The sequence below is a fragment of the Corynebacterium tuberculostearicum genome, from assembly GCF_030229345.1.
Classification (GTDB): Bacteria; Actinomycetota; Actinomycetes; order Mycobacteriales; family Mycobacteriaceae; genus Corynebacterium; species Corynebacterium tuberculostearicum_G.
This window is the reverse complement of record NZ_JASPGP010000016.1, coordinates 1-47,877: the sequence shown is the minus strand read 5'-3', so window position 1 is coordinate 47,877 and position 47,877 is coordinate 1. Positions and strand designations below refer to the sequence as shown.

47 protein-coding genes, 1 tRNA gene and 1 other RNA gene are annotated in these 47,877 nt (G+C 60.2%); 16 read left to right on the top strand and 33 right to left on the bottom strand.

Going from position 1 to position 47,877, the window contains the following annotated elements; all coding sequences use genetic code 11:
• Positions 1 to 273: 273 nt before the first annotated feature.
• The 5 genes from ssrA to ftsE all read right to left on the bottom strand — a co-directional run bounded on the left by ssrA (position 274) and on the right by ftsE (position 3,202).
• Positions 274 to 654: a transfer-messenger RNA gene (gene ssrA, locus QP884_RS10365) on the bottom strand.
• Between the two features lie 62 nt (positions 655 to 716).
• Complete coding sequence (locus QP884_RS10360) at positions 717 to 1,073, bottom strand: DUF488 domain-containing protein (protein ID WP_284821957.1); 357 nt, start codon at positions 1,071 to 1,073, stop codon at positions 717 to 719.
• Entirely contained in the window at positions 1,066 to 1,569 is a 504-nt protein-coding gene (gene smpB / locus QP884_RS10355) for an SsrA-binding protein SmpB (RefSeq protein WP_005322310.1), read from the bottom strand. Before smpB ends, QP884_RS10360 begins: the two co-directional genes overlap by 8 nt.
• A gap of 44 nt (positions 1,570 to 1,613) precedes the next feature.
• On the bottom strand, positions 1,614 to 2,516 hold the full coding sequence (gene ftsX / locus QP884_RS10350) for a permease-like cell division protein FtsX (protein ID WP_250409813.1): 903 nt from the start codon (positions 2,514 to 2,516) through the stop codon (positions 1,614 to 1,616).
• Positions 2,513 to 3,202, bottom strand: a complete 690-nt coding sequence (ftsE, locus tag QP884_RS10345; RefSeq protein ID WP_284821956.1) for a cell division ATP-binding protein FtsE — start codon at positions 3,200 to 3,202, stop codon at positions 2,513 to 2,515. The genes ftsX and ftsE overlap by 4 nt, the downstream gene beginning before the upstream one ends.
• Positions 3,203 to 3,310: 108 nt before the next feature.
• Between ftsE and QP884_RS10340 the strand changes: the two genes are divergently transcribed.
• Positions 3,311 to 4,930: an AbgT family transporter gene (locus tag QP884_RS10340; protein ID WP_284821955.1), complete on the top strand. Its 1,620-nt coding sequence runs from the start codon at positions 3,311 to 3,313 to the stop codon at positions 4,928 to 4,930.
• Between the two features lie 83 nt (positions 4,931 to 5,013).
• On the opposite strand, the gene prfB is transcribed toward QP884_RS10340, so the two are convergent.
• Positions 5,014 to 6,117 (bottom strand): peptide chain release factor 2, encoded by a 1,104-nt coding sequence (gene prfB, locus QP884_RS10335; RefSeq protein ID WP_284821954.1) that lies wholly within the window; start codon positions 6,115 to 6,117, stop codon positions 5,014 to 5,016.
• Positions 6,118 to 6,186: 69 nt separating this feature from the next.
• Here prfB and QP884_RS10330 point away from each other — a divergent pair, with 69 nt between their 5' ends.
• Complete coding sequence (locus QP884_RS10330) at positions 6,187 to 7,014, top strand: inositol monophosphatase family protein (RefSeq protein WP_284821953.1); 828 nt, start codon at positions 6,187 to 6,189, stop codon at positions 7,012 to 7,014.
• Entirely contained in the window at positions 7,007 to 7,789 is a 783-nt protein-coding gene (gene hisN / locus QP884_RS10325; protein WP_150850962.1) for a histidinol-phosphatase, read from the top strand. The genes QP884_RS10330 and hisN overlap by 8 nt, the downstream gene beginning before the upstream one ends.
• A 262-nt stretch (positions 7,790 to 8,051) precedes the next feature.
• Here hisN and QP884_RS10320 read toward each other — a convergent pair whose 3' ends face one another.
• Positions 8,052 to 9,140 carry a S1 family peptidase gene (locus tag QP884_RS10320; RefSeq protein ID WP_284821952.1) on the bottom strand — a complete coding sequence of 363 codons (1,089 nt, stop codon included), beginning with the start codon at positions 9,138 to 9,140 and terminating at the stop codon, positions 8,052 to 8,054.
• 149 nt (positions 9,141 to 9,289) lie between these two features.
• Between QP884_RS10320 and QP884_RS10315 the strand changes: the two genes are divergently transcribed.
• Positions 9,290 to 9,733, top strand: a complete 444-nt coding sequence (locus QP884_RS10315) for a DUF1990 family protein (RefSeq protein WP_284821951.1) — start codon at positions 9,290 to 9,292, stop codon at positions 9,731 to 9,733.
• A gap of 67 nt (positions 9,734 to 9,800) precedes the next feature.
• Here QP884_RS10315 and QP884_RS10310 read toward each other — a convergent pair whose 3' ends face one another.
• The 7 genes from QP884_RS10310 to QP884_RS10280 form a co-directional block, all read right to left on the bottom strand.
• Positions 9,801 to 10,529, bottom strand: a complete 729-nt coding sequence (locus QP884_RS10310) for a kinesin (RefSeq protein WP_086588886.1) — start codon at positions 10,527 to 10,529, stop codon at positions 9,801 to 9,803.
• Between the two features lie 24 nt (positions 10,530 to 10,553).
• The gene (locus QP884_RS10305) at positions 10,554 to 11,366 is read right to left on the bottom strand and encodes an ABC transporter ATP-binding protein (protein ID WP_284821950.1); all 813 of its coding nucleotides are present in this window, start codon (positions 11,364 to 11,366) and stop codon (positions 10,554 to 10,556) included.
• A 2-nt stretch (positions 11,367 to 11,368) separates the two neighbouring features.
• The gene (locus QP884_RS10300; protein WP_284821949.1) at positions 11,369 to 12,352 is read right to left on the bottom strand and encodes a FecCD family ABC transporter permease; all 984 of its coding nucleotides are present in this window, start codon (positions 12,350 to 12,352) and stop codon (positions 11,369 to 11,371) included.
• On the bottom strand, positions 12,342 to 13,274 hold the full coding sequence (locus QP884_RS10295) for a FecCD family ABC transporter permease (RefSeq protein WP_434736466.1): 933 nt from the start codon (positions 13,272 to 13,274) through the stop codon (positions 12,342 to 12,344). Before QP884_RS10295 ends, QP884_RS10300 begins: the two co-directional genes overlap by 11 nt.
• Positions 13,275 to 13,303: 29 nt before the next feature.
• Entirely contained in the window at positions 13,304 to 14,176 is an 873-nt protein-coding gene (locus QP884_RS10290; RefSeq protein WP_284821947.1) for an ABC transporter substrate-binding protein, read from the bottom strand.
• Between the two features lie 142 nt (positions 14,177 to 14,318).
• A complete protein-coding gene (locus QP884_RS10285; protein ID WP_284821946.1) occupies positions 14,319 to 14,765 on the bottom strand; it encodes an ABC transporter ATP-binding protein in 447 nt (148 codons plus the stop codon).
• Between the two features lie 528 nt (positions 14,766 to 15,293).
• The gene (locus QP884_RS10280; RefSeq protein ID WP_284821945.1) at positions 15,294 to 15,992 is read right to left on the bottom strand and encodes a hypothetical protein; all 699 of its coding nucleotides are present in this window, start codon (positions 15,990 to 15,992) and stop codon (positions 15,294 to 15,296) included.
• A 34-nt stretch (positions 15,993 to 16,026) separates the two neighbouring features.
• On the opposite strand from QP884_RS10280, the gene QP884_RS10275 reads away from it, so the two are divergent.
• The gene (locus QP884_RS10275; RefSeq protein WP_284821944.1) at positions 16,027 to 16,314 is read left to right on the top strand and encodes a hypothetical protein; all 288 of its coding nucleotides are present in this window, start codon (positions 16,027 to 16,029) and stop codon (positions 16,312 to 16,314) included.
• 477 nt (positions 16,315 to 16,791) lie between these two features.
• Here the strand turns inward: QP884_RS10275 and QP884_RS10270 are convergent.
• Both QP884_RS10270 and QP884_RS10265 read right to left on the bottom strand, forming a co-directional pair.
• Positions 16,792 to 16,868, bottom strand: a tRNA-Met gene (locus tag QP884_RS10270).
• Between the two features lie 151 nt (positions 16,869 to 17,019).
• Positions 17,020 to 19,977: a UPF0182 family protein gene (locus QP884_RS10265; RefSeq protein ID WP_284821960.1), complete on the bottom strand. Its 2,958-nt coding sequence runs from the start codon at positions 19,975 to 19,977 to the stop codon at positions 17,020 to 17,022.
• Positions 19,978 to 20,100: 123 nt separating this feature from the next.
• Here QP884_RS10265 and QP884_RS10260 point away from each other — a divergent pair, with 123 nt between their 5' ends.
• Both QP884_RS10260 and QP884_RS10255 read left to right on the top strand, forming a co-directional pair.
• Positions 20,101 to 20,637, top strand: a complete 537-nt coding sequence (locus QP884_RS10260; RefSeq protein ID WP_005322346.1) for a PPA1309 family protein — start codon at positions 20,101 to 20,103, stop codon at positions 20,635 to 20,637.
• A gap of 46 nt (positions 20,638 to 20,683) precedes the next feature.
• Complete coding sequence (locus tag QP884_RS10255; RefSeq protein WP_284821943.1) at positions 20,684 to 21,355, top strand: beta-N-acetylglucosaminidase; 672 nt, start codon at positions 20,684 to 20,686, stop codon at positions 21,353 to 21,355.
• Between the two features lie 5 nt (positions 21,356 to 21,360).
• Here the strand turns inward: QP884_RS10255 and QP884_RS10250 are convergent, their stop codons facing one another.
• The gene (locus tag QP884_RS10250) at positions 21,361 to 22,425 is read right to left on the bottom strand and encodes a YlbL family protein (RefSeq protein WP_284821942.1); all 1,065 of its coding nucleotides are present in this window, start codon (positions 22,423 to 22,425) and stop codon (positions 21,361 to 21,363) included.
• Positions 22,426 to 22,518: 93 nt separating this feature from the next.
• Here QP884_RS10250 and QP884_RS10245 point away from each other — a divergent pair, with 93 nt between their 5' ends.
• Positions 22,519 to 23,940 (top strand): zinc-dependent metalloprotease, encoded by a 1,422-nt coding sequence (locus QP884_RS10245; RefSeq protein WP_284821941.1) that lies wholly within the window; start codon positions 22,519 to 22,521, stop codon positions 23,938 to 23,940.
• On the opposite strand, the gene QP884_RS10240 is transcribed toward QP884_RS10245, so the two are convergent.
• Entirely contained in the window at positions 23,937 to 24,458 is a 522-nt protein-coding gene (locus QP884_RS10240; protein WP_284821940.1) for a M48 metallopeptidase family protein, read from the bottom strand. The genes QP884_RS10245 and QP884_RS10240 overlap by 4 nt on opposite strands.
• A 62-nt stretch (positions 24,459 to 24,520) precedes the next feature.
• Between QP884_RS10240 and QP884_RS10235 the strand changes: the two genes are divergently transcribed.
• A complete protein-coding gene (locus QP884_RS10235) occupies positions 24,521 to 25,408 on the top strand; it encodes a hypothetical protein (RefSeq protein WP_284821939.1) in 888 nt (295 codons plus the stop codon).
• Here the strand turns inward: QP884_RS10235 and QP884_RS10230 are convergent.
• From QP884_RS10230 to QP884_RS10195, 8 genes are all read right to left on the bottom strand, one after another.
• Entirely contained in the window at positions 25,386 to 27,443 is a 2,058-nt protein-coding gene (locus tag QP884_RS10230) for an ATP-dependent DNA helicase UvrD2 (RefSeq protein ID WP_284821938.1), read from the bottom strand. The genes QP884_RS10235 and QP884_RS10230 overlap by 23 nt on opposite strands.
• A complete protein-coding gene (locus QP884_RS10225) occupies positions 27,436 to 28,167 on the bottom strand; it encodes an NAD(+) diphosphatase (protein ID WP_284821937.1) in 732 nt (243 codons plus the stop codon). Before QP884_RS10225 ends, QP884_RS10230 begins: the two co-directional genes overlap by 8 nt.
• Complete coding sequence (locus tag QP884_RS10220) at positions 28,168 to 29,286, bottom strand: potassium channel family protein (protein ID WP_434736465.1); 1,119 nt, start codon at positions 29,284 to 29,286, stop codon at positions 28,168 to 28,170.
• A gap of 71 nt (positions 29,287 to 29,357) precedes the next feature.
• On the bottom strand, positions 29,358 to 32,537 hold the full coding sequence (locus QP884_RS10215; protein WP_284821936.1) for an ATP-dependent helicase: 3,180 nt from the start codon (positions 32,535 to 32,537) through the stop codon (positions 29,358 to 29,360).
• Entirely contained in the window at positions 32,530 to 35,637 is a 3,108-nt protein-coding gene (locus tag QP884_RS10210) for an ATP-dependent helicase (protein ID WP_284821958.1), read from the bottom strand. The genes QP884_RS10215 and QP884_RS10210 overlap by 8 nt, the downstream gene beginning before the upstream one ends.
• A gap of 32 nt (positions 35,638 to 35,669) precedes the next feature.
• Complete coding sequence (locus QP884_RS10205) at positions 35,670 to 36,455, bottom strand: hypothetical protein (protein WP_284821935.1); 786 nt, start codon at positions 36,453 to 36,455, stop codon at positions 35,670 to 35,672.
• 9 nt (positions 36,456 to 36,464) lie between these two features.
• The gene (locus tag QP884_RS10200) at positions 36,465 to 37,403 is read right to left on the bottom strand and encodes a DUF3152 domain-containing protein (RefSeq protein WP_284821934.1); all 939 of its coding nucleotides are present in this window, start codon (positions 37,401 to 37,403) and stop codon (positions 36,465 to 36,467) included.
• A gap of 61 nt (positions 37,404 to 37,464) precedes the next feature.
• Positions 37,465 to 37,689, bottom strand: coding sequence for a DUF3107 domain-containing protein (locus tag QP884_RS10195; protein ID WP_005322370.1), 225 nt, complete (start codon positions 37,687 to 37,689; stop codon positions 37,465 to 37,467).
• A 72-nt stretch (positions 37,690 to 37,761) separates the two neighbouring features.
• On the opposite strand from QP884_RS10195, the gene QP884_RS10190 reads away from it, so the two are divergent.
• Positions 37,762 to 39,087 (top strand): DEAD/DEAH box helicase, encoded by a 1,326-nt coding sequence (locus QP884_RS10190; RefSeq protein WP_284821933.1) that lies wholly within the window; start codon positions 37,762 to 37,764, stop codon positions 39,085 to 39,087.
• A complete protein-coding gene (locus QP884_RS10185) occupies positions 39,084 to 40,322 on the top strand; it encodes an Rv3212 family protein (RefSeq protein WP_284821932.1) in 1,239 nt (412 codons plus the stop codon). The genes QP884_RS10190 and QP884_RS10185 overlap by 4 nt, the downstream gene beginning before the upstream one ends.
• Positions 40,323 to 40,392: 70 nt before the next feature.
• Here QP884_RS10185 and QP884_RS10180 read toward each other — a convergent pair whose 3' ends face one another.
• On the bottom strand, positions 40,393 to 40,881 hold the full coding sequence (locus QP884_RS10180) for a hypothetical protein (RefSeq protein WP_269954204.1): 489 nt from the start codon (positions 40,879 to 40,881) through the stop codon (positions 40,393 to 40,395).
• 497 nt (positions 40,882 to 41,378) lie between these two features.
• Here QP884_RS10180 and QP884_RS10175 point away from each other — a divergent pair, with 497 nt between their 5' ends.
• Positions 41,379 to 41,639: a WhiB family transcriptional regulator gene (locus QP884_RS10175; protein WP_005322377.1), complete on the top strand. Its 261-nt coding sequence runs from the start codon at positions 41,379 to 41,381 to the stop codon at positions 41,637 to 41,639.
• An 83-nt stretch (positions 41,640 to 41,722) separates the two neighbouring features.
• Complete coding sequence (locus QP884_RS11290; protein WP_100067784.1) at positions 41,723 to 41,797, top strand: 50S ribosomal protein bL37; 75 nt, start codon at positions 41,723 to 41,725, stop codon at positions 41,795 to 41,797.
• Positions 41,798 to 42,063: 266 nt separating this feature from the next.
• Here the strand turns inward: QP884_RS11290 and QP884_RS10170 are convergent, their stop codons facing one another.
• Both QP884_RS10170 and QP884_RS10165 read right to left on the bottom strand, forming a co-directional pair.
• Positions 42,064 to 42,336: an anti-sigma factor gene (locus QP884_RS10170; RefSeq protein WP_005326557.1), complete on the bottom strand. Its 273-nt coding sequence runs from the start codon at positions 42,334 to 42,336 to the stop codon at positions 42,064 to 42,066.
• Positions 42,336 to 42,938: a sigma-70 family RNA polymerase sigma factor gene (locus QP884_RS10165; protein ID WP_200436091.1), complete on the bottom strand. Its 603-nt coding sequence runs from the start codon at positions 42,936 to 42,938 to the stop codon at positions 42,336 to 42,338. Before QP884_RS10165 ends, QP884_RS10170 begins: the two co-directional genes overlap by 1 nt.
• A gap of 37 nt (positions 42,939 to 42,975) precedes the next feature.
• Between QP884_RS10165 and ybaK the strand changes: the two genes are divergently transcribed.
• The gene (gene ybaK / locus QP884_RS10160; RefSeq protein WP_284821931.1) at positions 42,976 to 43,479 is read left to right on the top strand and encodes a Cys-tRNA(Pro) deacylase; all 504 of its coding nucleotides are present in this window, start codon (positions 42,976 to 42,978) and stop codon (positions 43,477 to 43,479) included.
• On the opposite strand, the gene QP884_RS10155 is transcribed toward ybaK, so the two are convergent.
• Positions 43,465 to 44,112 (bottom strand): SOS response-associated peptidase, encoded by a 648-nt coding sequence (locus QP884_RS10155; protein ID WP_284821930.1) that lies wholly within the window; start codon positions 44,110 to 44,112, stop codon positions 43,465 to 43,467. The two genes, ybaK and QP884_RS10155, sit on opposite strands and share 15 nt — an antisense overlap.
• Between QP884_RS10155 and aroA the strand changes: the two genes are divergently transcribed.
• Both aroA and rsgA read left to right on the top strand, forming a co-directional pair.
• On the top strand, positions 44,111 to 45,412 hold the full coding sequence (aroA, locus tag QP884_RS10150) for a 3-phosphoshikimate 1-carboxyvinyltransferase (protein ID WP_284821929.1): 1,302 nt from the start codon (positions 44,111 to 44,113) through the stop codon (positions 45,410 to 45,412). The genes QP884_RS10155 and aroA overlap by 2 nt on opposite strands.
• The gene (gene rsgA, locus QP884_RS10145) at positions 45,405 to 46,430 is read left to right on the top strand and encodes a ribosome small subunit-dependent GTPase A (protein ID WP_269954201.1); all 1,026 of its coding nucleotides are present in this window, start codon (positions 45,405 to 45,407) and stop codon (positions 46,428 to 46,430) included. The genes aroA and rsgA overlap by 8 nt, the downstream gene beginning before the upstream one ends.
• On the opposite strand, the gene QP884_RS10140 is transcribed toward rsgA, so the two are convergent.
• Genes QP884_RS10140 through QP884_RS10130 form a run of 3 tightly spaced genes read right to left on the bottom strand, consistent with a single transcriptional unit; the run spans position 46,427 to position 47,618 of the window.
• Positions 46,427 to 46,675, bottom strand: a complete 249-nt coding sequence (locus tag QP884_RS10140; protein ID WP_239278752.1) for a hypothetical protein — start codon at positions 46,673 to 46,675, stop codon at positions 46,427 to 46,429. The two genes, rsgA and QP884_RS10140, sit on opposite strands and share 4 nt — an antisense overlap.
• A gap of 17 nt (positions 46,676 to 46,692) precedes the next feature.
• Positions 46,693 to 47,208, bottom strand: a complete 516-nt coding sequence (locus QP884_RS10135; RefSeq protein ID WP_374048912.1) for a DUF6912 family protein — start codon at positions 47,206 to 47,208, stop codon at positions 46,693 to 46,695.
• Complete coding sequence (locus tag QP884_RS10130) at positions 47,208 to 47,618, bottom strand: HAD-IA family hydrolase (RefSeq protein ID WP_239278750.1); 411 nt, start codon at positions 47,616 to 47,618, stop codon at positions 47,208 to 47,210. Before QP884_RS10130 ends, QP884_RS10135 begins: the two co-directional genes overlap by 1 nt.
• Positions 47,619 to 47,877: the final 259 nt, after the last annotated feature.

Sequence of the window (47,877 nt, the reverse complement as noted above, 5' to 3'; positions counted from 1 at the left end):
AGTAACCTCCCGGCTACCTCGCGGCGACTTCGATTAATGTAGTCCAACCCCTCCAACAATGACAAATCCCCAGCACAGGTTGGATTTTTCGGAGATTTTCCGCACTACATGCCGACTACTCCGCGCCAGAAGGCAGGATTCGGTGGGCGACTTAAGCCATATAGAAGGCCCCAACTCCACTGCGAGATTGCCTCTTCTCAGTGCTGCAGGAGAGGGCTCGCAGATCTAAAAGCCATTGCATGGAAAAAGGCCCCCGATTTCTCGGGGGCCTATCGGTGGAGCTGCCGGGAATTGAACCCGGGTCCTTCGTCACCTTGCCAGGGCTTCTCCGTGCGCAGTCCGCACAGAATCTCTGCTCGGCCCTCCGGATCGGGCGAACACGTCCGGATGATGGGCCCAGTCACCAGTAAGAGTCCCGACTGGTCCTGATGACACAGCCAGCCGGCTAGTTCCTTAGTCGATGCCAGGATCTAGGTCAGGAACGAAACCTAGGCTGACAGACACGCGTCGCTGTAATTAGGCAGCGAGGGCGTAGTCACGCTGAGAGTTCTTCTCTGCGTTTATTGGTTGCTACGACGCTTAAACGGTGGTCGTTAGCCTGCACCGGCACGCTTCCCCTGGCGCAGTGCACGAAGTCGAAACCAAATCAACCCCATGCTGTAGGGACGGGATAGTGCATCTTCCCTACGGTTCGTTCAACACTACCCCACCCGCTTTTATTTCCTCAAGTGCTCCTCTAACCATTCCTTGAGGACGACCGCATGGTTGACCGTGCGATTGGCGGCGGCGAAGAGGAGGGTGGCGTCGGCAAGCGCACGCAGCTGGGCGAGCTCGTCGGAGTCATTGTCATCGAGCTCGGCCTTGTAGCGGCGGGCAAACTCGTCGAAGCGATCCTCGTCGTGGTTCCACCACTTGCGCAGCTCGGGGCTCGGCGCGACGTCCTTGAACCACTCGTCGTAGGCCAAGTCACTCTTGGCGACGCCCCGGGGCCAGATCCGATCCACCAGCACCCCAGTGCCATGGATGGTGTCCTCGCCCTTTACTACGTCGTGAACCTTCGCTGCCTTAAACATTGATCCCCTTCACGCGGCGGCCGAGTTCGCGGGAAATTTCGCGGTCTTGGTCGCGGCGCTTAATATCCTCTCGCTTGTCGTAGTCCTGCTTACCTTGGGCCAGCGCGAGCGAAAGCTTGGCGTAGCCATTTTTGAGGTAGACCTTGAGCGGGACCAAAGTCTTATTACCGTTGCGCACCTGCCCGTAAAGCTTGTCGATCTCGCGGCGGTGCAGCAAAAGCTTGCGGGTGCGCCGCGGGCTGTGGTTCGTCCACGAGCCCATGGAATATTCCGGAATGTGCAGGTTACGCAAGTACACCTCGCCATCGTCGATGGTGGCGAAAGCATCATTAAGGGAGATTTTTCCCTCCCGCAGGGATTTGATCTCGGTGCCGAGCAGGACGATGCCGCACTCGTATTCCTCGAGGATCTTGTAGTCATGCCGGGCCCGGCGGTTAGTAGCGAGCGTTGCTTCGCCGGACGCCGCCTTCTTATTCTTCTTGCCCTTCTTAGCCATAATTATGGCAGTGTAGTGCCCTTTTAGCCGGCCCAGCAAACGGGCTATTTGCGCACATAGGACCGCAGGGCGATATGTGCTGTGACGGCGGTGACCACCAGCGCCAGCAAGCCCACGAGAGGCAGGGCAATCCAGAGGTCGCCGGACTTCATGGGGGCGAGCAGCTGGGATTCGTACAGTCCCTGCAGGGATGGGTCTACCACCTGGGATTTGCCCAGGAAAATCCCGGCACCACCCAAGACCACGCCGATGAACGAGGCCAGCACTGCTTCCAGTACGAACGGCGCCTGCGTCATCCACCGGCTCGCGCCCACCATGCGCATGATTTCCGTTTCGCGGGTGCGGTGGAACGCGGCGATCTGCACCATATTGGCCACCAAGAAGATGGCCGCCACGGACATCACAATAGCCAGCACAAAGGTGGCATTGCGGATAGCATCCAGGTTGCTTGCGGCATCGCGCACTTCCTGCTGCTGGTCGACGACGTCCTCTACCGCCGGATTATCCCTAATCGCATCGATCGCAGAAGCGTCTTCTGGATCCTTTAGGCGCACGTGGAACGCTGCCGGCAGCGCGTCGGGCGAGGTTTGTTCCACCATGACGGGGTCGGTGTCTTGGAAGAGTTCCTTGAATCGCTCATAGGATTCCGCGCGGTTGCGGTATTCCACGGACTCGACGGAATCATCCGCGTCGAGCTGTCCCTGGAGATCCGCGCAGGCCGGGGTTAAGCAATCCGGGTCGCCGGCCGAAATGTCCTCATTGAGCTGGACCATGACCTCGACGCGGTCGAGATATATCTCCTTGGTGTCCTTGGTCAGGTTGGTCACCATGATGCCGGCGACAACGAGGCCTACGGCAATGGCGGTGGTGATGATCATGGCGATGGTCATGGTCAGGTTGCGGCCGAGCCCCTTGGTGGCCTCGCGGAAAATAAAACCTAGCTTCATTCTTCCCCCTCGTACATCGCCTCGTGCTCGTCGCGCACGAGGACTCCATTGCGCAGCTCCAGCACGCGCTTGCGTGCCCTATTGACGGCGCGGGCGTTGTGGGTAGACATGACCACGGTGGTGCCACGGCGGTTGATGCCCATCAGCAAGTCCATGATCTCGTCGGCGGTGGAGGGATCGAGGTTGCCCGTGGGTTCGTCGGCAAGCAGCAGCTTCGGCCGATTGACCACCGCACGCGCAATGGCCACGCGCTGCTGCTCGCCACCGGAAAGCTCGTGCGGATAAGCATCGCGGCGATCCTCTAGGCCTACCAGGTCCAAGACCTGCGGGACCGAGGTGGAGATGCGGTACTTGCTCTTGCCAATAACCTCCAGCGCAAAGGCCACGTTTTGATATACCGTCAGCTTGGGAAGCAGGCGAAAGTCCTGGAAGACATAGCCAATGGACTGGCGCAGCGCGTTGATCTGCTTGCCCGAAAGCTCGTTGACGTGGAAATCATCGAAATAAATATCGCCCTTGGTCACATTGCTATAGCGCACCATGAGCTCCAAGAAGGTGGACTTACCGGAGCCAGACGGGCCAATGAGGAAGGCGAATTCGCCATCCGCAATCTCGAAGGACACCCCGTCGAGCGCTGGGCGAGACTCGGCGGAGTAAGCCTTAGTCACGTTGTCGAATCTAATCACGCGAATCACTGTAGCAACTAAAGTTGACACCACGCTGTGAACTGTATTTAAGTAATGTGGTCTAAGACACTAATTTGTTCCGAGCGATCGACAGAAAGTGCCGATACAATGGCCGAAACCGAAACTAAAGAAAAACCACGTTCTGCAAGCGGCTTCCTGGGCACTGTGGAAAAGATTGGCAATAAGCTGCCGGATCCATTCTGGCTCTTCGTCATCCTCGCAGCCATCGTCGCTGTGACCTCTTGGCTTGGACACCTCGTCGGCATGACCGCCGAGGACCCCAAGACCGGCGATACCATCGAAGTCGAATCCCTGCTGACCACCGAGAATATCTCGCGCATGGTTACTGATGCAGTGGAGAACTTCACCAGCTTCCCGCCGCTCGGCGTCATCCTTGCCGTAATGCTCGGCGTGGCCGTGGCGGAGCAGTCTGGACTGCTTTCCGCGTTGGTGCGCGCGATGGTGACCAAGGTTAGTGCGAAAATGCTGACCTTCGTTGTGGCGCTGGCCGGTGTGACCGGCTCTGTGGCCTCTGATGCCATCTACGTCATCCTGATCCCGCTGGGCGCAATGGCCTTCCACGCCGTGGGCCGCTCCCCCATCGTCGGCGCCATGGTGGCCTTCGCAGCATCGTCTGCTGGCTTCAATGCCTCACTGATTCTGAATATCACTGACCTCCTGCTCGCGGGTATTTCTACCCCGGCCGCACAGTTTGTGGACCCAGAATATGAGGTCAGCCCGCTGGCCAATATCTTCTTTGTTATCCCTTCCGCCGTGGTGCTCTCCCTCATCATTACCGCGGTCACGGAATTCCTCATGGTCAAAAAGGCCCGCGAGCTGGTGGACCACGACCACATCAATTACGAAGAGGTGTCCTTTTCCAAGGCCGCCGGTGGGGCCGGCGCGAATGCAGAGGAGGGTGAGGAGTACGACTTCACCGATGATGAAGAGGCGATGCGCATCAAGCCCAACGAGCAGCGTGGTCTGATTGCTTCCGGCATCGCGCTGGTGGTCTTCCTTGCCGCCTTCTTTGCCTTGCTCTTTATCCCCGGCTCCCCGCTGGCGAGCCAGGGGGATAGCTTCATGGAATCGCCTCTGATTAGCGCCATCGCGGTGCCGATTGCCCTGGCTTTCTTGGTGTGCGGCATTGTCTACGGCCTGGCGGCAGGCACCGTGAAGTCAGCTGCTGATGTGCCGGAGTTTATGGCCAAGGGCATCGAGACCCTCGTTCCCATGCTGGTCCTCTTCTTCGCGGTGGCACAGTTCCTGGCCTGGTTCGAGTGGTCGAACTTGGGCGTGTGGACTGCGATTAAGGGCTCCGAATTGCTCCAACACTGGTCTTTGCCGCCGCTAGTCATGTTTGCGGCACTGGTGGCCATGGTTGCACTGCTCAACCTCTTCATCACCTCCGGTTCCGCCCAGTGGGCCCTGATGGCCCCGGTCATCGTGCCGATGATGATGTATGTGGGCGTCTCGCCTGAGGTCTCCCAGATGCTCTTCCGTATCGGTGACTCCCCGACAAATATCATCACCCCAATGTCGCCTTACTTCGCCTTGGCGTTGACCTTCCTGCAGCGCTATTACAAGCCAGCAGGCGTGGGTACTTTGATGTCGCTGGCGCTGCCCTACTCGCTGTGCATGCTGGTGAGTTGGTTCGCCTTCTTCGTCATCTGGTATCTCATCGGCATTCCGCTGGGACCAGGCGCGCCGATGGACTACGCGGGTTAAGTCCATAGAGATCAGGCCGAACTGAGGATTTTCTCCCCTCAGTTCGGCCTTTTTGCGTTCAATTCAGCCCGATCAGTATGGACCTAATCTTGGTCTTCTTGTTGCTGCATACGCCAGCGGATGCCGGATTCAAGGAAGCCATCGATATCGCCATCGAGCACCTTGGAGGGATCGCCCACCTCAAAATTGGTGCGCAGGTCTTTGACCATCTGATACGGGTGCAGCACGTAGGAGCGCATCTGATTGCCCCAGGAGGCGTTGCCACCGGCGCCCAACGCATCGAGCTCAGCTTGTTCCTCCTGACGCTTGCGCTCCAGCAGCTTCGCCTGCAACACGCGCATGGCCGAGGCCTTATTTTGAATCTGTGATTTTTCGTTCTGGCAGGTCACTACGATTCCGGTGGGAATGTGGGTCAGGCGCACCGCAGAGTCGGTGGTGTTGACGGACTGTCCTCCAGGACCAGAAGAGCGATAAACATCGACGCGCACATCATTATCCGGGATATCGATGTGGTCGGTCTGCTCCACCACCGGCAGGACTTCCACCTCGGCAAAGGAGGTTTGGCGCCGGCCCTGGTTATCAAAGGGCGAGATGCGCACCAGGCGGTGTGCTCCCTGCTCCACAGAGAGCTGGCCATACATGTATTCACCGTGGACGACAAAGGTCGCGGACTTGATACCGGCCTCCTCCGCATAGGAGATGTCATAGACGTCAACCTTGTGGCCGTGCTTTTCCGCCCAGCGCGTATACATGCGCATGAGCATCTCGGCCCAGTCGGCCGCGTCCACACCGCCGGCGCCGGAGCGGATATTGATAACCGCCTCACGCGGGTCATACTCACCAGAAAGCATGGTGGTGACCTCTAGCGATTCGATGGCAGACTCCAGGGAATCGAGCTCATCGTCCGCCAGGGAGGTATCCCCCTCTTCTTCCGCGAGTTCGTACATCACGGGCATGTCCTCCAGCCGCCCGCGCAGCGATTCCAGCTTGCGAACCTTGGCCTGCGCTGCGGAAAGCTCGGACGTTACCTTTTGCGCATGGACGGGGTCATCCCACAAGGACGGGTCGCCGGCCTGGGCCTCTAGTTCCCGAATGCGGGCAGCCAAAGCCTCCGGGTCCATGACCTTCTCGATGGTGGTCAGGGTGGTTTCCAATTGCTTGAGCCGTGCTGTTACTTCGGGACGCATAGGCCCCAATCCTACCCACCCGGCCGGCATAATTAGCCATCGGCCGCGTTTAGGGTGACAATAGTGGGCATGGATCAAAAGCCGAGCTTGCAGGAGATGATCGACGCGGTCATCAAGACCTTCATTGTCGCACACGCGGATGACGGGGATGCGCACCTAGCGCAGGCCCTTGTCTATAACGCCGGCCGCCTGGCCTGGCGCCTGCGCGAAATGGGCGTCGACGTAGAGCAAAAGACTTCTATCTCGGATGTTGTTACGGATGCGGACAGGGCGGCCGAGCGCTTCGTCGCGGGTGTGCTCGAGGCAGTGCGCCCGGAAGACGGCATCCTCGGCGAAGAGGGCGCGGCACGCGAGTCCCAGTCCGGCCGCACCTGGGTCATTGACCCGGTCGATGGCACCTACAATTTCTCCTCCGGCTCCGATTATTGGTGCTCTGCGCTCGCGCTTACCGACGCCACCGGGATCACCCTCGGCGCCGTCCACCGCCCCGCCATGGGCTATACCTGGTTCGGCGGCCGGGACTACCCCACTTCCCTCGACGGCAAGGAGGTAGCTCGCCTGCAGGAGAAGCCGGCCGAGCAGATTTCACTATCCACGTATCTGCACCCAACCTCGCTGGTGGATGCGGATATCCGCGGGGCATGGCAGCGCGTGGCGGAAAACTTTGCTACAGTCCGTATGCTCGGTGCCGGTTCTGTTGACCTGTCCTCCGTGGCCGATGGCACATGGGGCGCATGGATGCAGCATTCGGTGGCGGATTGGGATTGGTTCCCCGGCAAAGCCCTCGTGGAGGCGGCCGGCGGTACTGCCCGCAAGGTAGAAGCCGGCGGCGTCGAATGGTGCCTGGCCGGCAATAAACAGGTAGTGGATCAGATGGAGGATTGGCTCCGTGGGTAAGTTCAAAGAAGACTTGGGCCTCGCGCTCGAGCTGGCGGGCCATGCCGATGTAGTGACCATGCATCGTTTCGAGGCCTCGGATCTTTCCGTCAAGGAAAAGCCGGATATGTCTCCCGTATCGGATGCGGATCTCACCTGTGAGAAGCATATCCGCGAATCCCTTAAGCGCTCCCGCCCGCGCGATGAAGTGCTGGGTGAGGAATACGGCGGCGAGGCCTGCTATAAGGGCCGCCAGTGGGTCATCGATCCCATCGACGGCACCAAGAACTTCGTGCGTGGCGTCCCCGTATGGGCCACGCTCATCTCCCTTTTGGAAGATGGCGAACCGGTAGTTTCGGTGGTTTCCGCACCCGCCCTGCGCCGCCGTTGGTACGCAGCCAAGGGCGCTGGTGCCTTCCGCGTTTTCGGCGGCGAGCCGAAGCGCTTGAGCGTATCCCACGTGGAAAAGCTCGCCGATTCTTCGCTGGCCATGAGCTCGCTGACCGGATGGGCCGAACGCGGCCTGCGCGATCAGTTCCTCGCGCTCACGGACAAGACCTGGCGCCTGCGCGGCTATGGTGATTTCTGGTCCTATTGCCTCGTGGCCGAAGGCGCGGTAGACATCGCCGCCGAACCCGAGGTGTCCTTGTGGGACCTCGCCGCGCCCTCCCTCATCGTGACCGAGGCCGGCGGTACTTTCACGGATCTGGACGGAAACCCTGGCCCCCACGGCGGATCCGGCGTCGCCTCCAACGGCCTGCTCCATAAGCACGCCCTAGCCGCACTACAGGGCTAGGAATTTCTGCGCAGCTGAAGTAACACGCACCTGCCACCCTGCGGCCGATCTGTACGCATACACTCGGATCTTTCGCATCCGGGTTAGCGGCGGATGCGTGTCAATAAGGACGGCTGCACTATCGCGCGGCTCTCTGACTGGCTTCTGGATATGGCTCGCAAGTAATTCACGCTATACCCGATTGGCTGTGGTTTTAGCACCAGCCAAAGATGCACAAAGCCCGCTCCCCCAGGCTGGGAAAGCGGGCAAAGGTTTGGCGAGGCTAGTCCTCAGGCAATGTAAAGCCAGCACCTACGCCACCGCGACGGTTCATATCCGCCAAGACTGCATCCATGGTGTTTGCGGCGGTTGGGTTATGAACCGGCCCCTGCAGCGGGGTGCGGCACGGGAAATTCACCGGCAGGAAACCGCCGGTAATCGAGCCAATGAGGCGGCCGTTGGCCAACAGCGGTGCACCGGAATCGCCCATCATGGCGCATACCTGGTTAACCTGAATCTTCTTTGCCTGCTGATAGGTCACACCGCAGGTCTTTCCGGTGGCAACGCCCTGCTTGCACACCTGCTGGCCCGGCTTAACGCCGCCGCCCAACTCATTGACGGTTACGCCATTGTAGGAGCGGGAGACCTTGGCCTTAGAGCCGAACTCAATGACGGCGTAATCCAAGTCCTCATTCTTGGACACCACGGTGCCTGTCGGGCCAATCTGCTCCGAATCGGCGGAGGTGACCGAATCCCCCACGTTGCCGCAGTGCGCAGCGGTAAGCCCAACCTTGCGGCCAGCATTATCGTTGCCCGCCACAGTCAGGGTGCACATCATCTTCTCATCGACATAAACCGGGGTGCCGGGGCCATAAAGCGACTCGCCCTCATTCATGGCCGCAACAGATTCTTCTGGAATGCGTGGGGCATCAAAGAACGAGCCCGGCACGCGGTGCAGCACGTAGTCAGCCTGTGGCTTGCCCGCAGCTACCTTGGAAAATCCATCATTTTTCCACTTATAGTTTGGATTGGTTCCCTGCGGTTTAAACTCCGGCTGGGTGGCCTGCTCCGCTAGGCCGATGGGATTCGGGTTGGTCATCGGCTCCGCGTACTGCGCCTCCTGCACCGTGTGCTGCACGGCTTGCTGCGCGTTGCGCACAGAGGAATCCACGGCGTCGGTGACGTTCTTATCCACCTGCGGGGTTTGGATGCCTACCCCAGCCAGGCCATCTCGGACTTGGTCAATAATCCCTGCGGAATCGAAATCCGGTTGGGGCAATTCCTGGGCGCCTGCGGCCGGGGATCCCAGGAAAAACGCACCAGCGAAAGCCGAGCCCACCAGGACTTTCTTAAGGTGCGGAATGCGAAGCATCAAGGTACCTACTTTCAGTTGTCAACATCGTGCAAACTCGATACTGGCACGAAAAAATTGTGGAATCAGCAAACTCCTGTGACTGTGTCCAAGCCGTTATATTTCTTCCAGACTTCGGGGGTGATCACCCCTCCCCTATCATGGAGAACATGCCCACACCGCTGTCCTATTCTGATGTCTCCGACTTTCCACAGCTGCATATGTCGCGGGTTATCGATGCTGACTTTGACGCCGCCGCACACCGACTTTTCCGCTGGTCAGTACAACGCAGCGGTCTTTTCCGTGTCCGCCCGACCCATGAGGTAGTGGAGCTCGGCGCGGAGGTCACCATGGGCCTCGGCCCGTGGGATTTTCGCTGCCGCGTGGTCGATGTCTTCTACGAGGACGGCCGCTGCGGGTTCACTTACGGCACCCTTCCCGGACACCTCGAGCGCGGCGAAGAAACCTTCACCCTAGAGCGCCTGCGCGATGGTCGCACGGTGTTGCTTATCGACGCCGCCTCAGAGCCCTTCCTCCCCTTCCTGCGCCCGCTCGTGGACGTGCCGAGGCGCCTGCTTATCAGCCGGCTATATCTCCACGCCTTGGACGAATAGCAGGATTGTATATACGACTAAAGCCGCCTTCCCCAACCCGGGGAAAGCGGCTTAAACTCGGCGCTGGTTAATTCTTGCGCTTGTCCTCAATGGACTCGCGCGCATCGCGCACAGCGCCCTTGACGCGGTCAAAGAAGCCACCCTTCTTCGTGGACTCCTCCTGGTACTCGTGTGCCTTGTCCTCCACGAAGCCCTTAGCGCGCTGGAAGGCATCACCTACGGCGCTACCTGCCTCGGACGCCTTGTCCTTTAGCTGATCCAAGCGCTCAGAGGACTGCTGACCATTGACGTTGTCCTGGTTCGGTGCAGTTGCAATGCGCTCCTCGTTTGCTTCGCCCACAATGTGCTGGCTGGGCGCGTAGTCCGAATTGTCCTCATCCAGCTTCTCCTGCAGGTCCGGCTGCTGCGGAGCGGAACCAATATGCTCTTCCTTCGCACCACCGACAATGTGCTGGCTCGGCGCATAGTCCGAGTTATCCTCGTCCAGCTTCTCCTGCAGATCTGGCTGCTCAGAAGCAGGGGCTACATGCTCTTCGTCGGCGCCAGCGACGACATGATTCTGCGGCTCGTACTTGCTGGCGGTGGATTCTGCATTATCCGCAGCCTGCTTGCCTACTGGTGTGGATAGGCCGGCTGTGCCCGCGGCGCCTGCCGCTGCAACCCCTGCACCCGCTGCAGCCGCGCCGGACTGAGCGGAGGTGGCCGACTTAGCTGCCGAAGACACAGTGTCCTCAGAGGCCAGGTACTTGTATTCGTTGCGGTCCAGGTCAACTTCGTGGCCTAGGTTATTCGCCATTGCTGCGTACTCCTTTAAATAGATTTATCTTCTCCCCTCTAGGGTTCCAGAAAATTCAGGAGCGTGCACGGAAATGGGTATGGGAAAGCGTCGACCGGTGGAGGGATCAGTCATCTCTAAACACTCAACATGGAAGGTTTCGCGTACGAGTTCAGCAGTCATCACCTCCTCGGTGACCCCTTCGGCCACAATGCGTCCCTCACGCATGGCTACGATTCTATCGGCGTAACGTGCGGCATGGACCATATCGTGGACCACCATGACCACTGTGACCCCGACGCCATTGAGATCTCGAATCAGATCCAAGATGGACAATTGGTGCGCGGGGTCGAGGTAAGTAGTTGGCTCATCAAGCAAGGTAATTGGTGTTTCTTGGGCCAACGTCATGGCGAGGAAGACGCGCTGGCGCTGACCGCCGGAAAGGTCTGCGGCGGAGGCATCGAGAAGCTCGCTCACCCCAGCACGCGAGGCAGCACGCTCAACCGCTGCATGATCTCCGGCCCGCATCGTCGCTAGCGCTCCTGTATAGGGATAACGGCCGTAACCGATGACGTCGCGCACTAATACCCCTTCCGGGGCCACGGGATGTTGTGGCAGAAAAGAAACTTCACGTGCAAAGGCACGCGAGGAATACTTGCTGATATTTTGGTCCGAGAGGTACACCGCGCCTGCGCTGGGCGTAAGTTGGCGGCCCAATGTCTTGAGAAGCGTCGACTTGCCGCAGCCATTCGGCCCGATCAGAGCGGTTACTTGACCGCTGGATAAGTGAAGATTTACGTCCTTGACCACATCGGGTCCACCGTAGCCCACGGTTAATCCGCTGCACGTCAGTGTCATGTCTAGCCTCCGTTTCGCACTCGGGTCAGCCGAGTCAATAGGAAAATGAAATAGGGTGCGCCAATCAGCGCGATGAGCGCGCCAACGGGGATTTCCGTGGGGGCGAAGGCCCAGCGACCGAACGTATCGCATACAGTCACAAGGGTCGCTCCGCCTAGGGCCGCCACGGGCATTTGCCGGCGCAGGTTCGAACCAACGATCAAGCGGGCCGCATGTGGGACGACGAGCCCGGCGAAGCCCAAGACCCCGGCCGCGGCGACTCCCGCGGCACCGAGGATGACGGCTAAGGCTACTGCTATTAGGCGCCACATCTTGGTACTCACTCCGATGCCGGCCATGGTGGAATCATCCAGCGCTAGCATATCCAGGTGTTTTGCGACCACCATCGCGATGGTTAGGGCGAAAAGGATAAAGGGGGCAACAATAGTGGCGTCGCCAAGCGAGCGGGCGTAAAGCGAACCTTTCAGCCATGTCATGGCCGCTCCTGCCTCTGGCGCGGCGCGCACCAAGAGCAATTCAGTGATGGCACCCAGCCCGAAAGATACCGCCACCCCGGTAAGGGGCAGGCGCACCGGATCGCTTACCCCGCGTCCAGCAAAAAGGAGAACCACCCCAGTTCCAGCCAACGCGCCGATAAAGGCGATAAAGGTCAGCAGGTGGGCCGGCAGGGCGCCTACTCCCATGAGTACCGCAACGGCCGCGAGTCCACCGCCGGAGGTAATACCCACCGTATCTGGAGCGGCCAAAGGATTGCGTAGCGCGGATTGCAAAAGACAACCAGAAACAGCCATGGCACTGCCCGCGCAGATACCTACCAAGAATCGCGGTGCGCGGTACTTCCAGATGAGCGGCTCTCCGGTAACGAAGGCGGTGATCACCTCGCCCGGCGGTTTCATCACCGCACCGACGCCCATGCCGATGATTGCGCTCAATACCAACGCCAGGATGAGCCCTACCAGAACCCCTACAAATCTCTTATGCCGCATGCTTCCTCCTCCCCAGCGCATGGACTGACCACAGCACTAAGGGCATGCCAGCCAAAGAAGTCACGATGCCCACTGGGGTCTCGGCCGGCGCCCAAATTGCCTGCCCAACCGAATCTGCCGCCAGAAGCACCGCTGCTCCTACAATTCCAGCCACACACAGCCCCATGCGGTGGTGCGAGCCGCACACTCGCCACGCTACGGTCGCGGCCATCAGCCCCAAAAATCCAATCGGCCCGGTTGCGGCTACCGAAGGAGCAATGAGCACTACCGCCGCCACAATGGCAGCCAACCGAATGCGCTCCGGCTTCGCCCCCACAGCACCAGCCACGGCATCACCGGCTACGAGCAAGTCCAGCGTTTTCGCACCGATTAAGGTCAAGGGAACCACGACCAACACAGCGACCAGCGCGGGCATAATATCGCTTAGTCGTACACCGGCAAGCCGGCCAGAGAGCCATGACATCACCGTCGCCAGTTGAGCTTCATCTATCACCAGAAAAATGGAGGTCAAGGCGCTACACAGCGCGGAAACGGCAACGCCCACGAGTACCATGCGCTGGATCGCACCGCTCTTGCCGACGCCCACCGTCACCCTCACAGCAATCCCCGCACCCAGCAGCGCACCGGGCAGCTGGTCAACGCTCGAGGTTTCGCTCCCAAAAAACATTGCGGTTGCGACTGCGCCGAGTGCCGCACCGGAGTTCACACCAGTGATGGACGGATCGGCGAGCGGATTCGCGGTTGCCGTGCGCAGCAATAACCCGCCTACACCTAGTGCAATACCGACCACCGTGGTAGCAAGGAGACGGTCAAAAGCCACGCTATGCAGCTCTTCTTCCAACCACGGGGTATCAACTGGCACCTGAACATGGCGGAGCCGCCACCACCACACAAAGGCAGCGGCAGCGGTTGCAAAGACCAGGCAGGCACTGGCTTTAGTTCGTGATGCCACTACTTTTCAGCGGCGATAATGTCATCGAGCATATGCTCGGCGGAAAGTGGCCCGCGAGCGCGCGACCAGATATCTTGGTCTACCTTTACGATGTCACCGCTGCCCTTGGCATAGGGCGTCTTTTTAAACGCTTCGACGTCCTTGTACATAAAGACTCGGTCAGCCTTCATGCCAGGGAGCTTATCGCCGGTCAGTTCCGCTACATCAGTCTTAGATTCGATAGAAGACTTCTCGCCTTCAAAGGCATAGTCATAGCCCACTTTACTCAGTAGCGACTGAGGGAAAGAGGGGTTGACCCAGGTATAGAGCATCTCGCTGGACCAGCCAGCCACGACCGCACGACTCCCCGGCTTTACCGTGTCCTTGGTCTGAGCAATCTTGTCCTCGATGCGCTGACGGACTTCTTTAGCCTTTTCCTCTTTGCCGAGTTTGGCCGCGATCTCATCCATCGAGTCCAACACGTCCGAGTAAGTTTCATCTGGGTAGGATTCCGTCTGCGCAATCTCTTCCAGCTGCGGCATAATATCAGCTTGCCGGGTAGGGCTAGCCAAAATCAGATCTGGCTCCAAAGACTGGATAACCTCTAGGTTCGGCTGCTTGGCTTGGCCCACAGAGGTCGCCTGACCTAACTGTCCCTTCAACGTAGTAGGTGCCTCCGACTTACCGATTTCTACGATTCCCACAGGGTCCACATCGAGGGCCTTGAGAATTTCCTCATAGCGCCAATCGAGCGCCACAACTCGCTCGATTTTCCTATCTTCACCCGGTCCCTGAGAAGAATCAGAAGAACACGCAACAAGGCCTGCGCCTAGGGCTAGGGTGGCTACAAGTGCGATAACTGCACGCACATTCATGAAGTCTCTCTTTTGCATAGGCTTACCTTAGCTTTATAAGGGTTTACTGTCTAGAGCCTGATTGCTTCCCTCTCCATGACAGACCATGCAGCCACAGGATGAGTTCCATGAGGGATAGCGGTGAGGAGCGGAAACCGAAATCCGCTCTAGCCACGATCATCTACAGCCTCTGCGAACGAACTCCAAACTGCGGTCTTTGGTGTTCATCTTTCGAATGCTCTAGCCCTTGAGCACAGCGCGGGAAACGATGACGGGGGGCGTCGCTGAAAGGATCGTCCCAGATTTCTACATCGATACCGTAGGCTGCGGCTAAAATATCCTTCCGCAGTGCTTCCTTGGGAGTCCCCCGGGCTATGACCTCGCCGTTGTTCATAACCGCCCTGGTGTCGGAGTACTGACCAGCCAACATGTGGTCGTGCAGCACAACAACGACTGCCTTACCAGCGCGGGCTTGCTTGCGAACGGGCTCCAAAACACTAATCGCGTGGGCGGGATCGAGGAAGGTCGTAGGCTCGTCGAGCAGCGGCACCGACGCGCCCTGAGCCAGAGCCAGTGCAAGCCGTGCCCATTGCCGCTGGCCGCCGAAGAAAACGAAAATGGCCCTCATCGGCGAATGGGGAGCAGTTCATCAATCTAGAGGGGCTAACTGTAATGGGCCTTACAACCGTTCCATATCTATAGGCTATGCGAAGTTTCCATAGCCAGAAATGGTGCTCACCCATAAGAACGCTGATACGACGAAAGCCGCGGCGAATGTGAAGGCAAAAGCACGCCATGATCGGTCGCTAAGCCGATCCTTTTTCAACATGTAGACAGATATGGCTAATACACCCAACACCACCAATGAAGGTAGAGGTAGCCCATAGAAAACGAAAGGTATTGGAAGCCATGTGGACAGGAGCACTCCGCCATAAAGGGTTACGACACCCAAGACAATTCCAAAAAGTATTCCCGGAATGATCGTTCTTTCTTTCACAACAAATTCCTTACCAATCAGTTTATCTTGATCAGGCCACCGTTTTTAGCCTGCGCATGACATTCATGGGCCTGACCCCGGAAAGTAGACACGTCGGGGGTCAGGCCCCCAGTTTTCTATCTCCAAAGTAAACAGAACCAAACCGCTTTTGAGTGGCAGCTAGATGATCGGTGATTGTGAATTGTCGAGCCAGGCCACGATGTGGTTTTCGGCTTGTCTCGCAGACGGTAGTTTGTCGAGGTGGCGGTCTCCGTTATGGTTCGTGAGAAGAAGCGGGAAGTAGTTTCCCTTGGCATTGAACTTGACCTGGAGGGTCTCGCCTTGCGAATTCTGGTACGTAACGAAGCCAGCGGACGGAGTCTCCGACAAGTGAGTCAGCCACTTGGGTACGGCTTTGGCAGAGGCGTAACGTTGCTCGCCCAATACGGTAGACGAGGTGGAGATGTCAGTGGTTTCGTCGCCTTCCAAGATCGGAATGCCCAAATGCGGGACCGAAATGGCGATGCCCTGGTGGAGGCCGAGCGCTGAAAGTTTTCGGGCGTCGCTCGAGAGATTTTCCGTGGGGATGTCGATTTTGGCTTGGCCGGGAGCTGGTGGTTCAACCTGCGCCAACTGCGCAATTGCGTCGAGTGCCGCCGTAGACTCAGGTGTATCTTCGAGGGCGATGATGGCCAAGTTGAGAGACTCGCGCTGCGACGTACTCGCCGTGTACAACTCGAGCGAGTCGGACTGATTCACTGAATCCAGCAGGATGCCGAGTATTTCGCCTTGGTAGGCGTAGATGGCCTCATCGATGGCGGTGGTGTCATGAATATTGCTCAACAGATGGTGGAGGTGCTCGGCGGCATCCGAGTCCATGGATTGGTCGTAAACTTTCGCATACAGTCGTCCGATGAGCAGCAGTGCGGAATCGCTATGCATAGTCTTTCGCTCCGTAAAAGTCGAAGGGGTACGGGTGGCTGGTCTTCCCGGCGAGGGGGTTTCGATCCTTTGGAGCGGAAAGCCATCCGGTGATGGCGCTGAGCACTTCGGCAGGCAGGCGCACTTCTTCCCCTTCTGCTGCAGCGAACCTGTAGCTGAGGGCGCCGGTTTTGTCAGCGTTTCCGTCAAGTCGCTCGGCCAGCTCGAATATTGTCAGCGCAGTGATATCTGCAACGAATCTGATTGCGTCATCAGATGACAGGGGCCCTGTTTCCTGGATTCGCGTGTGAAGCTGTTCAATGGTTGGCGTGACGACGTTCTTCGAGGTCCGATTGAAATTGCGTCAGCTGTTCGTTGGTGGGCTGCGTTAACACTCTTATAACACTCCAGGGTTCCACGGGATATTTGTAGGTTGAGACAAGCCTTGTTGCTTGAGCTTCTCGATACCATAATCGGTTAGTGCTTCCGCTTCAGATTGGCTGAATCCGACCGAGGTGTGTGCCTCTAACTCGATGGCTCTCACTTCGTTCCAAGTATAGGTATCGACGTCAGGACCGAAATTCTTGGCAAAATCACCATATCCGCGTCGTTGTGATGCAGTGATCTCTTTGTGAAGCGCAGATCCGGTTGCGGGATTGCGCGGTGCAGGATTTTGAGACTAGTGCACCAAATGGCGATTTCAGCATAAAACGAAAGAGACCCCTACCAGCGTTTCCACTGGTAGGGGCCTGGAAGTTGGTAGCGGGGGCAGGATTCGAACCTACGACCTCTGGGTTATGAGCCCAGCGAGCTACCGAGCTGCTCCACCCCGCGTCGAGATGACTTCCATCATCTGCGCTTGAACAGCACGTTAACACAAAGTGTATTCGCTCTGTCCTGGCGACTCATGTAACTATACATACGGAAAGGCACCTACCCAAATCCGCTGGGCAGGTGCCTAATCCATCGCGATTATAAGTCGGAGCTACTTCTCCGTCTTCTGATAAGACTCCATAGCCTTATCAAGCTCATCTAGGGCGCGTCCGTATTCCTCGAAGGAACCATCGCGCGCATCCTCAAGGCCCTTCAAAGCCTTGTTGATGTCATCGATGGCACCCGCCTCGTCGGAAGAAGACGGAGCGGAAGCTGGAGCCGAAGGCTTATCGTCCTTAGACTCCTTCTTGTTCTCCTCATCCTTGGCGCCGTCCTTGTCCTCGGAATCGCCGTCAACTTCCTCGATGTTCTGGGCAGACTTGGCGTCGATTCCCACCTGCTCGAGGGCATCGCCGATGGTCGGGGCATAGCCCACGCGGCCCTTATAGGACACGAGCACGCGCAACAGCTTCGGGAAGGCAGAAGCCTGGTCCTTGCGCTGCGAGTAAATCGGCTCGAGGTACAGGATTTCGCCGCCACCTACTGGCAGGGCTAGCAGGTTGCCGTTGTGCAGGTCATTGGTGCCCTCCCACAGGGTGCGGTCGCGGGCGACCTGGTCGGAGGACATCATCGCATCCTGTGCCTGCTTCGGGCCCTGGGTCTGCGTATTGGTGGGCAGCACGCGCACGGTGATATCGCCGTAGTTCTCCGGGTCGGAGGACACGGCCATGTGCGCAGACAGGAACTCGCGGTTAAGACCACGGTAAGACGTGGTCAGCTGGAAGGTCGGCTTGCCGGTCTCCGGGTCAGCGGCCATCACGTAGTACGGCGGCTGATTGAGCTGACGGGATTCCTCCGCGGTGGGGTCATTCGGCACGGACCAGAAGGCATCGTTATTGAAGAAGACATTCGGGTCATCCACGTGGTAGCGGGCCAACAGATCACGCTGCACCTTGAACATATCCTCCGGATAGCGGAAGTGCTCGCGCAGCTCATCGGAGATCTCCGCCTCAGGCTTGACGACGTCCGGGAACACACCCTCCCAAGCCTTGAGCACCGGGTCATTCTTGTCGAACTCGTAGAGGTCCACAGTGCCGTCATAGGCATCGACGGTGGCCTTGACCGAGTTGCGGATATAGCCGACCTTGTCATTGACCAAGCGCTGGGTGGTGCCATCAGGGTTGAGGGTGTCCTGGGTGGCGTCGGAAAGCGAGGCACGCTGGGAGTAAGGCAAGGATTCCAGAGTGGTATAGCCATCCACAATCCACTTCAGGCGGCCATCAACCACTGCCGGGTAGGTAGCAGAATCGGTGGTCAACCACGGAGCAACCTTCTCCACGCGCTCGCGCGGATCGCGGTCATACAGCAGCTTCGATTCGCTGCCGACGCGGTCCGAAAGCAGGAAGTTCAGCTCGCGATACTTGGCGGCGTACATGGTGCGGTCAAAGATGTTGCCAATGCCAACGCCGCCCTTGCCGTCATAGGTGTAGGTGGAGCTATCGGTGTCGTACTCGACCGGGTTATCGCCAGTCTTGCCGGTAATCGCATAATCCATGCCGTCGGCCGCGCCGGCAATGACCGGGCCGTAGTAGATGCGCGGCTGATCTACCTTAATGCCAAGGGACTTCTCTGCGTCCTGGGTTTCGCCTTCGCCCTCGGACTCACCGGCCTGGGTCTGCAGGTCAGACACGGTAAAGATGGGGAAACCACCGCGGGCAGAACCTGCATCGCGGGCCACCTCATCGACCTTATTGGCCTGCGCTGCCACGAAGCCATTGCCGTGGGTGTAGACGGTGTGGCGGTTAATCCAGTCCGACTGGTTCTCTCGCAGCTCGTTCGGATCCAGCTCGCGGGCGGCGACGACGAAGTCGCGCTTCTTGCCGTCGATCTCGTAGCGGTCCATCGACAGCGTCTCTGGGAAGCCGTAGAAGTTCTTCAGCTGCTGCATCTGGGTGAAGGTAGGAGAAAGGATCTCCGGATCCAGCAAGCGGAGGTTATTGATGGTGGCGTTATCAGAGGCCACCTTGTCATCGGAGACATCATCCCCGCCCCAGTTATCTTCATAGGTGACGTGGTCATCCGTAAGCCCATAAGCATAGCGAGTGGCCTCGATATTGCGGGCGATGGATTCTTCTTCCTTAGCCTGGCGGTTGGGCTGTACGGAAAAGCGCTCCATCAGCAGCGGCCATGCCTGGCCAATGACCAGCGAGGACAGCAGCATCAGCACCACGGCCAGGCCGGGGATGCGCAGGTCCTTGATGACAACGGCCATAAACAGGGCCACGGCCACGAAGATGCCAATGATCATCAAGATGATCTTCGCCGGCAGGTAGGCGTGAATATCGGTATAGGAACCACCGGTAAAAAGGTCGTGCTGGGTATTAAGCAGCTCATAGCGCTCCAACCAGTAGCCGATGACCTGGGCTACCATCCACAGGCCGGCGGTAATAGCCAGCTGCAGGCGAGCGGGGTGGGAGATCGAGCCGCGCACACCGGCGGCCTTATTGCCAATGCGAATGCCACCCAACACATAGTGGCCGAAAAGCGCAATGAGGAAGGCCAGGATCAACAAGATGGACAAGGTGCTGACCACCATCTTTAGAACCGGCAACGTGAAGGCATAAAAACCTAGGTCGTGGTGGAACTGGGCATCTTGTTCGCCGAATTCCTGGCCGTTGAGGAAGAGCAGTACCGTGCGCCAATTGGACTGGCCGATGAAACCGGCAATGATGCCCACGATGGCGGGGATGACCTTGAAGAAGACGCCCATGGACTTCTCAATGGACTTACGGTACTGATACACCGGCGAGTTCAGGTCTCCCAAGTCGAGCGAATCCGGGCGCCCGCGCCAAGCAAAGTAGCCGGCGGCCCACACCACTGCAGCGGCCACAAGACCGAAGATGATAAAGAGGACTATCCGCGCCATAATCGCGGTGGTGAAGACGTTCCGGTATTCAATCGCACCAAACCACCTCCAATCCGTGTACATGCCCACGAGCATGGGGCCGAAGAACAAGAGGACGGCAATGATGGCCGCAATGATTGTCGCGACCCGCGGGGGCCGCTTCAACGGGGCGGCTGGTGTGGATGACCCTAAGGACAACGCCAGCTCCAATCAACTAGTGCGAATTTAAAACCTGTAGACTTCTTCCAGCTTAAGGAAGCAATACACAGATAACGAATAAGGATGTTCATGAGTTCCCCCGAATTATCACAGCCAGCTTTAAACCGCGCGATGACCGAAGCCGTGGAATTCGTCCACGCCGAAGGCTGGGACGCCCGCCCCACCATCTTCGCGCTGGTTCCCACCCACTTGGTAGCCGATCAGCTTGCCGCGCTCGATGAGGAGGACGCGGCGCCGCTTACCCTCATCGTGCAGGATAATGTACCCGAAAACATTGAGCCCGGTTCGGAGCAGCTGGCCGATTATGTCTCCCGCCTGGCTTGGCCGCGGGAGGTCGCCGGCGTCATCTTGGCCCAAGAGATTAAGTTCCGCGATACCTCCAGCGAGGACCCCTCCCCTCGCCCGGCGCGCCTTTATTCCGGTGCGCTGCGCGAGGAAGGCATCGAAACCACGTTGCTGCAGCTGCGCCCCACCGAGGAGGAGTTGGAAGCGGCCGGACCGTTCGCGGAAGATGACATCCAGCTGCGCGGCGGTCCCCAGGTGGCTCCGGGGGTCATTGCGGCCTTGCGCTATGGGCTGAACCAAGACCCGGATGAGCTAGATTAGACTGAAGTGACAATTCTCGCCTGCGACTAAGGAGCATTTTCCTACCGTGCGACGCACTACTCTCACTCGCCTGACCGCCACCCGCGCCACCGCAGCAGCGCTACTGCTGGGTGTAGGCGTGAGCACTGCCGCTTGTTCCTCGGACGATGCCGCGCCTGCCGACGCCCCCGTGGAGACCACCACCGCCGCCGCCGAGTCCACCGCCCCTGCGGCGGATACCGCTAAGGAAACCAGCACCGCCTCTAGCTCCTCTTCCACCGCTGAGTCCAGCGCTGAATCGAGCGCGGCGGAAAGCTCGGAGGCGTCTGAGGGGGCGTCGGCAAGCAAGGAGCCCGGCAGCGAAAAATGGGAAAAGTCGGTGGCCAAGGCCTATGACATCTTTGCTCCGGTAGCGCCCAAGGAGCTCTTCGCGCACTTCGACCGCTGCGATTCCACGGGCGGGGACGATTCCTATAACTGCTCTGGGCCGGAGGTAGGCCAGTTCCAGTTCTTCCGCTCGCACTCCAAGGCAAAGCAAACCACGCAGGTACTTACCGAGCTGCGCAGCTCGCAGGTCATTGAGGATGACGGCGACCGCGTCGTAGGCTGGTCCACCTTGGGAACCACCGCGGTCATCACCGTGGTGGACAATAAAGAAGGCATGGTCATGCAGCAGATGATCTCCTCCGACCAGGAAGACCCGGAAGAGAAGATCAAGGAGCTGGGCCTAGCTAAGTAGGCCGACTACTGGCAGGTTTTAATATCCTTGCCGTCCGCGAAGTCCTTCATCGTGGACACTGCCTCATCCAAGGTGGAAACTTCCGCGATGGGCATATCGCCATGGTCGCTCGCGGCGGCCTCGGAGCAATTATCCTTCGGCGCGAGGAAGAGCTCCGCGCCCGCCTCGTGCGCCGCGGCGATTTTATGTTGGATGCCGCCAATGGGGCCCACTTTGCCATCTTCCTGAATCGTGCCCGTACCGGCCACGAACTTGCCGCCGGTGAGGTCCTCCTCGTTGAGCTTATCGATGACCGCTAGGGTAAACATCATGCCGGCGGAGGGACCGCCAATATCCTGCAGGTTGTATTTGACCTTAATATCGTCTTGCGGGACCGAGAGCATGGCGATGCCCAGCATTGCCTGTCCCTTCTGGTGGGGGTTCTCCCCTAGCTCGATTTCTTCTTCTTGCTCCTTGCCGCCCCGCTGGACGGTCAGCGTGACCTTATCGCCAGGGCTTTTCTGCTTGATGACGTCTTGGACCTCGCCCGGCTCCGAGACTTCCTTGCCGTCTACTGCGGTAATGACATCGTCCTTCTTCAGCGTGCCCTGCGCCGCGCCCTTATCGAGGACTTCCGCGATGGTGATCTTTACCGGCAGGTGCAGGTAATCCATGGCCGCCACGGTGGCTGCAGACTCGGACTGGGTAAAGGCCTGCTTATTGGACTCTTCTACCTCTTTATCGGTCATATTCTGCGGAATGACGGTATCGATGGGCACGATGGTGTCATCGGTCATCATCCAGCGGCCCAGCGCCTGCGCCAGGGTCATATTGGTGCGCACGGAGACTGTGGTCATGTTGAGGTGGCCGTCGGTGTCATAGGTTTTCGGCGCCTGGACATCGACGACCTGGGTGCCGTCGACCTCACCCAATGTGTCCACCGTGGGTCCTGGGCCTTCAGCGGCATAAGGCACGGTCAAAGACACATCGGTGCCGGGGATATGGTCAAGCGATACCAACGCACCGGTGAGGACGACGGGGATGGCACCCCAAGCAATGGTGCGGACGCGACGGCTAGCAGGAGAATTCACGGATCAATACCCTACAACCTTTGCCGTAGTGTTCGCTGTCAGCGTAGCGGGGATCATGGAAAGTAGCCGGATGGTGCCGGTAGATTAGGACGCATGAGCAACGGATTCGGTTTTTCTTTCCCCAATAACGATGACGACGATAATGACGGACGTCGTGACCAGAACCCGTTCGGCGCATTCGGCGGCGCTAATGGTGGCGGCCTGGGTGACATGCTGAACCAGTTCGGTCAGATGCTGTCCGGCATGGGCTCTTCCATGAACTCGCCGGAAAACTCCGGCCCCGTTAATTACGACATGGCTAAGCGCATCGCCCTGCAGCAGATCTCGCAGTCCAAGGCGGTAAGCGCGGACGATACCAAGGCCGTAGAGGAATCCGTCCGCTTGGCGGAGCTCTGGCTTGACGACGCCACTTATTTGCCCACCGCCTCCGGCACGGCCAAGGCTTGGGATTCCAAGCAGTGGTTGGAAGAGACCATGCCGGCGTGGCAGCGCATGGTCACCCCGGTGGCAGAGCACATGAATGATGCTCAGCTGGACTCCATGCCGGAAGAGGCCCGCGAGATGATGGGCCCCATGACCAAGATGATGAACCAAATGTCTGGCATGAACTTTGGCATGCAGCTCGGCCACGCTTTGGGCGATTTGGCCTCCCAGGCGCTGACCGGTTCCGATTTCGGCCTGCCCATCGCCCCAGCCAATACCGTGGCACTGTTGCCACAGACCATCCAAAAGGTCGCCCGCGAGCTTAATGTTCCTGGCCAGGAGGTGCTGGTTTATATTGCCGCCCGCGAGGCTGCCCGCCAGCGCCTGTTCAAGCACGTGCCGTGGTTGGTAGAGCGCATCGTCTCCTCCGTAGAGGAATATGCCATTGGCCTGGTCATTGATACCTCCCACCTAGAGGAAGTCACCCGCGAGCTCAACCTCGAGTCCGGCGATCCGCAGGCAATCCAGGACGCGATGAGCAAGTTGCAGGGCATGGACCTCTCCCCGCGCATTACGTCCAAGAACACTGCGGCCGCATCCCGCCTCGAGACCCTGTTGGCACTGGTGGAAGGCTGGGCCGAGCACGTCGTTACTGAGGCACTGGGCGAGCGCATCCCGTCGACCTCGAAGCTGACCCAGGCATGGGCGCACCGCCGCAGCACCGGCGGTTCCGCCGAGAAGGCCTTTAGCAAGGTGGTCGGCATCGAACTCAATGCCCCTAAGGTTTCTGAGGCCGCTGAGCTATGGCGCCGCGCCACCGTCGCCGTAGGCGCGGAAAAGCGCGATAAGGCCTGGGATCACCCAGACTTCCTGCCCACTGCGGAGCACCTCGATAATCCGGCCGCCTTTATCGATTCCCTGCTGGACGAAGGCCCGGATGAAGGCTTTGAAGAAGAGTTTGCCAAGCTGGAGGAAATGCTGAAGAACGGCGAGGATTCCTCTGCGGCGCAGGGCGACGAGTCCAAGGAGTCCGAGAAGCCGGAAGACCAAGACGACAAGAAGTACAAGGGCAACGAGGACGAGGAGAACTAGCAGCCCCAGCGCTGATAGGCCTCAAGATAGCCCTTCGCCCGCTCAGCGTGGGGCGCCCTGTCCGCCCACTGCCAAAAATCCCGCCCATGGCGCGGGATGAAGGTGTGGGTGAGCTCGTGAATGATCACTGAATCCAGCACATAGTCCGGCACCTGTTGTAGCCGGTCGCTCAGCCGAATATCCGCGGTGGAGGTAGTACAGCTACCCCACCGCGTATTTTGATTGCTCACCCACCGAATAGAGCCAATAGTCGCGCGGCCATCTAAATACGCCGCGTTGAGCCGCCGCGCACGTTCCTCAAGCTGGGAGTCCGTGCGGCGGCCACTGCCCCGTTTCTTTTCCACCCGCGCCAACATGTCCGCGACTGCTTCGCGCTCATCGCGCGCGGACATCCACGCGGGAATGCGCACCTCGAGCACCCCGGATACCATGCGCGCCTGCACAGTTTTCTTCCGCTTGGCAGAGCGAATGACTTTGACCTCTGGGGGCTGCGGTGCGGTAGGCTGCATGCTCGACATGACAGGTGATTGTACCTGTGGTGCAATGGAGACCACATACTTCGGGGGAAGGGGTTAAAGGCGTGGGGATTTCTGCCACCCAGGTGGTCTTAGCACCCGGCAGCGCAGTGTTTTGCCGCGAGGAAACGGTGATCCAATTTGGCATGGATGCCACCCGCGTTGGGGTTGCGGAAACTGGTAGCGCGCTCGCCGTCGCGACGGCTTTCAACACCGCTCGCGAGCCAGTGTCCCCGGAGGACCTGTCCCACCGGCTGCGTGCCGCAGGGCTTGAGGAGGCGGCGGCGCTGAGCCTCATTGAAGACGCACTGGACTATGGCATCCTCTGGCCGCACAGGCAGGCCGCCGAAAAGACAGACACCATTGTCCTCATGGGAGAATCCACCCTGGCACACAACCTTCGCGCACGCCTTGAGGAGGATGGCTTCCAGGTGCGCATCCCGCTGGAGGAAGACAATGCCTTTTCCTATATCCACGACCTCGACGGCATGTATCCGGTCCTCGCCGTGGACCAGCTGCACTGCCCGCTGGATTGCGCGAATGCACTCGCGGGCACAGGAACCACGTGGATTCCGGTATCTTTGCTGGACAATCGTGGCGTCATCGGGCCGGTACGCATCCAGGGCCAAGGCCCCTGCCCCTTGTGTGCGCACTTGGCGCGCGTGGATATGGACCCACTCTGGAATATCATCAGTACCCAGCTCACCCGCGTGCGCCGCACGCCAGAAGCCGTGGTGCTCGATGCGGTTGCGGCGCATACGCAGGTGATCATCCGGCGGCTCATGGGGCGGCCGCTGCCGCCAGGCGCGCCAACCGCTAAGCCGCGCCCCGGACAGCAATGGGAGGTCGATATCTACGGACATCACCAGCAGCGCACCGTCATAGCGCATCCACGCTGCCCGGTGTGCTTCGGCGGCAAGACCAACCTGGCTAGCTACGAACCGAACGAATAACCTCTAGTACCTGGGCACCGTAGCGCTCCAGCTTGCTAGGGCCTACGCCGGAGATGGAGAGCATCTCTGCCTCATCGGAGGGCAATTCCTCCGAAATCGCCTGCAGGGTGGCATCGGAAAAGATGACATACGCCGGCACCTTTTCCTGGCGCGCTACCTGGGAGCGCCACGAGCGCAAGGCGGCAAAGACCTCTTCATCGCCGCCGCCCTCACAATCTTCATGGCGGCCGATGACCTTTTCCGCCGGTGTTCCCAGCGGGCCAGAGCACACGCGGCACCGCTTCGGGCGGCGGGAGCGAGAACTACCGCCGGAGGCATCTTCGGCCGCTGGGACGATGCCATCGAGGAAGCGGGTGCGCTCGCGCGAAGCTCGCGAGCCCGTAGTCTTCGCCAGCGCCCACGACAGCGCGAGGTGCTCACGGGCGCGGGTAATACCGACGTAGAAAAGGCGGCGCTCCTCTTCCACCTGTTCGTCGCCAGCCTTGATGGCGTGGTTGATGGGCATGAGCTTTTCTGTCAGCCCCACGAGGAATACCGCATCCCATTCCAAGCCCTTGGCGGCGTGCACGGTAGCCAGCGTCACGCCTTCCATAGCTGGGGCCTGCTTATCGGTGGAGCGCCGGCGCAACTCCCCCAGCACCCCGTTGAGATCGATGCCAGGAGTTGATTCCACAATCTTTTCAATGAGCCCTACCAGTGCATTGAGGGACTGCCAGCGCTCGCGGGCCTGGGCGCCCTGGGGCTCGGTGGAGCTCAAGCCCAACTCGACAAACGCAGCCCGGGCTATCGCCACCGGGTCATCCGGCAGGTCCTCGCGGCGCGTCGCGGCGATGAGCACGCGGATAGCCTCCAGGATTTCCGGGCGGCGGAAAAAGCCCTCGCCGCCGCGGACTTGGTAGACCGCTCCGGCGTCGGCAAGCGCCTGCTCAAACTGCTCCGACTGGGCGTTGATGCGGTAAAGGATGGCAATCTCGGAGGCCGGCACACCCTGATCCAGCAGAGTAAGGACCTGGCCGGCCACCTCTTGGGCCTCAATTTCTTCGGACTCATAGGCCTTGAAAGTGGGCTCGGGACCGGGCTCGCGCATGCCCTGTAGCTCCAAGCGCGTGCCAGCCGCGCGGCCGGTGGCCTTGCCGATGACCCTATTGGCTAGGTCCGTTACCTGCGGCGTGGAGCGGTAGTCGCGCTGCAGCTTGACCACGGTGCCGTCCGGGTACGTGCGGGAGAAATTGAGCAGGTAGTCCGGGGAAGCGCCGTTGAAGGAATAAATGGTCTGGTTAGCATCGCCCACCACGGTAAGGTCATCGCGCTCGCCCAACCAAGCGTTGAGCACCCGCTGCTGCAGCGGGGTAACGTCCTGGTACTCATCGACCACAAAGGTGCGGTACTGCTCCCGGAAGGTCTCCGCAATCGCCGGCACATTCTCGATGGCACCTGCAATGTGCATGAGGAGGTCATCGAAGTCCAAGTGCATCATGTCCGGCGTGGCCTTGGACTGCTCGTAGCGGCGGAAGGCCTCTGCCACCTTGGCCGGATCGGCCGGTGCACTGCGGTCCGTATTGGCGATCACGGACTCATAATCTTCGGCACTGACCAGCGCGGACTTAGCCCACTCGATCTCCGCCAGGACGTCTCGAATCATGTCCTTGGAATTATCCAACCCCACCGAGCGCACCGCGCGGGCAACCAGCGGGAATTTATTATCCAGCAGCTGCCACGGAAGATCGCCTGCTACCTGCGGCCAGAAATACTTCAACTGGCGGCGCGCGGCCGCGTGGAAGGTCTGCGCCTGCACGCCGGCCACGCCCATGGTGCGCAGGCGATCGCGCATTTCTCCGGCCGCTCGCGCCGTGAAGGTCACCGCAAGCACGCGCTGCGGGCTCACAAAGCCTTGGTCGACCAAGTTGGCAATGCGATAGGTAATAGTGCGGGTCTTGCCCGTACCCGCGCCGGCCAAGATGCACACGGGCCCGCGCGGCGCCGTGGCCGCGCGCAGCTGATCTTCATCCAGCAGGGACAAATCCGGCTTAGTCACCGTGATACCACTCCATAATCATCGTGTGTGCAATTGAACCCGGACGAGGAAGCGTCAGCTCAGGCAGCTCGGCGCGCTCCACCCACCGGATTTCTTCCAATTCCCCATCAGTATGGCAGGTGGGGTGGACATCAGCCGTGCGCGCACAAAAGCCCAGCATAAGGGAGCCACTCGGCGGCCACGCCTGCGAGCCCCAATAGCGAATATCCTCCACCCTGCGCCCGGTTTCTTCCAGGGCCTCGCGTGCAAAAGCAGCCTCCGCGGTCTCGCCCGGCTCAACGTAGCCGGCGATCAGAGAAAAGAAGCTAGTGCGACGGCGATTGCGCGCCAGCAAAATCCGGTCGGTGCCGCTGAGGCGAATAAGCCCGATGACGGCAGGATCCAGGCGTGGGAAAACCATCCGGCGCTCGTCCACAGGATCGCGCCCCACGATTCCCGGTGCTGGGTAGTCCAGCTTGTGGCCGGTCCGCGGATCAAAGCGCTGCTCGCGCCGATTGCGGATCAGCGCAATGGCCTGCAAAATCACCGGCTTCTCCGCAAAGAACGTCGCGCTTTCTAGCCGACCCAGCTCGCTAGCACCGTCCTCCGGATATGCGCACGCCTGCAGGGTACCTAGGTCCACTACTGCATGCTTGCCGACGCCCCCGGGAACCTTCTCCACCAGCACCGGCTCCCCCGCTGCCGTAACCGGTATCTGGCCATGAGGGGTTACTGGGAGGAACATTTAATCCTCGCCATCATCGTCCATGACCTCGATGGGTTGCTCCATCTCATGCTTGATGTAGAGCAGGCGGTCGCCCGGCTTCAGCGCGGAGGCATCCGCGGTATCCACGCGGTGCAGCTCGTTATTGCGCAGGACGGCCAGCACGATATCTGCCAGGTGGCGTGGGTTGGAGCCCACCTCGAATTCGCGCACGGCGCGCTCGGCTACGGAGAAACCCTCGTTGGGCGAGAGCAGGTCTTCCATCATCTCCACCACCGTCGGGGTGACGGTGGCCAGGCCCAGCAGTCGACCAGCCGTCTCCGCAGAGGTGACCACGGAATCCGCACCGGATTGAAGCAAGAGGTGACGGTTCTCGGACTCGCGCACCGACGCCACGATCTTGGCCTTGGGCGCAAGCTCTCGCACGGAAAGGCAACACAGCACCGCGGTATCGTCCGTGGATGGGGTAACGACGATGGAGCTGGCATGCTCTACCCCAGCGATCTTCAGCACATCCTGCTTGGTGCCGGACCCAAAGATGGTGACCAGCCCGTGGTGCTCGGCGTGGGCGAGGGACGCACGGTTGGTATCGATGACCACGATCTGGGAGGACGGAACATCATCGGCCAGCAGCGCGGCCACGGCTCCGGCGCCCTTGGTGCCATATCCGATAACGACGGTGTGGTTACGCAATTGCTTTCTCCAGTTCTGGATTTGGAAAGTACGGCGGGCCTTATCCGTCAGCACGGACAAGGTCGCGCCAACCAATAAAACAAGGAAGATCAGGCGGGCGGGGGTAATAAGCGTTAAGTTAATAAACCTGGCCTGCGGGGACACGGGCACGATATCGCCGTAGCCCACGGTAGTCAGCGACACCGCCGCATAGTAGGCAGAGTCCAATAGCGACATGTCCTCGCTATACCCACCGCCGTCTAAATAGACCACGACGGTCACGAAGACAACGATGCCCAAAGCCCACAGCACACGCTTGCCCAACTGACGCCACGGGCTGGAATTTTCATCCCTCGGCACCGTAATGACATCAATGAGCGCGTGGTCCGGCTGCGAGGACAGCTCGACCTGCGGCAAGAAGCGACTTCTAAAGCGTGACTTCATTGCCTGCGCACGTTTTTTGGCCACTAGCCCAGCCTTCTTTTCTGGTCTCGAATGATTGCTCAAGAGATTGCGCGTTACGCAACCGCCCACATACCTTAGCCCTTGTGGTGCTCAACTGACGATTCAAGGAGTTCCTTCAGCTCCTCCCCACGCGGCAGGCGGGCAGGCTCGAAGGTATAACCATCGTGGACATAATAGAACGCGGCACGAATCTTTTCCCCGCCGTGGATGCGGCGCCATGCCTCTGCGTACACCGCTAGCTGTATCTTGGCAGCATCCATGGCTTCTCCCTGGGGTGGGCGGCCGGTCTTCCAGTCCACCACCATCCAGGTGCCATCCTCCAAGCGGAATACCGCGTCCATGCGCCCGCGCACCACGGCCTCACCAATGGTGATTTCAAAGGGCGCCTCCACGTGCTCCGGTTGACGCTCGGCCCACTCGGAGTTCAGGAAGGCCTCCTTGAGCTCTTCCAAATCGAAATCTTCCGGCTCATCAATGCCGGGAAGTTCCTCCTCACCCAATAGTGCCGGGCTGCCGAAGCGATCCTCCAACCACGCGTGGAAGGCGGTTCCGCGCTTGGCATAGGAATTCGGCTTAAACGGCACGGGGCGGCGTTGCCTGCGGGCAAACTGGAGCGGGTCTGCCCGCAGCGCAACCATGTCCGAGGCGGTCAGCTCGCTGGGTAGCTCAACGTCTACCACCGGCTGTTGCAGGGCCTTGTACTCCTCAATGAGGGCGCCAGCTTCCTGCTCCCACAGCTCAAAGGTTTCACCGCGGCTTAGGTCTGGGAGCTCTGCCATTGCCTCAAGTACCAGATCCGCACCAGCGACTGCCTCTGGGCTAGCCTGCAGCGCTGGGAATTGTGCGCTCTCCCCAAAATCATCCTCAGAGGGCTCGTCAGGGACGGACCACTCCACCACGTATTGCGGGAATTGCTCTTTCAGGCGCTCTAGGTATTCATAAGGAGCCTTCTTGTTCTTTCCATTGAGGTTATTGGTGCCCGAACCGGTAACGGTCAGGGTGGATTCGGTACGCGTCAGCGCCACATAAAAAAGGCGCGCCGATTCTTCCGCCTTGATGGCGCTGTCTGCGTTCTTAAAGTCCTCGCAGGCGTTTTGGAAATGCGAGCGCTTTTGGGCATCCTCCGGGACCTCAATATAGTCATCGTCCCCCGGGACCTTATCGATCCTGGTCAGGAAGGTTTCTGCTTGTGCGCTATAGCTCGACGAATCCGCATGCACCACGCAGACATGTTCCCATTCCAATCCCTTGGCCTTGTGCGCGGTCATAATCTGCACGCGGTCAGTGGCGGCGGGAACCTCGCCGAGGTCTAGGCCATCTTCTTTTTCGAGCGCTAACGCAAAGTAATCCAAGAGCGCATACAAGGAATCACCATGGAAGCCCGCGACGATATCGGCAAATTTATCCAGGTGTGTTGCGCCCCCTGCGCTTCCACGCGCCAAGACTTCGGTGCGGATATTAAACAATGCTTCAATATCGGCGAAGATGTCCACCAGCGGTTTGGAAAGAGAATAAGTGCGCAGGTGCCGCAGTTTGGCAGAAACCTCTTCCATACGGGCGAGGCCTTGCGGGGTATAGCGGTCTCTTTCACCCAAATCTGCCAGGGCGTCAGCAAGGCCGACGCGCTGATCCGGCTCCTCAGCGGTGACATCTTCCAGCTGCGCACGCAAGTATTCTTCCGGGTCCATCCCCGACTCCCAGCGCAAGCGCTCCTCCCTCGCGCCGGCCAGGTTTCGTTGGCGGGAAGCGAGGGCTTGAATATCACTGATTCCCAGGCCACAAATCGGCCCTGCCAGCACCCGCACTGCCGCAGGCAAGTCTTCTGGGCGCACGAGCATGGTGGCAATAGCTACGAGGTCCTGGATTTCTGGCTGCCACAGCAGGCCACCGAGACCGATGATTTCATTGGGTACGCCCGCTTTGTCTAGGGCCGCAGCGATGGGCGCAGAGTGCCGATTTTTGCGCACCAAAACTGCCGCGCTGAAAGTATCTCCCTCGCGCTTGTCCCACTGCTGTTTCAGGTACTCGGCGACGAACTCGCGCTCGCGAACCTCGCTTTCGAAGTACGCCAACTGGATTTCGCCTTCGCCCTTATGTGGGGCGGCAGAAAGCTCGTCCACAGGGCGCTCTACGCCTTCGAATACGCCCTCCGCCACTGAATTAGCCAAATCCAGCGCCCCAGAAGGGTTGCGCCAAGAGGTGGTCAACTGGTCCTTCGGGGCGGGTGTGCCCGGCGCGATTGGGAAGTCTTCCACGAAGGCAGTGAGGTTTTCAGAGGTCGCACCGCGCCACCCGTAAATGGCCTGCATTGGATCGCCCACGGCCGTAACAGAAAGATCCTCTTGGTCCCCTCCGAACAGGCTGCGTAGAAGCACGCGCTGGGCATAGGAGGTGTCTTGGTACTCGTCTAACATGACGACCTTATAGCGCTGGGACTGCTGCTTTCCCACCACAGGATGGTCGCGCGCGACGCGCGCGGCGACGGCCATTTGCTCGCCAAAGGTGATGACTTGTCGCTCGGATTGTTCCTTTTTCAGGGCCTCCAGCAGCGGCACGTACTGCACGCGGCGTTCCTGTGTGTGGATATAGTCCAGCAGCGCCTTTGAGTATTCGGGTCCATTCTTTTGCGATTTGTCGAGGTTATCGATGTCCGCCCGAAAATCGCGGGCATGCTGGGCGATGTGACTCGTGTCCTTGAGCCCGTTATCGATATCCTGGCTGAATTTCAGCAGGGTCTCGGTAATCGTGGCTAGGGCGCGATCGTCTTCCAGCTGGCCGGTGTAATTGCGCACCACATCGTAGGCCAAGGAATAGCGCTCGGCCTCGGTGATGATGCGTGCGGTGGGCTCTACCGGAACCAAGAGTCCGTATTCGCGAACGAGTTCTCCCGCATAGGAGTCATAGGTAGCTACCTTCGGCGCAATGTTTTCTAGCGCTTCTGCCACCTCACCGCCTGGAGGGATGAGGCCGGAATCGCGCAATTTAATCAGCTGCCGGCGGATGCGCTGCTCCAGCTGTTGCGCGGCCTTACGGGTAAAGGTCAGGCCGAGAACCTGTTCCGGGCGCACATAGCCATTGGCCACCAGGTACACCACGCGCGAGGCCATAGTTTCTGTCTTGCCGGCACCAGCTCCGGCAACCACGAGTTTGGGGCTAAATGGGCCTTCGATGACGTGGGCTTGTTCCTCGGTAGGCGGAAAGTCCTTGCCCAAGGCTGCAGCGATCTGCTGTGGGGAAAAGTTGCTCTTAGGCATCGGTGGTCATCCTTCCTTCTTCCTGCACGGGGCAGATGGAGCGAATTGGACATTTATCGCAGTCTTTATTGGTGCGCGCAGTGATGCGCGGGCCGCGCATCTCCTCCACCAGCGGGGGCAGAAGTGCGGCGAATTCTTCCAGGGCCTCCGGCGACTTATCGCTTTGCCAAAGCTCACCAATCTTTTTGGTGGTCGCGCCCGGATACACCAGCACACCGCCCTGGCGCGGCATGCCTTCGCCGTCGTGAACCTGGTGGCCGTCGAATGCGCCATGGGCTAGTGCCAGCTGATAGGTCATCAGCTGCACATTGTCCTCGCCCTCTTTCTTAGCCGGCTTGCTTCTACCCGTCTTGAGGTCCACCACCAAGTAATTGCCCTCTCCATCGCGAAGCAGACGGTCCATATAGCCGCCAATGCGCACCTCCTCGCTGACGCGTACGCCTACGGGGATTTCCACACCGGCAAGCTCTTGATTGACCTCGGATTGGCGCGCCCACTCCCGGGCGCGGTCCAACAGGGTGGAAAACTCATCGAGCTTGAATCGCAATTGCCACTGCGGTACATCCTGGATGCGCTCGAAAGCCTCCATCACCAAAAGCTTGGCCTTCTCCGCGTCCATGCCGCGGCCAATGGCTTCAAAGAAGGCGTGCGCCAAAGTACCGCGGAGCAGGTGTTCCTCGGTGCTTGGGTCCTCAGCCACATTGCCGAGCACGGCCTTGAGTGGACAGTTGAGCAATGCTTCCACACGGGAAGGCGACAAGCTGCCGCTGGTATGCAGCGGCATTTCAGCCGCAACGGAGCGCGCAGACCACCACTGCTCCGGGTGGGCGCCAGGAATATCGGCTGCCGCTAACCGAGCGAGCTGGCGCGCTGCTTGTTTGCGCTCAACCTCACCGGATTCCGGATTGGTAACCACGCGGCGCAATTGTGCAACAAAGGCCGGCACGGACAGCACCGCCACATCGAGGGGATCCACCTCGAGCCCATCGCGCACTGACACGGGTGCGGGTTCGGGCACATCGAGGCCCAGTTCGCGTGGGAGTTGGGTGCGGCGCAGCGCCCGCTTTGCTTGCCGACGCGCAGTTTGACCGGGCACGTCCACTCCCCGACCGGCGAATTCGCCGATGAAACGAGAAGGCTCAGAGACCGTATCGCCTTCCGGGTTTTCCACGGCGGCAATAAGCAGGCGCTGTCGGTGGCGCGTGGTAGCGACGTGGAAGAGTCGACGCTCCTCTGCCAAACGGGAGGCAACGTGGCTGACGGGGGTATCGGGATCAATATCGTGGTCGAGGAGATCGATGAGATCTTCTTGACCAAAGATGGAGCCGGTCTCCCCTAACGAAGGCCAGCTTCCTTCCTGTGCGCCGGCCACGATGACGGTATCCCATTCGCGGCCCACGGCACCGTGCGCAGTCAGGATTTCTACGGCCTGCGGAATAGCGGTGCGGCGGTCGCGCACACCGGTGGGAAGTTCTTGTTCCGTGATATGCGTCAGGAAGGCGCGCAGCGAGGAATCAGGGCGGCGCTCGACGTAGTCGCCTGCGGCGTCAAAAAGCGCCATCATTGCATCCAAGTCGCGGTCGGCCTGCGAGCCGGTCGCACCACCGCGCAGCGCAGAGGCCTGCAGGCGGTTATCGAGCTCGGTTGCACTCCACACGGCCCAGAGGGTCTCCTCCACCGAGGCTCCAGAGGCGAGTGCCTCCCTGCCGGCGCTAAGAACCGCGCGTACACGCTCCAGAATGGAGTATTCGCGTTCAGTCAGTTGCCCATTAAAGTCTGGGAGCTCGCCATAGAGAAGACCGCGAAGGCTATCGATGCCCCGGGTGGTGGAATCCCAGCGGCGCAATCCACGGATCAGGCGGCGCAGGGTGACGGGATCGGCGCCACCCACGGGGCCGGTGAGCAACTCTTCCAACTCCGAGTTAGAGAGTTCTTCCTCCAAGGCGCGCAGGGCGAGCAGCACGGCGGAGACCAAGCGCTGTTCGGCCAAGACAACGTCGGTAGGGCTAATGTGCACGGGCACGCCGGCGGCTAAAAGGGTGCGGCGCATCTGCCCGATATCACCGGTTGAACGAACGATGACGGCGATATCGCGCCAGGGCACGCCGTCTTCTAAGTGGCGGCGCCGCACGGTATTGGCTACGACGTCGCGCAGCCTGCCGTCCGAATCCACGATGGAAATGCACGCCGGAGAGGGTGTGCGGTGAGGCTCGGTGAGCTCAATGTCGTGGTCGGCCGGGAAGTCCCGCAGGAAACGCGAGCTAGCACCACGGAAGGCAAAGACGGATTGATCGGCATCGCCGCCTACCACCACGAGATTAGCCTGCGGGGCCAATTTGCGGATGAGCTTGCCGGCAGTGGGATCAAGCAATTGCGCATCATCGACAATAATGGTGTGGAAGGGGTGCTCGCGCAGTAGCTGGGGGCGCTGAAGAACCGCGGTAACCAATTCCGCAGCGGAATAGGAATGGGCGCGGGAAAGGAGCTGCACGCGTTCGTACTCGCGCAGGAATTCACCCGCCGCGGACCACATGGGACGGCCGTGCTCGGCACCGAGGCGCTCTAGGTCGCCTGGGCCTAGGCCGCGTTCGATGGAGCGCAAAAGGAAATCGCGCAGCTGCCGGGCGAAGCCCACATATTCCAGCGCGGGCCGCATCTCCGCGGGCCACGAGCCATGTCCGTCTTCTGCTTGGCCAGTGAGCAGCTCGCGGATAACGGCGTCTTGCTCGGCACCGGTAATAAGTCGCAGCTCCTCCTCGGCTGCTGTGCGTAGCAACGCGAATGCGAGGGAGTGTACTGAACGGACCATGGAGGTCTGTGCGGCGTAATCCTCGAGCCGCTCAGAGAGCTCGCGGCGCAGCCGGGCTCCGGATTCCTTCGAGGGAGCGATAACCAGGATGCCGGAGGGATCCGCGCCGGTCTGACGGGCTTTATCCAAGGCATGAATGACGGTATCGATAAGGAAGCTGGACACACCGGTACCGGCGGCACCGGTTACCTTCCAGGTACCGGATTCGGGCAGGTCAACAGGCCAACTGCGGGTCGTGGCGGACTGGGTACGGGGAACGAGGCGCACCTGTGGGGACGGTGGAAGGACCACTCCCGCACGCGCGGTGGAATGGGGGTCGTAACTCACCGCTCCAGTATGGCAGATGCCCGCGACACCAGATGCTGCTCCACCCGCTCAATGTGCGAACGAGTGTTTGAACGCGACGCGGAGTGCAGGTCATTGACATGACGACGATACGACACAGCGCGCAACAGTAATTCCGGCATACCAGGTACATGACTAAAGCGCTGACAGATCCCATCATCGACCGCTTGGCCAATGAGCCCATCCACAATAACCAAAGCGGCCGTCCAGCCGGCTGGGCGCGGGGATTCGCTCGGCACAATGTCCACAATGCCCGGCGGGTTGGAGCCGTGGTAAACCGTGGTGGTGAGAAGAGCGGTGTGGGCGGGGACAAGGGGGACGTCGGCAAGCAGGGCTGGGCGATAAGCCTCGCCCGTTTCCTCCCAGGCGGCGCGCTCTGCGCGAGCGAAGGCATCGCTACGCTGCCCGTTGGGAAGGGGTACCTCGGCGATAGCCGCGTCGAGGCGCAACGCCATCTGTGCGGTTTCATCAATTCGCCCGCGTACTTGGCCCGGAATAAACTGGGTAGCCTTCCACCCTGCAGCCGTGTGCCGACCATCGCTAGACAGTACCGGCCGGGAAACGCGGGACCCCTGCACGCTGAGGCGCTCGCGCACCTTAGCGGACCAGGCGGCAAACGGACCGGCCTGGGAATAGACCACGTCGCCCACCTTGATGCCGTTATCCCACACCGGGCCCAATTGATCGCCCTGCGCGCGGCGGGTACCAGTGGCACCGGTTTCCGCGTGGAAGGCGCTTAAAACATGCTCTGGGGGAAGCGGCATCCTTAACTCCTATTCGGGTTGGTGGGGATCCTTATTATCCGGATTCGGATAAGGCCACGGGTTTGGTGAGCAGGTCACGTCCTCATCAGGATAGACCTCGCTGGGATTGCGATCGTGCAATTTCTTGTTGTTAAGGTCCAAGGTCTGCTGCATCATGACCGGCGCTAGCTTGCCCTGGCCGCCACACGGCTGGTGGGCCGCATAGCCAATGGCATGGCCCAACTCGTGGTTGATGACGTACTGGCGGTAATTGCCCATATCCCCCTCAAACGGCGTCGCACCGCGCACCCAGCGGGCCTCATTGATAATCGTGGTGGACTCGCCCGTAATGGTGGTGTGGCAGGAGGTTTCCGTTTCAATCTTCTCGCCACAGCGCTCTGCGGCGGTGCCGAGCGAAGTCAGCTGAATGCGGGTATCCGGCTCCGCATCGGCGGCCACGTGCTCGAATTCGAAGTCCTTCTGTGCGGTCCAACCGCGCGGGTCAGACAAGGTGGCCTCGACCATGGCGGCAAAAGACTCATCGCCGCCATACGGTGCGGTATTAAGTCCATCTTCCACCTCGATGGAATAGCGCACCTTTTGCTCGCCGCCCTTACCCGTGACGGCGCCGGGCTCGCCTACCTCGTGGAAGGTGCCCTTACCTTGCTTGGTGTAGGAGCCACCGGGCGGCATCTCGCTGATTTCCCGCTTGACCGCTGCGGCGTCAGCAGGATCGGGGCCTACCTTTTCCGTACTCGTTGGGGCAGGCGCGCTAGTGCCTTCCGCTTCTTCTTCAGAGGAAGTACCGGTGGCGATATCGACGATGAACCAAATGGTCAGCGCGATCATGAGGGGGATCGCCACCACACGCCACCAGCCATATTGACGCGCAAACCGGACCACCGCATTGGGGTGGTCCGGCCTATGGCGCTGGCTCCGGTGAGCGTGGCGAGTCTCCCTTTTTTCCATGGGGTCTTAGGTTACCCGCTTGTATTTAAAAAAGCTGAATCAGTAGCCCTATGCGCTCGCCTTAGGCGCCGGCGAATCCCACGGCGTGCTTCTTGGCAATGCCGACCTCGACGTAGACCACACGGTCAGTGCGCACGAGGTACTTGCGGCCCTTGTCATCTTCCAATTCCAGGGTGGAGTTATCCGCCAGGGCACTGTTAATCTTCTGCGTCAGCTCGGCCTGGTCACCTGCAGCGCTAATGACCAGCTCCCGAGCGGTATCCGCGAAGCCAAACTTGATATCCATGAAGATTCCTCCTCTAACTAGAGTTTTTATTGTCAATGGCCCCACTATAACCATCCCGGCTACTATCAAGGTGTGTCTGACATAAAATCCCAGCCACCGAGCTTCGCGGACCTCGGCGTTGCGGCCGAAATCTGCGATGGTCTCGCCACTCGTGGCATCACGCGTACTTTTGCAATCCAGGAATTAACCCTGCCCATCGCGCTATCCGGCCAGGACTTGATTGGCCAAGCGCGCACCGGCATGGGCAAGACCTATGGCTTTGGCGTGCCGCTTTTGGACCGCGTCTTTGATGATGCCGATATCGACGAGCTCGATGGCACTCCGCGCGCCCTCGTGGTGGTCCCCACCCGCGAGCTTGCCCAGCAGGTCACCGAGGACCTGCAGGTGGCTGCCGCCCACCTGCCCGTGCGCTTAGCCTCTATTTACGGCGGCCGCCCCTATGAGGAGCAGATCAAAAAGCTCAACAAGGGCGTCGATGTCATCATTGGCACGCCTGGCCGCTTGATCGATCTCCACGAACGCGGCAATCTGCAGCTCGATCGCGTAGCTATCTTGGTACTCGATGAGGCCGACGAGATGCTGGATCTGGGCTTTTTACCCTCGGTGGAGGCTATCCTCAAGGCGCTCGATGGCAATGCGCATCAGACCATGCTCTTTTCCGCTACGATGCCGGGCGCGATTTTGACGCTCGCCCGCCGGTTTATGGATAAACCCATCCATATCCGCGCCGAATCCGGCGAGCAGGATTTCACCCATTCCTCCACTCGTAAAGTCACCTTCCAGGCCCACCGCATGGATAAGGTTGCCGTCGTCGCCCACGCCCTGCAGGCCGCCGGCCGCGGGCGCACCATCATCTTCGCCCGCACCAAGCGCGCGGCCGCCCAGTTGGCCGATGATCTTGCCCGGCGCGGCTTCCACGTGGGCGCGGTCCACGGCGATCTGGGGCAAAAGTCGCGCGAGAAGTCGCTCCATGCCTTCCGCACCGGCCAGGTGGATATCTTGGTCGCCACTGATATTGCCGCCCGCGGCATCGACGTTGATGATGTCACCCACGTCATCAACTATCAGGTTCCGGATGAACCGATGACCTTTGTCCACCGCATCGGCCGCACGGGTCGCGCCGGCCATACGGGCACCGCTATCACCATGGTGGGCTATGATGAGCTGGGCAAATGGCAGGTTATTAATGATGAGCTGGATTTGGGTGAGCCGAATCCGCCGCAGTGGTTCTCCACGTCCCCGGAGCTGGCCCAGGCGTTAGACATCCCCGCGGAGGTAGAGGAAACTGTCGGTCCTGAGACCAAGGTCGTGGGCCAGGTGCCCGTCCGCGAGAAATCCCCCACCCGTACCACCGCGCGCCGCGGCAGCTCCCGGCGCCGGCGAGGAGGCCGCCGATGACTAAAGCTCCCATTTTGCGCTCGACGCCCGCCGATTGGAAGGCCACCGGCATTATTGCCGTGCTCTGCGCCATCGCGGTCGGCGGCGCGGCTATTACCGCCAATATTAATCAAGCGCATCTCAGCCAAGCGGCCGTTCCTGGGGATAAGGATGCACCCGCGCTTGCCGACGTCCCTAAGGCCCTCCACGAGTCCTTCAACCTCCCCAACGAACCGGTTCCTGGCCAATACCGGGCGGTTTCGGCACACGGCCTGACCATCACGCACGCCGATCACACGCTCACCGCCACCAACCCGGACGGCTCCGAGGCTTGGACTTATGAGCGCACGGACGCAGATCTGTGCTCGCTGTCTACCGCGTGGGGCAAAATCGTGGCGTCGTATAAAACCGGCGTGGGCTGCGGGGATACCGTGGCAATTGAGGCTGCGACCGGTGAGTATGACAGCACCCGCAGCGCCGTCAGCTCGGAAGAGGTAGTACCCGTTTCCTCCAATGACCGGGTAGGAACGGTCTCCTCTGACCGCATCGATTTGTGGCGCTCCGATTTGGTGCGCACCGTGGAATACGGTGATGTGGAGGCAAAGCAGGAGCCGGACAAGCAACCGCATGAGGACTGCACCATTAGCTCCGCCCTCACCCGTACCGAGAATTTGGCGCTGACCGAGTCCTGCCCCGATAAACCGGGCACCACTTGGTTGCGCTTCCAAGACACCACCCCTGATGATTCCCGTGAGCCCGATATCGCTGCCGATGTGGACATAGCCACCGACGGCGCCCGGCTTGTCGCTGTGGGGCAAAAGGCCGCCGCCGTCTACCGCCCAGGCCCGAATCCCACGATCGAGTCCTATGACAATAAGGGCGAAAAGCTGGACTCTACTTCGGCAGAGCCCTCTCCAGATATTGACGCAGGTGCTTCCCCATTCGCCCCGGCAACCGCGGACCTGCCACACCATATGACCTGGTTTGATGGCTCCCGCCTCTACCTCTTCAAGCCGAGCGACCTCGCAGTGGATCACGTGGTAGACGATGCCATCGGCACCCCCATCGCCGTCGACGAGCACATGGTGGTCCCTACTCAAGCAGGCATTGCTGTCATGGATTGGTCCACCGGCAAAACTCTGCGAACCATCCCGGTTGATCGCGGCGGCTACCGCGGCCCCGTCTACCTCACCTTGGCGGGCGACACCATCGTGGAAACCCGCGGCGATCAGGTCGTGGGCCTAAGCGCCGATTAACCCCTCCACTACAGAAAGGGCCGCGCCTTCGGGATTTCCCGGGGCGCGGCCCTTGTGCGTGGCGGCGAATTTAGAAGTTAGCTGCCGCCCACTCCGTGGAAGCGCGGACGAACATCAGCAGGAAGATGACTACTGCGGCGCTCGCCAAGGTCACCGCACCAAGTAGCGGCGATCCGCCGCTGAACATCTGGAAGGAGCTCGCTGCCAAGATGAGCTCCACCAGGATAATGGCCCCCCTACCCCAGCGCTTTCCCTTGACCATGGCCCAAGCACCGACGATGACAAAGCCAAAGACAATAAAGATAAATAGTGCGGTGCCCAGCCCTACAAAGCTTCCGGAGCCCGAGTCCGACACCATGGATTCATTTTCTGCGCCGGTCGCCTCGCGCACAATCAGGAAGATACCGAAGCAGATGACGGCGATGGACTGAACCACGGCGAGCGCTGCGGCCACGAGTACCGGCTGTGGCGCGCCCTGCTGGGCCTTCTCCTCACGCGCCGGCTGCGCGGAGGAAACACTTTGCTTTTTGTTTACCTGCTTTTTCTTCTGCTTAGACACAAACCCACAGTCTACTCACCGGTCAAGGCCATTTCCTTGTGCGCCACTCAGGTTTCGCGGGGGCAGAGGTTAGCTGGGTAGATTTGACGCCTCTTCAGTCACCGCACTCAATGATTTTTGGACAATACGCCAGTTCAGCGCGTTTCTCACAGGCTTCTTTCAACTCGATCATGGACTCAAATGACCCCCACACCAGTTTCATTCAAGTGAGGTTAGCCACAATTTTGCCTCTACCCCTAGCGGAGTCTGAGTAAACATGTCATGATTCTGGGGTAGCAAAAAGAAAGAGGACGTAAACCTCTTCTTAACTTGAAGGAAACTTCAAGCAACCACAATGTGAACCATTGGCGGCGACGACGCTGGCCCGACCTCGAGACCGGGCCCCACTGCACGCAGACCAGTTCACACAACCACCCACCCTGGCATTGGTTGCTTTTCATTTTCGTGAAAAGCGCTTGTGCTTACTGCTGTCGAATTTTTGTTAGGAGATATCAATCATGGATTGGCGCCACGAAGCTGTTTGCCGCGACGAAGACCCCGAGCTGTTCTTCCCAGTAGGCAATTCTGGTCCCGCACTTACCCAAATCGCTAAGGCCAAGCTGGTCTGCAACCGCTGCCCTGTTGCCTCTTCCTGCCTGAAGTGGGCACTGGAATCCGGCCTGGACGCCGGCGTCTGGGGCGGCCTGTCTGAAGAAGAGCGCCGCGCCCTCAAGCGCCGCCGCAACCGCGGCCGTGGCCGCGCTCGCGTTTCCGCTTAATAAGCAGCCCCCAATTTTCGTTTCGGCGCCCTTAGCCGCTACAGTTGAATAAAGTTCAGATACCCTCAACGAAGGAGTGCGCAATGAGCAAGCGTGGTCGCAAGCGCAAGGATCGCCGCAAGAAGTCCGCTAATCACGGCAAGCGTCCTGGCGCATAACGCACAGCATTACTCAAAGCCCGGTTCCCTCGGTCACTTCGACCGTGGAACCGGGCTTTTGCTATGTCAGACGCACATCGATGTCGTCTCCTAGCTCCCCGCTTGACCTCTCCGTGCCTTAAGTCCAATGTGATCGGGCCGAATTGAACGCATTAGGGTCTCAATTCGGCCCTTCCGCCCTCAATTCGGCCCGATCAGTATGGACCCAAGCAAAGAGTTGGAAGATCATGAGACCAGACCCCACCACAGCGGGTGAGCAACAGTGCCTACCACGCCGTGTCGATGCGGGTGATCTCTACCGAAATGCGGCGGCGCAGCGCCTGCGGCGCCTTGGCCTGGCCATTACAGCAGTTGCGCACCAGGGAGCGGATAATCTCCTCGCTCTCGAGGCGCTGTTGGCAGAAATCGCACTGGGCGATGTGCTCGCGGATGGCGAGTGCGCGGGCATAGGTGGTTGATTCATCGAGAAGCTCGCACAGGAGGGCCTGTACCTCTGGGGAGCTACACGCACCACAGTTGTGTTCCGTTGCGCGGTCCATTACTTCTCCTCCATGTCTGGGTGTTCTAATCCAATGCCTTGTTCTCGTGCCACGTCTTTCAACGCTTTCCGGAGCAATTTTCTTCCCCGGTGCAATCGGGACATCACCGTACCCAGCGGAGTATCCATGATTTCTGCAATTTCCTTATACGCCAAGCCTTCTACATCCGCGTAGTACACCACCATCCGGTAGTCGTCTGGCAAGTCATTCATGGCCTCTGAAATGGTGGCGTCCGGCATGTCTTTAAGCGCTGATACCTCGGCGGATTCCAGGCCAGTGGAATCGTGCCCAGCAGTGGTATAGAGCTGAAAATCGCTCAAGTCATCGGCCGAGGACTCCGTGGGGCGGCGCTTCGCCTTGCGGTAGGAGTTGATGTAGTTATTGGTCATGATGCGATACAGCCAAGCCTTAAGGTTTGTACCTTGCTTGAAGGAATGAAAGGACTTATAGGCCTTGAGGTAGGTCTCCTGCACGAGATCCTCAGCATCTTGCGGGTTGCGCGTCATGCGCAGGGCACCGCCGTAGAGCTGGTCTAGCAGGGGCAGCGCTTCCGCTTCGAAGCGGCGCTGCAGCTCCTTTTCGCTGATTGTTTCTTTAGCCACAATTTCTATCCTAACGCGTAGCGTTAGAATCCCAGGCATGTCTAAAAAGTCCCCGCATGCAGCTACCCCAGCGCTCAAAGTAGTGGAAGATGCCGGCGTAGACCACCACGTGTATACCTTTGAGGCGGGCAAGGATCACTTCGGTGATCACGCCGCGGCTGCCCTAGAGGTAGAGCCGGATCGCGTGCTCAAAACCCTGGTCATCGATTTAACTGCGGGCAAGGGACCAAAGCGCAAGCTGGCAGTCTGCGTTATCCCTACCACCCACCACCTGAGCCTCAAGAAGGCCGCGGCCGCCCACGGCGTTTCTAAGGCCGCCATGGCGGATCCGCATGACGCATCCAAGTCATCCGGATACATTCCCGGCGGCATTTCCCCGCTGGGCCAGAAAAACCCGCTGCCCACGGTCATTGAGGAAACCGCCGTCCTTTTCGATACTGTCTTTATTTCCGGCGGGCGCCGCGGGCTCGATATCGAGCTCAGTGCGGAGAGCCTCGCAGAGCTGTGCTCTGCTAGCTTTGCCGATCTACTCGCCCAGTAGCTCCGGATAATCGTTGGATACGCTGCCCACGGCCTTGTCGGCGGGGTGGGTGTGGAAGCCACGAAGGGGCGTCGGCAAGAGCAGCTCGGCGGCCTCTTCAGGGCTGCCCTCCAGCCAGGTACGCATTTCATCGGGCGCCAAGAAGCGTGGCAGGCGGTGGTGCAGCCACTCCATTTCTTCCGTAGCCGCAGTGGTGACAATCGTGGCGGACAGGCGGTCCAGGCCGGTGTCCCATAGGCCCGCCGCCCACAACAGGCCCTCTTCCGCGCGGACGTAATAGGGCTGCTTGCCGCCTTCTTCCTGGTGCCATTCGTAGTAGCCGTTCATGGGGATAAGGCAACGCTGCCCCTTAAAGGCATGCCGGAAGGAGGGTTTGGTGGCCACCGTCTCCGCCCGGGCGTTAAACAGCGGCGGGCCGTCCAGGTCCTTCTTCCAGTGCGGCAGCAGCGCCCACCGCGCAGGGTCGACTTGGGCGAGGCTTTCGTGCACGCGCACCATCGCCACCGGCTGGGTGGGCGCAATATTGTAGCGCGGGCCTGGGGTACCTTGTGGGGCGTGGACCTCAGTAACTCCGGGCAGTGCGCCCACTTCATCGAGAAGGGACTCGGTAAAAAGAACGAATCTTCCGCACATGCCCTCTATTATGGACGATATGTCTCAACCTTGGTCCGCCCCGCAAGCGGCAGGCCCCATTACGTGGGCCCAGCACGTGCCGGGCTCGAAGTCTATTACCAACCGCGCCTTCATTCTGGCGGCGTTGGCCGATGGCCCCTCTACCCTGCGCGCGCCGCTGGTCTCCCGCGATTCGCAGCTGATGGAAAAGGCCCTGGAATCTATGGGCGTGCGCTTCGAGCACGAAGGCGAGGATATCCACGTCACCCCCGGCCCGCTTAAGGGTGCCACGGTGGACTGCGGCCTAGCCGGCACGGTCATGCGCTTTATCCCGCCGGTTGCGGCCCTGGCGGACGGCGCCGTGCTTGTCGACGGCGACGAGCAGGCCTACGCCCGCCCCATATCCACCACCCTGGATGCACTGCGCCAGCTCGGCGTCGAGGTGGACGGCGATAGCCTGCCCTTTAGTGTGCGCTCGCACGGGGTACCGGAAGGCGGTGAGGTTACAATCGACGCCTCTGGCTCCTCGCAGTTCGTCTCCGGACTACTACTGGCCGGTGCGCGCTTTGCACAGGGCATTTCCGTCACCCACAAGGGCGGTCCGCTGCCCTCCATGCCGCACGTGGAGATGACTGTAGGCATGCTGCGCCAAGCCGGCGTACGCGTGGATTCCGGCGAGAATACCTGGACCGTGCACCCTGGCCCGATTGCCGGGCGAGAGTGGGCAATCGAGCCGGATCTATCCAATGCCACGCCCTTCCTTGCCGCCGCTGCCGTCACCGGCGGCCGGGTGACCATTAAGCGCTGGCCTGCCAATAGCACCCAGCCGGGCGACGCCATTCGGCATATTTTGGTGGATATGGGCGTCATGGTCACCCAAGAGCCGGGCTTTGTCACTGCCAAGGGCGACAAAGACGGCGCGCTGCAGGGCATCGAGCGCAACATGGGCGACATTGGCGAGCTCACCCCCACCGTCGCGGCGTTGTGCGCCCTGGCGGAGACCCCCTCTACCCTGACCGGCATTGCGCACCTGCGCGGCCATGAGACCGACCGTTTGAAGGCGCTGGCGGATAATATCAATGCCCTCGGCGGCAAGGTCACCGAGCTTGCCGACGGCCTACATATCGACCCCGCCCCTCTCCACGGCGGAAAGTGGCCGTGCTACGCCGATCACCGCATGGCCACCGCGGGTGCGATTATCGGCCTGCGGGTACCGGGCGTAGAGGTAGAAGACATTTCCACCACCGCGAAGACTCTGCCTGGCTTCGACCGCATGTGGGAGACGATGGTGGACCCCGAGCAACAGGAGAGCAATGGCTAGGCGTTTCGGTTCTTTCGATGAATCCGACGTACGCGTGCGCCCCGGGAAGGGCTCGCGGCCACGTACTAAGGACCGCCCCAAGCACAAAAATGCCAAGTTCGGCATGGTCATCACCAAAGACCGCGGGCGCTGGGGCGTAGCACTGGACGACGGCCCGCGGGTCACCGCCATGCGCGCCCGTGAGCTGGGCCGCACCGCCATCGAGGTGGGCGACCGCGTGGGCGTGGTGGGCGATACCTCCGGCAAGAAGGACACCCTAGCGCGCATTGTGAAGCTGGAAGAACGCACCTCCGTCCTCCGGCGCACGGCCGATGACACCGACCCTTATGAGCGCATCGTGGTGGCGAATGCGGACCAGATGCTGATCGTCACCGCCGTGGCCGATCCGCCGCCGCGCTCTGGGTTTGTCGAGCGCGCCCTCATCGCTGCGTTTGTGGGCAATATCCACCCCATCCTGTGCTTGACCAAGACCGATCTCACCGATCCTGCCCCCTTCGCGGCCGAGTTCGCCGATCTCGATATCACGGTGGTGGAAGCCGGCGTCGAAGACGGACTTGAGGCGGTGCGCAACCACATCGACGGCCACGTCACCGCGCTCATCGGACATTCCGGCGTGGGCAAATCCACCCTGGTCAACCGGCTGGTACCAGACGCGGATAGGGAGACAGGGGAAGTATCGGGCGTCGGCAAGGGCAGGCATACTTCCACCCAATCGGTGGCGCTCCCCCTCCCCGCCGAGGATGCATTCACCGGCGGCTGGATTATCGATACCCCAGGCATCCGTTCCTTTGGCCTCGCACACGTGGATGCCGATGACGTGCTTGGCGTCTTTGAAGACCTTGCCGCCGCCATCGAGGACTGCCCCCGCGGTTGTACGCATATGGGCCCGCCTGCGGACCCAGAATGCGGCCTCGATGATCCTGCGCTGATTCCCCCTGATACCGCCAGTGCACGGCGGCGCGACGCGGTGCGCGGCCTACTCGAGGCCCTGCGCACCAACGTGGAGTGGGAAAATTAGAGGTGGAAGCCGGTGTCGGCCATAACACCCAAAATGCCATCCACGATGCCGAAGAATACATCGAGGATCTGGCCCCAGGTGCCCTGGGACGAAGTCTCTAGCAGCGCCAGCCACGGGGTGGTGGGCACGGCGTCGGCAGCCGCATCCGCAGCTGGGGTGGTATCTGCCAGGGCGGCCGGCGCGGCACTGAGGGCTGCGCCTGCGGTAACGGTGGCCGCAGCGAGGTTCTTGAAGCGCTGAGTCATATTGTCTCCTTAAGTAATTAGAGCAGTTCTACGAGGAACGGCAGCTCGGTCGGGTGATAAAAGGCCATGAACTTATCCAGTGCATCGCCCACGGCCAGCTCCGCATCCTCATCACCAAGGTCCGCGGTATCGATGGCCTCGATGGCCTTTGCGGTGGTTTCCTCGGACTCCGCAATATCCACGTGGACGGCCGCTAGGTCGTCCTTGCTGAACTGCGCTGGCTTAAGCTCTACCACCGGCTCGCCCATATCCGGGCGCGGGGTGAGGACAGAATCATCCAAGTCTACCGAGATAACCACGCGGCGGTGCGGGAACTTCTCTTCATCGCCAATGGCCAAAAGGCGCATGGAGGCCATAGAGGCCTCAAGGAAGGCCGAGTAGGCAATTTCTTCTTCATCGCCCTCGGTATAGAACTCCTGCAGCGCAGGGGTTACCATAAAGCCCCAGCCGGAGCGCGCGGACAGGGAGCCGGTTTCTTCCAGCTCCGCCAGCATGGCGTAGGTCGCAGGGATGTAAACGCGGGCTTTAGCCACTAAAACTCACCTTCAATATCGAAGACTGCCTGAATTTCTACAGAGACGCGGTCGAAGCTCGTGTACAAGAAGCCGACCATGCCTGCCTCTACGGCCGCGCGAACGTTGAGAATGGAATCATCAACCATGACACAATCATTGAGCGGCAACTCAAGGGCATCCGCTGCCGCTTGGAAGGCTGCAACCTCTGGCTTTTCCGCCCCCACCTCGCCGGAGAGAACGACTGCGTCGACGTTTCCGCGGTACTCCCACTCGCGGATGTGCTCTGCACCTGGTCCGCCTGGGTCATTGGACAGGATGGCGGTTGCTGCGCCATTTGCCTTGGCGGCGGCCAGCAGCGCCTTCCACCGACGGTTGTCTTCTTCGGTGCCGTCAAGGACGCCGACATAGTCAACGATTAGACCACGCATGTACTTAAATCCTTTGGTTACGATTCTATTTAACTCCCCGAGAGTATAGCGAACCACGCGCGCATTCGCGCCCACCCCTTTCAGGAAACCCTCAGAAATGGCGGGGTCGGGGCGGGCATGAGACAATTATCACGCGTCCGCCTCCTGTCCTTATGCAGGAGCATTACTTCCCCACCATGTACTGAACTGGCCCCCGAAAGTTGGACTGGTTTAATTCTAGGCGGTTAGGGCTTCAAGGGTCTGATTTCGATATTGCATC

Bases quoted from the DNA above. Each gene is read 5' to 3' on its own strand.
- QP884_RS10185 (WP_284821932.1), top strand. From the start codon at position 39,084: ATGACTAAAGCTCCCATTTTGCGCTCGACGCCCGCCGATTGGAAGGCC.
- QP884_RS10225 (WP_284821937.1), bottom strand. From the start codon at position 28,167: ATGTTCCTCCCAGTAACCCCTCATGGCCAGATACCGGTTACGGCAGCG.
- QP884_RS10245 (WP_284821941.1), top strand. From the start codon at position 22,519: ATGAGCAACGGATTCGGTTTTTCTTTCCCCAATAACGATGACGACGAT.
- QP884_RS10280 (WP_284821945.1), bottom strand. From the start codon at position 15,992: ATGGACTCGGATGCCGCCGAGCACCTCCACCATCTGTTGAGCAATATT.
- prfB (WP_284821954.1), bottom strand. From the start codon at position 6,117: ATGCGTCCCGAAGTAACAGCACGGCTCAAGCAATTGGAAACCACCCTG.
- QP884_RS10275 (WP_284821944.1), top strand. From the start codon at position 16,027: ATGAGCAGCAGTGCGGAATCGCTATGCATAGTCTTTCGCTCCGTAAAA.
- QP884_RS10130 (WP_239278750.1), bottom strand. From the start codon at position 47,618: ATGCGTGGTCTAATCGTTGACTATGTCGGCGTCCTTGACGGCACCGAA.
- QP884_RS10320 (WP_284821952.1), bottom strand. From the start codon at position 9,140: ATGCTTCGCATTCCGCACCTTAAGAAAGTCCTGGTGGGCTCGGCTTTC.
- ftsX (WP_250409813.1), bottom strand. From the start codon at position 2,516: ATGAAGCTAGGTTTTATTTTCCGCGAGGCCACCAAGGGGCTCGGCCGC.
- QP884_RS10290 (WP_284821947.1), bottom strand. From the start codon at position 14,176: ATGCAAAAGAGAGACTTCATGAATGTGCGTGCAGTTATCGCACTTGTA.
- QP884_RS10300 (WP_284821949.1), bottom strand. From the start codon at position 12,352: ATGCGGCATAAGAGATTTGTAGGGGTTCTGGTAGGGCTCATCCTGGCG.
- QP884_RS10195 (WP_005322370.1), bottom strand. From the start codon at position 37,689: ATGGATATCAAGTTTGGCTTCGCGGATACCGCTCGGGAGCTGGTCATT.
- QP884_RS10285 (WP_284821946.1), bottom strand. From the start codon at position 14,765: ATGAGGGCCATTTTCGTTTTCTTCGGCGGCCAGCGGCAATGGGCACGG.
- QP884_RS10330 (WP_284821953.1), top strand. From the start codon at position 6,187: ATGGATCAAAAGCCGAGCTTGCAGGAGATGATCGACGCGGTCATCAAG.
- smpB (WP_005322310.1), bottom strand. From the start codon at position 1,569: ATGGCTAAGAAGGGCAAGAAGAATAAGAAGGCGGCGTCCGGCGAAGCA.
- QP884_RS10305 (WP_284821950.1), bottom strand. From the start codon at position 11,366: ATGACACTGACGTGCAGCGGATTAACCGTGGGCTACGGTGGACCCGAT.
- QP884_RS10340 (WP_284821955.1), top strand. From the start codon at position 3,311: ATGGCCGAAACCGAAACTAAAGAAAAACCACGTTCTGCAAGCGGCTTC.
- QP884_RS10310 (WP_086588886.1), bottom strand. From the start codon at position 10,529: ATGGCGAATAACCTAGGCCACGAAGTTGACCTGGACCGCAACGAATAC.
- QP884_RS10140 (WP_239278752.1), bottom strand. From the start codon at position 46,675: ATGACTCAGCGCTTCAAGAACCTCGCTGCGGCCACCGTTACCGCAGGC.
- QP884_RS10170 (WP_005326557.1), bottom strand. From the start codon at position 42,336: ATGGACCGCGCAACGGAACACAACTGTGGTGCGTGTAGCTCCCCAGAG.
- QP884_RS10240 (WP_284821940.1), bottom strand. From the start codon at position 24,458: ATGTCGAGCATGCAGCCTACCGCACCGCAGCCCCCAGAGGTCAAAGTC.
- QP884_RS10205 (WP_284821935.1), bottom strand. From the start codon at position 36,455: ATGCCGCTTCCCCCAGAGCATGTTTTAAGCGCCTTCCACGCGGAAACC.
- QP884_RS10315 (WP_284821951.1), top strand. From the start codon at position 9,290: ATGCCCACACCGCTGTCCTATTCTGATGTCTCCGACTTTCCACAGCTG.
- QP884_RS10155 (WP_284821930.1), bottom strand. From the start codon at position 44,112: ATGTGCGGAAGATTCGTTCTTTTTACCGAGTCCCTTCTCGATGAAGTG.
- QP884_RS10175 (WP_005322377.1), top strand. From the start codon at position 41,379: ATGGATTGGCGCCACGAAGCTGTTTGCCGCGACGAAGACCCCGAGCTG.
- ybaK (WP_284821931.1), top strand. From the start codon at position 42,976: ATGTCTAAAAAGTCCCCGCATGCAGCTACCCCAGCGCTCAAAGTAGTG.
- QP884_RS10215 (WP_284821936.1), bottom strand. From the start codon at position 32,537: ATGCCTAAGAGCAACTTTTCCCCACAGCAGATCGCTGCAGCCTTGGGC.
- QP884_RS10260 (WP_005322346.1), top strand. From the start codon at position 20,101: ATGAGTTCCCCCGAATTATCACAGCCAGCTTTAAACCGCGCGATGACC.
- rsgA (WP_269954201.1), top strand. From the start codon at position 45,405: ATGGCTAGGCGTTTCGGTTCTTTCGATGAATCCGACGTACGCGTGCGC.
- QP884_RS10200 (WP_284821934.1), bottom strand. From the start codon at position 37,403: ATGGAAAAAAGGGAGACTCGCCACGCTCACCGGAGCCAGCGCCATAGG.
- QP884_RS10360 (WP_284821957.1), bottom strand. From the start codon at position 1,073: ATGTTTAAGGCAGCGAAGGTTCACGACGTAGTAAAGGGCGAGGACACC.
- aroA (WP_284821929.1), top strand. From the start codon at position 44,111: ATGCCCTCTATTATGGACGATATGTCTCAACCTTGGTCCGCCCCGCAA.